Origin of the sequence: Paenibacillus sp. FSL H7-0737, from assembly GCF_000758545.1 — a bacterium.
In the GTDB taxonomy this organism is placed as follows: domain Bacteria; phylum Bacillota; class Bacilli; order Paenibacillales; family Paenibacillaceae; genus Paenibacillus_AQ.
Window position 1 is genome coordinate 3,863,990 of sequence record NZ_CP009279.1, and the last position, 57,671, is coordinate 3,921,660.

Genomic DNA, 57,671 nt, shown 5'->3' on the forward strand with positions numbered 1-57,671 from the left:
CTTGCCGGATTTTAAGTCCGGTGAGTTATGGTTCCCCTTAGTCATGCTGTTTTCACGTCCTCTATCTCAAATGTAGCTTATTGATGTTTTAACCTAATATAAAATTATAGCACATTCTATAACATTACATCCATCTTAGATGTCCATCCCAATATGCAGTGATTTAGGTTTATCAAGTAAAAACTTAACTTGCGTATTTTTTTAAAAAATCAGGTCTATTTTACCACAGCGTGAGAGCAGAGCATACTCTCAAAGAAAATTTTAATAGGTCAGGATAATAGCGCTTCTAAAGACTTCCATAAAAAAAATACCCTGCCGACGAGCGACAGGGCCAAAATATATTCTATAAAGGGGGGTATGATATTTATATACGCCACAAAAACTGTAATGAATCACAGTTCTTGTCTGAATATCACTTTTTATGAAACTTGTAATAGGACGACTCTTGTTATATCCCTTTTGTCCCAAGTTTTTTTGCTAATTCAGTAAGATCTTGTCCTTTTAGTGCACCTTCTACTAACTGTGGCAGCAGTGCAGGTGTACACGCAAAACAGGGCGTTCCATCGCGAGTCAAAGATCTCGCCACATGCTCATCATAGAAAGGTTTGCCTTCATCAGATAAAGCCAGCAAGCACATCGTTCTAACTCCAGATTCCTTCAGATGACGCATACGACGGATTAAGCCTGCCTGGTTCCCACCTTCATAAAGATCCGAAATAACGATAAATAATGTCTTCTTCGGTTGATCGATAAACTGTTCGCAATAAGCAACAGACTTTTGTATATCTGTACCGCCACCTAACTGAATCCCGAATAACATGTCAACAGGATCGTTCGCACATTGCTCTGTCAGATCAACGACCTCTGTATCAAATACAACTACTCGGGTACTTAGCGATGGGATGCTTGCAAAAATAGAACCAACTACTGAAGCCCAAATAATTGATTCTGCCATAGAACCACTCTGATCGATATCCACAATGACTGTCCATTCCTTACTTCGTCTTGCCCGATCATAAAAGTAGAATCTCTCAGGGATAATCTGTTGTCGCTCTGCATCATAATGCTTCAGATTGCGTTTTATCGTCCGTGTCCAGTCTATACCACTAAGTGACGGTAATGGAGAATGCTCTCTGCGATTCAGTGCACCCGTCACCGCCCGACGCAGATCTTCCTCCATACGCTTTACAAGATCATCCACAACCGCCTTCACTAACAGGCGAGCCGTATCTTTTGTCTTCTCAGGAATTTTCCCTTTTAGCGAAAGTAGTGTACCTACTAGCTGTATATCAGGCTTCACTGTTGCCAGAACTTCCGACTCAAACAATAATTGCTTCCAGCCCTTCCGCTCCATCGCATCATGTTGAATAACCGATACGATATCCTCTGGGAAGAAATTGCGAACATCTCCTAACCATTTTGCCAACCGGGGTGCAGATTTACCTGATCCCGCTCCTCTTTGTCCTGTAGCCGAAGAGTTAGCAGCACCACTATTTACGATATCGCTCGTCTCATCATAGATAGCAGCCAGTGCTTGGTCCATGATGAGTTCATCTTCAGACAGGTGAATACTTGCGTTTCCGCTAGAAACCGTCAATTGCTCTTCTGCAGACTGACCAAGAATAAGGCGCCACCGAGCTACAACACTTGAATCCACGGATGTACTCATCGTCATATATCTCCAAAGTCAAATTCATTCAAATCCTCAATCATCTTCGCTTCGGCCTCCTTCAGCTCACCCGTCAGAATCTCAGCAGCCTGCTCGGTATTCACGCCCCACAACTCCCCTAGAAGTTCGGCAATCATCGTCTTTTCTCTTCGTTCAAAGGTGCTGAAAGCACGCCGTAAAAATACTAATGCACGTACAAATTCTTCATCATCTAATGAATTAATATACTCATTCAATTGTTCCCACAGACTTAATCGAGACAACAGTACATATCGATTACGCATAGACATCCCTTCGAACCAGCCTGCTCCAAGTTCTGCGGGTATACCTGGCGACAGGCGCCTCGATACTTCTTCTGAACATTGCTGTGCAGTCATCGCATTACGCTCCAATAAAATGGAACACGCCACTCCAGATAAACGCGGATTGCAGTCATCCCTCTCTGACAAGTGTTTCAGCTCTTGTATCCACAACAGCTCATCTAATTCCTCACTATGCGCAATAGCTGCCTGATTCAGTATGTTCATAGCTTTAAGCATCTCACCTGAAGCCTCATCGTTACATTGGCTCGCATCCAGCAAGAACAGACAGGCTCGTCTGAACAGTTGTTCAAGCAAAGGAATGAGCGGCTTGGTATCAATCCGTCGAACATCGCCATATTGAATCAGAAGAGATAACTCATGAATGGAAGCAGCAATCTGCACCACATCTCGAGTATCAACAGCTAGACGCTGAAGCGTCTGCCGTCCGGCTTCCATCTGGTGTATCATTCCACACTCATAAGCCGTTCGAATAAGTGCTGACGCTTCCGCAATGGTACTGCTGCCATCTAATTTTTGTTGCAATACATAAGCTGAAGCAATCTCAATTGTTTCCCCAAGTAGCGTAGATTCAACGACCTGGATCTCAACTTCAGGAGACCACTTCATTACCCAATGCTCTGCCCACGTTGCGCCAGTCTGACCACTTGCTCTTATGTTCACTAGATCGATCCCAAGTAATCTGAGCCTATGAAAAAGAAAGGAACGATTTAAGTCTAAATAAGCTGCTTCCTCAGAAGATACTCTTCGGTTCTCTCGGAGATCTAGTTCAAGATCATTTGCCACTGGGGTTTTATATTTCTCAAGCTTCAAGCGCTTTAATTGCCGATTCAGATCATCTTGAATCGGCGTCTGACTAATCCCCTCTGCCAACTCACCAATAGCAGTACCGATATCTGTACGAGCAAGCGCTTCTGCGATCACACTTAGCTCTCCACGCCCCAGTAAAGTCAGCGCAGCATCTCTTAGATCTCTTAACGTCGGAGCACTTCCACCGTGAAGGGCAGCTAATGATTCAGCTAAGCGAACGGCTTCGATAATTTCCGCTGTGGAACGGTGTGTCCCTGTATTACGCAAGTATCTGGCTACGGTAGACAGATAATGATTCGGCAAGTCTTCAAGTGAGCCATTCATCATACGTTCCCACATCATTTGATAATAATGAGGAGCGAGGTTACCTGCTCCGTAGCCAGACAAAGAAGATAACTTATAGTACGTGTAGGGCATAAGTGTTAGCTTCGAATTTAGAGAAGGAAGAGCATCTATTTCCTCATCCGACATACCAGATGCCAGATCAACAAGCGCCGCTGCATGGTATGCTCCACATACAACAACGATCTTATTTGGTTGATGGCCAGCAGCGATTGTATCCTGAATCTGACGACGCATATAAGCTTCACGTATCGTATTGTGTGCATATTCTACTATGTTGTTATGTCTCTCATTTTCTTCAGAAATCTGACGCATTTGGGATGAGAAAGAAATAATTGCTTCCTGATATGCACCTTTGTTAGTGTTGTGTTCGAAATTGCGCTCCCAATACATATCATAATCAAGCTCACCAGCCAGCTCAGCTACTCTATCATATAGAGATGCTTCTTCAGCAGCCTTCTCAACCGTATTGTTAACTTCAGATTCATCGCTCTGTTCAACAGAATCTCTACTTTTGGTTCGTATATCCTGTAACGCGATGACCACTGATGAAGGTAAATCTATAAAAGCTGTATATGCCCCTTGCTGCTCCGCCCATCTCATCGCTTGATATTCGGGGGAATATAGCGCAAGCGGCCAAAGGGCTGTACGCACAGGAACTTCCTCCGTAAAAGCTAGAATGGCAATAGGAGGTTTGGTTGTCATGTTGATGACATGGCGAATCTCAGGTGTGGCATCCGATGGACCCTCAATTAACACAGCTGTGGGCTCTATTTCATGAAGGAAGCTCAATAGATGCTGCGCACCACCAGGAGACAAATGCCGCACCCCAAAAATATGCACGCCAGCTCCAGTAGTTTCGCTCTCCACTAGTTCATCTCCTTACAAGCCGTATATAACCCCCGCCAATCTGCGCCACGTTTTTTCATAATATTGTCGAGATACTCTCTCCAGACAAGTTGATCCTTATCATCATCTTTCACAATGGCACCTTGCAGCCCTGCGGCCAGATCTTCGTCCGTCAGTTCTCCATTACCGAAGCTTGCAGCCAGCGCCATACTATTCGTTAAGAGCGAGATCGCTTCAGCTGTGGAAATCACACCTGCTGGAGACTTCACCTTCTCCTTCTTATCCAATGTCATCCCGCTACGCAACTCACGGAAGATGGTCACGACCTTATGTAAAGCTTCGTCTGCAGGGAGCGACGCTTGCAAATCGTAGGAAGAGGCAATTTCACGAACTCGTTTCTTCACAATCTCAACTTCAGTATACAAATCCGCAGGGGCTGGAAGGACGATAATATTAAATCGTCGCTTCAAGGCAGTTGACATGTCATTTACTCCACGGTCTCTCGTATTAGCTGTTGCAATGATCGAGAAGCCTTTGCGCGCACTCATCTCCTTACCTAGCTCAGGAACGGATATCGTCTTCTCCGATAAGATGGATATCAACGCATCCTGTACCTCAGATGCACAACGAGATATCTCCTCAAAACGTGCAATGCCCCCATCCTCCATCGCTCGCATAATAGGGCTCTTCACTAGCGCTTCCGGCGTAGGGCCTTGTGCAAGCAGCATTGCGTAGTTCCACGAATAGCGCACCTGCTCTTCACTCGTACCCGCAGTACCTTGTACGACAAGTCCTGATTGTCCATATATAGCAGCTGATAAATTCTCAGATAACCATGACTTTGCTGTACCCGGCTCACCGATTAATAGCAGTGCACGATCAGTTACCAGTGTGGCTATCGCCATCTCTATTAATCGTTTATTACCAATGTACTTAGGTGTAATGTCGGTACTCCCTGCTTTACCACCAACGATAAACTTCAGTACTGATTGGGGCGACATCTGCCATCCTGCTGGAACCTTACCAGTGTCCGCTTTACGAAGCGCTTCCAACTCATGCTCATACAGTCTTTCTGCTGGAAGCCTCATAATATCTTGTAATAGTTCTTGACTCATCGTTAGCTACACCTCTTCATTTGGGTTTGATGGTCCTTGCATGAGACGAATGACATACTCAAGTTGTTCTTCTGCAACCTCACTAAATCGAGGTAGAACAGTTATTATTCGACTCGCAAAACTCGCTGGAAGCTGACATAGCTGTTCAAATGTATACGGTTCAATTAATCGACATTCTGTATTTCTATCATCTTCCAAAGCCACTAGGAGAGCTTCTTGCAAATGTTGTTTATTTATCCCTGTACGTGCTAAGCCCATCAAGAGAATATTGGAAAACCGATGGCGGAATTCAGGATTATCGGTCAATTTACGAAGTAAATACTGCATTGCTTCGGCATGTCCCGGCCTTGCAAAGGCACTGACCAGTTCGTATTGATCCAGCTCTATAAAAGCATCAAGCCACCGTGAATCCCATTGAAGAGCCAGTACCTCGGGCGGCTGCATTTCGATCTTATACATATATTGAATCTGGTCTACAGGTGAATTCCAAACTGCATCATAAGTCCCATGATATCGTTGAACTACAACTTCAGATATGGTGCGTAGCAGTTGCTGCGCCATTGAAGAAGCATGGCTAGTTGAAGATGGCGCATAATGCTTTAGAACTTCAACATATTGTTCATACACACGCTCTGGTGACAAGTAGAGATACGCATCTTTAAAAACATCATTCACATATCTTCTATTGTTTCTATAGTAGACAAGATCACGCTCAAGTGTTTGCTGTAATATACGTCTCGCTTCGATAGAATCTATCTGTCTAAAATAGGAGTTTGCTTCCTCGATCAATGAATTCCACTTTAGCTGATTCATATATAATGGATACTGCTCGAGAACATTAAAATATAGTTTCTCTAGTTCAGGACTGCGTTTGTAAGATAAAACCCGAAGATACTGGACTACCTTATTCCATAATCCGTCTTTCTTCTTCGTATCGCCCATAATCTCTGAGACAGTTTGAAGCATATCTGATAACTCTACAACAAGTCGTTTTGTGAGCTCTTGGGCTTGACATTGTCTCAATGCAGGAACTACAAGTTCACTATCTTTTCCCGTAAATGCCTCATGCAGCCGGTTCACCGCATTTACCGAGTCGCTCTTAGCCAGCGCATTATAGGCAGCTTCGCGAATCTTTTTCTTCTTATCTGTACTCCAAGCCAGTAATTCGATTTCATATTGTCCCTGACCTGCGAGCAGAGAAATAGCCATGGCTCGAACATCTTCTGATCCTGAATCTGCAGCTTGATAGATCAGATCCTGAACGCTATCACCACCTAATACTGCGATCACGTACAGCTTTCTCGTCTCTACTATTCCTCCAGCAGGATCAAATTGATCGATAAGGATCGGAATAATCTGAGGCCCATAAGCTGGCAGGATCTGCTTCATCACAAGCTCGGCGATCTCAACATATGGATCTTGGAGGGCTGCTAACGCGGGATGAATCATTCGAAGATCTTGAAACAATCCTGTCTCAAAAGCTTCCTTGATAATCTCATATCGTCCTCCCCCGCGAGTCTTTAATGCCGTCTGTACCGCTGACAGCTTACGATATGAAAACTGAGTAGGCAATCTCACCGGATGGACTTCCACCTCAAGCAGTTCACCATCAGGCGAGGTCGCTCCCTGTGTATATAGCACCGAGCTAAGCAGCACACTGAGCTCCTGTAGGTTCTGAGCAGAGGAAGATCCCTCGGAATGATCTGGTTCAATGACCGCAACGATTCCCTCTCCTAACCTTTTGAATATGGGAGCACGTTCACCTAACTGTTGAAACTGTGGCAATAGCCGCTTTAAGCGGAAATCCTCAGCAGCGAGCTCACTTCCAGCTATATACAGCCGGTTTACTTCTTGATGAAGCTCTTGTAGTAAAGCTGTACTCATGGATATTCCTCCCAAAGTTTATGTGAAACTTATGCTTTCTTAATTTTTTTAATATAAGAGACGGATCATCTCCATCCCTTTGATAAGGGTTAACGGTTGTGCTTTCAATCGTCCTGTATCGAGTTGATGTTCAAACATAAGCAGCATCGTAGTATCCGATAATTCTTCGAGTGTAAAGTATTGTAACAGTGCAAGTGTATCCTGCTCGAGTGCTACTATTTGGTCTAACACCAAATGCTGGCCCGATTCGTCCGTAATGACGAACTGATCTTGCTGAGATTTGCTAATCTTATTCACATGCAGCAGCAACACAGGATTCTTGTCCGCTAGCGGATTCTTCAACTGATTTTTTATCTGCTTGAAGCTGTCGGAATAAGAATGAACTGCCTTAGAAACGATCCACTCTACATCCTGATTAGTCAGAGGCCGTGTTGACATATTCTCGAAACGAACTCTCCGGTTCCGGTCACCAGGATAACGATAGAAGGAAGGAATAAGTGCAACATCAGTGAAGCTATCTTCTTCATGAATATACTTAGCTGCTTTATAAGGACGATATTGGAGCGTACGATGTATATCACCTGTAGATTTTTCTATCCAGTAGCCGAGGTCTACATATTCCTGTCTGGCTTCATCATCATAGCTGAGGAATGAAAGCTGGATCAGCTCTACATCTGAGCTCATCAGACCGCATTCCTTAAGCTCCGTTAGCTGCCAAGCATGACCAAGCCATTCTTCAATCGTAGATTCATGATTCAAAGACATATCCGGATCTTCCAGCTTCATAGTTAAATGAGCGCGCCCTTTCTTAATGAACGCATGAATTCGGGTTAGCTGCTCTATTGCTAATGAATAAGTTTTCTCACGATTGTCAGAAGAAGAGAGCAATAAAGCTAATCGTCTTAATTCAATTTGTGCACCAGTTAAGTAATAATTGCCCATCATCTTCACGTGCACCTGAATATCCTTTACACCTTTGGCGTCTATTGTTCCAAGTCCTGCACGTATAAGCGATTGGGTCAATTTCTCCAGTACAGCCAAGCCCTCCAGTTGAGCTCCAATCTTTTTCTTAAGTGCGGACTTGTTCACTTTCTTGGGCTTAACATTAGCCCCTTCCGCAGCAAGCTCAGATTTTCGTTCTTCACGCTTACTCATCTTTTCTCGTTTAACAGCAAGATCTTCAGGAATCGTTGCAGATACGAAAGTCTCCTTGCCTACATAGGCATATAGCAATCCGAGGACATGCTTACAAGGAATCTGCCTACTTGGACAAGTACAACGCATCACCGGTTTGTCAGAAACAACAAAATCAGCAGAAGGATAATAGTTGCTGCTACCGCTACCACCACATTCACCAAACAGAACCACGCCGTCTTCCGACTGATTCAATTGGACGAATCGTCTCTTCTTAACTAGTCCTTGCCCGTTCTTAATTGCTGCACTGTTCGGTGCTAGAGTATCTATGAAGACTTCTGTGATATCTATCAACCCATATCCTCCTTACCTATTACGCTTTTTAATATCTATGATAATATTAGCCCTTAATGAAAATTATTCTAAAAACAGAGCTGTCCATAACCCGCTGTTCTTTCCCTTTAGTATAGAGTTTTTGTCGATTCAGCTGTGAATGGAATGATCTCGTCTATTGCTCCACTTTGAACTTTGGCAGGCCAAGCCGGATCGCTTATTAATGCTCTGCCAACAGCAACCAAATCAAATTCCTCACGGTCCATTCTTTCTAGTAATTCATTAATGTTATCTTCTGTCTTCTGAGCTGAGTCTTCTGCAAAAAAATCACTGTGAAGACCGATAGAACCCACCGTAATTGATGGTTTCCCCGTGATTTTCTTGGTCCACCCTGCGAGATTAAGCTCAGATCCCTCAAATTCAGGTTGGCTGAAGCGACGAGTGGAGCAGTGGAAAATATCAACGCCAGCATCGCTAAGTGGAGTAAGGAATCTTTCGAGCTCATCTGCATTTTTTGCCAGCTTCTCATCATAGGCACCCAATTTCCATTGAGAGAAGCGTAGCACGATCGGAAAATCTGGCCCAACCGCTTTACGGCACGCTTCAATAACCTCTACTGCAAATGTAGTTCTACCAACCAAATCGCCACCGTAACGATCGGTACGTTTGTTCGTTCCTTCCCAGAAGAACTGGTCTATCAGATAACCATGTGCACCATGAATCTCGATACCATCAAAACCCACTTTTTTCGCGTTCGCTGCCGCTTGAGCAAATGCTGAGACTAAGCTTTCAACTTCAGCTGTAGTCAGTGGCTCAGTCACAGGTTCTCCTGCTAAATTCAGACCCGAAGGGCCAATAGGAAGGGCTTCAACATTAGGGCCTTCCCCTATAGTTCGCGCCATACCCACATGCCATAATTGGGGGATGATCTTACCTCCAGCAGCGTGAACTTCTTCTACTACCTGCTTCCAGCCCTCTAAAGCTGCTTCTTCATGTATATTGGGAATATTGGCGTGGCTGACTGCCGAAGGATGATTAATAGCTGTACCTTCGGTAACGATCAATCCTACTCCACCTTCTGCCCGTCTACGGTAATATGCGGCAACATTACTTCCTGGTACACCATCCGGTGAGTATACCCGAGTCATCGGCGCCATGACGATTCGGTTTGACAGCGAAAGATTCCCCACTTGAATAGGTGAAAATAATAGCTCAGTGTTCATACATATTACCTCCAATTGATTATTTGATTACTTTAAGTAAGGCTAATTATCTCCCCAGAAGATGGAAAATGCAAATTTTTAAGATCTTTGTGTAAGAAAAAATCATAAAAAAAACCGGACCTCGCAAAATCTGCGAACGCCCGGTTTTCATCCCATTACGAACTTTTTAAACCTCAAGAATACCAGCTTTTGGAGTTACTCCAAACGCCTTAGCTAAATCCCACAGTTGCTGATCCGTGATCTTTTGCTTAATTTCTCTTCCGCCAATCAAGTTGTAGATCGTAGCAGCCTTTTCTACAGTCTCAACTAGACCAAAGGTGGCATCCATAGTGGAGCCAGTGCCAAAAATCCCGTGCTGCGGCCAGATGACCAGGCGGTGATCCTTCATTTTCTTCGCGGTTTCGCGGCCGATTTCACTGCTGCCAGGAACAATCCATGGAATGACACTAACGCCATCCGGGAAAACAACAAGGCACTCTGTGCACATTTCCCAAAGCGTCTTCGTGAACTTCAATTCATCCAGATCATGCGTGAAGGTCATCGCGATAACATTCGTAGCGTGTGTATGCAATACGATACGGTGCGTAGGGTCCACCTTCAGTCGCTCAATATGGCTCATGAAATGGGAAGCCAATTCACTAGTAGGTACAGCGCCGTTCCGTAATCCCCATAACACTTCTACGCTTTCACCATTGGCACTAACACGAAGCACACCGAGATTAGCTTCCGGATCTTTGATCACATTTCTGAAATACTTGCCAGAACCTGTCACGATGAAGTATTTGCCGGCTAATTCTTTTACAGGGAAGGTAAGTTTAATGGTGCGTAGTGGCTCTAGAACGTTAATATATTTAGCAACCTCATTCTCATCCAGCAGATAGCTGACATTACCGCCATTCAGCTCATCCCAGCCAAGCTCCCACATATGACGGGTAATCTCTGACATTTCCTGAATAAATGGAGCCTCACTACTGGCAATATACCCTTTGGATTCTAAAACAGATGTACTCATTGTCAATCTCTCCTTTGTATATGTTGCTCTCCACATCCACTCTAACACTCTATCTTGCAGACAGAACTTCCTGCTCATAACGCTTCACTTCAGCCAGCCATTGCTCACGAACGGGTGTATCTTGCGATGCACAATAATAATCCCACACGGCTCCAAACGGATACGATTTGAATTCTTCCACCAACGCTAGTCGTGAAGTGTAATCACCAAGCCGCTCGATTCGCTTCAATTCTTCCACCGGTTCGAGCATTGCGCGAAGTAACGCCTTAATGGTATTACGTGTACCAATCACCCAAGCAGCGATATGATTAATACTGCCATCAAAGAAATCAAGTCCGACATTCGTTCGGGAGAGTAAATCCCCACGTACCAATTCACGGGCGATTTCTAGCAGCTCGTCATCCATAGTTACAACGTGGTCACTGTCCCAACGGACGGGTCTGCTTACATGCAGCAGCAGCTGCTCACTAAACATAAGAATCGAAGATAGCTTATTTGAGATCATCTCAGTAGGATGGAAATGTCCGGCATCCAAACAGATGGCTTTGCCGCGAGTTAAACCATAGCCCATATAGAACTCATGTGAACCAACCACATAACTCTCAGAACCGATTCCGAACAATTTACTTTCTACAGCATCAATATTATAAAGAGGATTTATTTCCACACTAAAAATCTCATCCAGTGACTCCTTTAACCGCACTCTTGGACCTAAACGATCAACTGGTGTATCTTTATATCCGTCTGGTACCCAAAAGTTAGTCACGCACGGTTGACCCAGTTCTTTACCAAAATGCGCGGCAATCGTCCGAGAAGCCTTACAATGCTTAATCCAGAAGTTACGAATCTCATCGTCCGAGTGACTTAGCGTAAAACCGTCTGCAGCTTTAGGATGTGAGAAGCAAGTAGGATTAAAATCAAGACCCAGCCCCTGCTCCTTCGCCCAGTCTACCCAAGATTGGAAATGGCGTGGCTCCAATTCATCTAAATCAACTTTTTCATCTGTATCTGCATAGATCGCATGTAAATTTACTTTATGCTTGCCTGGAATGAGGGATAGTGCCTTTTCTAAATCTTGGCGCAATTGATCTGGCGTGCCAGCTCGACCGGGATAACTTCCTGTTACTGCTATTCCCCCGCTTAGTTCTTTATCTTTAAAAAGAAACCCTTGTACATCATCGCCCTGCCAGCAATGGATGGAAATCTTAATTTGCGCGAGCCGCTCCAGCACTTTCTCCACATCAATCCCATGGGCTGCGTATAATTTTTTGGCTTCATTATAGCTAGTGATAATACTCTGATCCATGCTGTAGTTCCTCCTAAAATCATATAGCGTAAGTTTAATTAGATTTGATGTTGTATTTTGGACAACTGAAGCTCTTTCCAGCGAATTAGAATGTCTTCAAGATGGGCGGTCGGGCGCGGTGTATACGCCTTTATCTCAAATGATTCGGCGATAATATCTCTTGCTTCATTAATATCAGTTATGCTTCCCGTGCTAATCATCTGCACCACTATATTACCAAGTGCTGTGGATTCCGTTGGGCCAGCCTTAACTTCTCTGCCTATAACATCAGCAGTCAGTTGGCATAACAGGCTGTTGTTAGCACCCCCACCCACAATTTGCAGAACCTCGATTCGGCTTTCTAATAGTTCTTCTAGTTCTTCCAAGTAAGTAAGGTACGATAATGCTAAGCTGTCAAAAATACAGCGAGCCAACTGACCTGGCGTCTCAGGAACAGGCTGCCCGCTCTCTGCGCAGGCATTACGAATCTCTTCTATCATATTTGAAGGATTGAGAAATCTCGGGTCATTACAAGAGATCAGGCTTCGGAAACCTTCCTCTCCCTCTGCAAGCTCGGCTAGCTCCGCAAAGCTATATCGTTCGTTCATCAACCTGCGAACCTCTTGGATGAGCCATAGGCCCATAATATTTTTGAGGAATCTGTAGGTTCCGTATGCGCCCCACTCATTGGTATAGTTGGCCTCCATGGCTTTCATAGAATTAAGAGGCTGAGTTCGTTCCACACCGAGTAAAGACCATGTTCCGCTGCTAATATACGCTGAGTTCTTTTGGAGAGGAGCACCCAGCACTGCAGAAGCTGTATCATGTGTGGCTACACAGATCAGTAGGCAATCCGGAAGATCATATTCCTGAATTAGTGCTTCATCGAGGGGGCCAATAATTACTCCAGGTTCAGTCAATATAGCGAATTGATCTCTTTTAATATTCAGAAAATCCAACAGGTTATCGTCGAAATCTCGACTCTCTAGATTCAATAACTGAGTTGAAGATGCGTTAGTAACCTCATTGATCTTGCGACCCGTTAATCTGTAATACAGATAATCAGGCACGAGTAAGATTTGATCCGCTTGGGCTATTTCTTCTTCACTGTGAACATAAAGCTGATACAACGTATTAAAAGATAACTGTTGAATACCCGTCTTTTCATATATGGTTTGAGGTGAAATGTGCTTTGCTACCTTATCCATAGCCAGATCGGTTCTACGATCACGATAAGCGTAAACTTCCTGGATACGATGCCCTTCCGCATCCACGAGTACATAATCTACAGCCCATGTATCTATACCCAGCGTACAAGCTTTAATTCCTTGAGCCTTGGCTTTCTGAAGCCCTATAATAATCTGCTCGAATAAATAATCTATGTCCCAGAAACAAGAATCCTCTTGTTCTATAAAACGATTGCTAAACCGATGAAGCTCCTCTAAGGTGAGGACGCCCTCTTGCAGTATTCCGCGTACTAACCGCCCACTAGAGGCACCAATATCAACGGCGATATGATTATTCATAAAGAATCTCCTAAAGTAAGGGATGAGTTATAGTATTTTTTTGAATAGAGTAATAACTTCTTCCTTCGTTGGAATAAAAGGGTTACCCGGTGCACAAGCATCCTTCATGGAGTTCTCTGCTAAAAGATCAAGATCGACCTCATCTACTCCAAGCTCAGATAGTTTAGATGGAATGCCTACTTCTTTAGACAACGCCTTGATCGACTCAATTACGAAGTCCGCGCATTCCTTATCAGTTTGACTCTCAACGTTTAACCCCATCGCTTTAGCAATAGCCCTGAATTTCTCAGGCACATATTTGGCATTCTCTTCTTCCACATATGGGAGTAGCATTGCGTTACATACGCCATGTGGCAGATCATATACACCGCCAAGCTGATGCGCCATCGCGTGCACATAACCAAGCCCTGCATTATTGAAGGCAAGTCCGCCTAGGAAAATCGCATACACCATTTGCTCACGAGCCTCAATATCATGGCCATTCTTCACGGTACGGGCCAAGTTAGCGAAAATAATCTCCACTGCGGCTAGTGCCGTAGCGTCAGTTACCGGATATGCTCCTGGCGTTACTAGTGCCTCAATTGCATGCGTCAAAGCGTCCATTCCTGTTGCTGCCGTAAGTGCAGCGGGTTTATCTACCATAAGCTCTGGATCGTTAACTGAGATTGTAGCAATACTGTTCTTATCCACCATTACCATCTTCACTTTGCGTTCTTCGTCTGTGATTACATAGTTAATAGTGACTTCGGCTGAAGTCCCTGCGGTGGTATTCACAGCAACGATCGGCAGCGATTTATTTTTCGACTTGTGTACGCCCTCATATTCTTTGATGTGACCGCCATTTGTGGCAAGGATACCAATGGCTTTGGCAGTATCCTGCGGCGACCCACCGCCGATGGAAATCAGAGAATCACAATTCTGCGCTTTGAGATAATCTACGCCATCGTGGACATTTTTACAGGTCGGATTGGGCTTCACTTCATCATAAATGGCATATTCAATTCCCGCATCGTCCAATACCGCCAACAATTTACCAGCAATACCGCTCTTCATAAGAAATTTGTCTGTAACTACAAGTGCCTTCTTCAAATTAAGTTCTTGAATGTAAGGACCAATCTCCTGTAAGCATCCCTTGCCCATAATATTGATCGATGGAACATAATACACATGCGTGCTCATTGCTTGACCAGCCTCCTAATGAGTTCAATAGTCGTTGTATTCCGTCTGCTGCGCCTCAGGCTGGCCTCTGAATAGCAGCTGGGCCGGCCTTGCATCACACTAACTCGATTAATCTCTAAGGGAATTATTTCCTCCTTTATCGTATGCCCCTAAATCTTTATTGTCAACTTCTTAAATATTATTTATGTTGTTTTTGTTTGTTTTATATCTGTTTTGTGAATATTATTGGAAAGTACAGATGTTTTTAAGTTGTTTTTATTGCAAAACACAGATATTAAGCGCTATGATTGTAAAATATAGCTTTGGAAAGGTGATTCCTATGCTTGCAGCCGAAAGACGCAAAAAAATAATAGATCTCGTCCATCAAGATAAACGCGTTCTAGTCTCCGATCTAAGTAAAATGTTTGAGGTCACTGAAGAGACGATACGCAGAGATTTGGAGAAGCTAGAGAAGGATGGCATCCTTAGTCGTACCTATGGCGGTGCTATGCTGAATCGCCATACGAATGAGGATCTGCCTTTTGTTACACGTAATGCCTTGAATACAGATATTAAACGGGGAATCGCCTTGAAGGCGCTCGATTTAATCAATGATGGAGATACATTAATGGTAGATCCAAGCTCTACAGCCTTTGAGTTTCTAAAATTGCTGGGAAACAAAAACAATCTAACCATCATCACAAATTCTATTAATATTTTGCATGAGTTCTCGAATTCAGGGATGGATATCATCTCTACTGGCGGTTCACTTCGTTACCGATCGTTGTCGCTGGTGGGACCGGTAGCCCATGACACCATTCAAAGATACAATGTGGATACAGCGGTAATCAGTTGCAAAGGAATGGATATGGAACGAGGCATCACAGATTCCAACGAACCGGAGTGTGAGCTCAAGAAGTACATGCTACGACAAGCCAATAAGGTCATACTCCTGGCGGATCACACCAAATTCGATAAAACTGCTTTTACAAAGCTGGTTGAGCTTGGCCATATTGATTTCTTGATCACTGACCGTAAGCCATCTGAAGCTTGGCTAAAACGTCTGAACGAGGACAATATTGAGGTTCTCTATTAACAGTGGTAATAACATACTGAGCCTAATTTAAAAAATGCCGTTCCCCAGTAAGTATAGGTGACGGCATTTGTTGTATTTTTCATCCTTATCTTTCCGTAGAAACCTGAGAAATTGATATTACATCTATGGAAGAATGAATATGATCTGATTGCTTTACTTGTGTAGAAGCCTTCTTCCTACAAATATAAACAAGCGCTGGCGGGAAATTTAACAGCACCCATTTAACGCTCACAATATCAAAATGCTGCATTAATTCCTTCTTCATTTGAGGAAAATATTCAAAAGTGATGAACCAGCCGCCCTCTTTTAAAGAAGATATGATTTGCTCAATGTAAAGCGTCCGATCTGAGGCTGAGAAATTCCTAAAAGACAAACTGCTTACAATGCAATCTAACTTCTCCAACCTTCTATTATGAAGCGCAAGCCTTAGCCGCAGGCAATCGTTAAAAAAAATACGGTCAGGGAATTTAAGTCTTAGTTGATGACGAAAATCAGGATCCGTCTCAAACAGGAGCACATTCATCCCGGTCTCTTCCCCGCTTGGAATAAATCTTGTGATGGCTCCAGTACCAGCACCCAGCTCAGCTATATTATGCATTTGTTGCCACGGAATGATGTCGAGCATCGTTTTTGCCAGCCAGCGCGAACTGGGAGTAACGCTTCCTAGTTGTCGGGGCGCATGCAGAAATTTATACAGAAAATGAAGTCTTTCTCGAATTCCGCTTCGCATGTCAACTCCCCCTTATCGTAATTTCCCCATCTAACTCTAAAATATGTTAAAAAGGTTAAAGTCGTACTCGATCTATTCTCTCCATTTATTAATTTTTGCAAAACAAAAGCCCAAATCTCACCGCAGAATGAATTGCGAGGAAATTCGGGCTAATGATTAACATTAATTACTTCGTTTCAACGGCATGTCCACCAAATTCATTCCGAAGTGCAGCCACTACTTTACCCGTGAAGGTATCGGTCTCAAGTGAACGGTAGCGCATTAATAACGCCATCGCGATCACTGGTGTTGCAGCTTGCAGATCAAATGCGGTTTCGAGCGTCCATCTGCCTTCTCCGGAGGAGTGCATAATCCCTTTGATCTCATCCAATTTAGCATCTTTCGAGAACGCACGTTCAACCAGTTCCATCAGCCAAGAACGGATGACAGAACCATGATTCCACACCCGGGCGACTTCCTCAAAGTTATAATCAAACTCACTCTTTTCCAGCACCTCAAAGCCTTCACCGATGGCAGCCATCATGCCGTATTCGATACCGTTATGAACCATTTTTAGAAAATGGCCACTACCAGCTTTGCCGGCATATAAAAAGCCGCTTTCCACAGCCGTATCACGGAAGATGGGCTCCACAACCTCCCAAGCTTCAGGATCTCCACCAACCATGTAACAAGCGCCGTTACGCGCTCCTTCCATCCCACCGGACGTACCTGCGTCCATGAAGCTGATTCCATGTTCCTTCAATTGCTCATATCTGCGAATCGATTCCTTATAGTGCGAATTCCCCGCTTCAATGACGATATCTCCTTTTGATAACAAAGGTGTGATCTCAGCAATGACAGAGTCCACAACCTGATGTGGAACCATAATCCAAATGATTCTAGGCGTTTCCAATTGTTGTACCAACTCAGGGAGCGTTACTGCTCCACTGGCACCTTTAGCTTTCATTTCCTCTACAGCAGGTGCATTCAAATCAAATGCAACAACCTCATGTCCATGATCCAGCAAATTCTGGCCCAAATTGAAGCCCATTTTTCCTAATCCAACTAATCCTACTTTCATGTAATTCCCCTCCGATATATAGACTCTTATGATGTAATTTCTCCAAAATCGGTAAAAAAAACAGGCAGGGGCTTACGCCCCTGGCCGTATAGATTCCTCTGTTGCTGCAACTTCTGCCTGAGCAGAGAGAACTTCTGTCTCCTGATCTGCCTCATCGAACCACCAGCGATCCTCACCCAATAGCTCCATAGCCGCATCTGGACCATATGAACCTGAAGCATAAGTGTGAAGTGGCATAAGCCCCTCTTCCATCGCTTCCTGAATAGGTGTAACCCACTGCCAAGACAGTTCTACTTCTCTCCAGTGAGCGAAGAAGGTAGCATCTCCACGAAGTGCATCGAAGATTAGATTCTCGTAGGCTTCCGGAACATCTGAAGTACCCGCTTCATAAGTAGCGCGTACAGGCTCAAGCTTTCCTTTTTGCAGCTGATCTTTCGTGTTAAGTTGTAGAGTTATGGCTTCATTCGGTCCAATCTCGATAATCAGTAAATTCGGTACATCATTTCCTTTATTCAAGTTATTACTATCATTAAACGGTTCTTTAAACTCAATAACAATACGTGTGGATTTCTCCTTCATTCTCTTACCTGTACGAACATAGAAAGGCACATCATTCCAGAGCGGATCATCTATAAATAAACGCGCTGCGATAAACGTCTCATTTTGCGAGGATTGGTTAATTCCTGGCTCATTCAAATAACCTGGAACAGGGTTCCCTTTGATTTCACCTTCCGTATATTGTCCACGGACAACATGTTTATTAACCTCATCTTTGCTAATTGGAATGAGATGCTCCATGACGTATATTTTCTTCCCACGGATTTCTTCAGGTGTACTGCCTTTAGGAAGCTGCATCGCCATCATCATCATCAACTGCAGCATATGGTTCTGGAACATATCACGAAGTGCGCCAGCTTTATCATAATAGCCTGCCCGCTCTTCAACGCCGACAGTCTCACTCGCCGTAATTTGAACATTCGCGATATATCTATTTTTCCACAGCGCTCTTAGCACTGGATTAGAATACTTCAGAACTTCCAAATTCTGCACCATCGGTTTACCTAGGAAGTGGTCAATCCGGAAGATTTCTTCTTCAGTAAATACGGCATTCAAGCTATCATTCAGCGCTCTTGCAGATTTCAAATCTGTGCCAAAAGGCTTCTCAATAATCAGACGCTTCCAGCCTTTCGTGGAACCCAGACCGCTTGAGTGAATATTAGCTGCGATTTCCTTGAAGAACTCAGGACCCACAGACAAATAGAACATCCGATTCTCCGGAATATTGAACAACTGCTCGCGACGTTTAACATGCTCCAGAAGCTTGGAGTAATCTTCGGTATTCCCTACGTCTAGTACGCTATATTCAAAAGCCTCCAAGAACACCTGCAATTGCGGTGAGTCAATGGCTGGTTGTCTAGAAAAAGTCTGTAAGGATTGCAGTACTTGCTTACGGAAGGCTTCGTTCGAAACTTCTCTTCTTCCTAATCCAATCACAGAAAGAGGACCTGAAATTTGACCATCTAAAAAGAGGTTATATAGTGCAGGATAGATTTTACGTTTTGCCAAATCTCCTGTAGCGCCGAATAGCACAAATGTTGATGATTCCACTTTCATTCCTCCTGTTGTTATACATTATTTATATACTTACTTTTAATTACTAACATACTCAGTAGAATCAATCATACGACTGATATTTTCATACGTCAACCTCATTTCGACATTTACGAAAAGTTATTATTTTCACAAAGCTATGAATTGGTAATTATGATTAATGTCACAAAGAAAATAGTATTGGATCATTCGCATTAAATTACTCGGATATTCACGTTGATTAAAGAAAAATCTCAATCCCAGTGCGGCTTTAGCCAATTTCGATCCACCCCCTCCGATTAGAAAATCATCACACCAGCCACTTTGTAACAAGAATAAAATTTCCAGTCGCCACCTTTACTCGTGCTCGCTCGTATCTTCAAACTAACTTCAAGTAATTGATCATTTTGAAATGGACTACGTCCATAAAATATTACAAATCGATCTTGCTTTTAATCTCAACTTAGATTTTTAAGCATAAAAAAGGTCATCTTCGAGGAAGATTATCAGAGTACGCTTCGGAGAAATGATAAGAGCTATACAGTCCGATTTCTCTCAAAAATCCGCCGACTATATCCAATAGCTGCAATACAGTCCTTTACGTCAACTCGCGCTGATCTCCTTGGTTGAATCGGACTCAGAAGTCCTTAATTCTTTGGTTGCTACCAACTCATGTTGGACGGTTACCTCCTTGTTCACCCTGCCTCTTGTTTAAGGCCTGTATTTTAAGTGTTATAATTAAAGAACGCATGAATTTCCATTCAGTTTACGAAAGGAAGGAGATTTTTTCATGAATATGAAGCAATGGGATCGAATTCGGACGGGACAGGGATTTATAGCTGCCTTGGACCAGAGTGGTGGAAGTACACCTAAAGCGCTGCTGCAATATGGCATTAAAGAGGACAGCTACTCCAATGAAGATCAAATGTATGCAATGGTTCACGAGATGCGAACGCGCATTATCAAAAGCCCTGCATTTGATTCGAAGTATATACTGGGTGCAATCTTATTTGAGAACACAATGGACCGTCTCATCGACGGAAAATATACTGCTGATTATCTGTGGGAGGAAAAAGGCATTGTCCCATTTCTGAAAATAGATAAAGGACTTGCCGAGCCAGAAAACGGGGTACAGCTCATGAAGCCAATTCCCGGCTTAAATGATCTTCTGAAGCGGGCCAGCGAACGGAATATCTTTGGAACGAAAATGCGCTCGGTGATTAAAGAAGCCAATCCTTCCGGCATCAAAAAAGTGGTTGAACAGCAGTTTGAAGTCGGCAAGCAAATTTTAGAAGCGGGACTGGTTCCGATTATCGAGCCTGAGGTTGATATCCATTCTGCTGATAAAACAGCGTCGGAAAAGCTGTTAAAAGAAGAACTTTCAGCTCAATTGTCTAAGCTGGGCCAAGACGTAAAGGTCATGCTTAAGCTCTCAATACCCACGGAGAATAACTTCTACCGCGAGTTAATGGACGATCCTCACGTTTTAAGAATTGTCGCTTTGTCCGGCGGTTACACTCAAGCTGAGGCCAACGATAAACTCGCCCATAATCAAGGATTAATCGCCAGCTTCTCACGTGCTTTATCGCAAGGATTAAGTTCAGGGCAGTCAGACGAAGAGTTTAACGCACTCCTCTCCAAATCCGTAGAAGCGATTTATGCTGCCTCTATTCAATAAGCAGCTCTTCCCCTCGTGAAGACGTAAGACATAAAAAGGCTGTTTCCCTGACAGGTAATTACCTGCTGGGAAACAGCCCTTTTTTTTAATTTGGATTAACTTTTTTTAAGGGTATTGCTCGCAAACAGTTAGTTGCCGCTTCTGCTTAAGTCACAGGAAAATAAGTCGAAACTACTAGTATTAAAGCGATGAAAGCTGGAAGGCCTTGCATAAACAAAATAGATTTTTTCACCGTCAGTGCACCATAAATCGCCGCCACTATAACAGTGCAGAGGAAAAAGATTACAACTTGGTGGCCGAAATTCACATTCGGATGAACCAGTCCCCAAATTAAACCAGCAGCTAAAAATCCATTATACAACCCTTGATTCGCTGCTAGAGTTTTAGAAGCATCCGCAACTTCCTGCGTCATTCCAAAAACTCGAAGCCCTTTGGGCTTTGACCAAGCGAACATTTCCAAATAGACAATATAAATATGTATTAACGCAACAAGACCGACCATGATATTACCTGCTATGATCATTTGATTAACTCCCCTTAATTTAAATTGTGTACAATTTAATTGTATCACACATTAATTGAAAGTTGTACATTCCATCATCATTTTCATATTAAAGCCACTCAAATCCCCTTCTTAGTAATCAACAAAAGAATGCGGAAATCAAGCTACTGATTTATGAAGTTTTAAAGTCCTATTCGTCTGGTCAACTAATAGAATCTTAACTATAATTAAATGTACGAGACGAAGAACGTCCCGATTCATTCCTTTTTGAATGGATCGGGACGTTCTTTTGTTGAATTCGAAGTGCTCGATTGGCGGGGTCAATCCTATTTCTGTGACTTTGCATACATCACTCGGTATGTGAAGCTAGTCATCGAAATCAAAGGTTTTGGTCCACATGTCAGTTAGTCTGGAGAGTGTGGCGGAACGGGAAATCATCCGACTTGCCTATACGCTTGCTCGCCCATTACGCCCAATTGATGTAGAGATTCATTTAAATATCAATCATCTGTTGTAAAGTATGAACTCCAGCCCAACGCGATGAACCGCTTGTAGAAATCCTGCAATTTTACATCTTTTAAGTCCTATATTCATCCACGGAGGAGTTTTCCTGCATAAATACAGTTTTTCACTAATTTTAAGATAACCAAGGTTAATTTAGAGTCATATTCGTGTATATTTGCAGCAATATCCTTAACCAACACCTAATGAACTGATAAAAACTGCACTTTTGCAGTTTTCAAGTCGAGTTCAGCTTTAAGCTTTTGAATTCTGGATTCTGGGCTTCTGTTTATGTAATCTAACATGGCGGCCTGTCTCCCGATAGAATTGCTCATTTCATTTTTATTGTATCGCTTTCATAACCCTTAAAGTTATAATGGAATAAAAAAATGTTTGTATTTTGTCATCTTGGAGGGCCTATGAAGCAGCTATTCGAAGCCGTTGTTTTTGAAGAACATAAGACCTTAGTTTGGGATTACAAAATATATACAGACGACTATTACAAAGGTTATTATCACTGGCATCAATGCTGTGAAATCATGTTCGTGCATGGCGGTCAGGGAAATGTTGTTGTCAATCAGCAGATGTACGATATCTGCAGGGGGATGTTATTCTTTTTCCAGCCCTATCAGCTGCACCGGATCTATTCTGAGGTCTCTCCCACTTGTCCTTTTGAAAGATCCATCTTCTATATTGATCCACATGTTGCGGAGAACCTGCTAGTGGGATTTTCGAAAAGAAAAGCTTTATTCACAACACTTTGGCGAGGGGAAAATACGTATTGCGCCATTGATCTTGAAAATCGTGTTGAAATTGTGGAGTGGATTCTGGAGCAATATGATCACAATAAAAAAAGAAATCCAAGCGAAAATACCGAAGACATTTCGATGTTAATCCTTCAATTATTGAGCAGTATCAAGACAGGAGATCAGCAGATATTCCAATCAGGAGAACGGCGGACCTTGCGCTATTCTGAAAAAATCATGAGCTTTATCGAAGAGCATTATCATGAGGAGGTTAATCTGGATCAGCTGGCTGAGGAAATTCATTTGTCCAAATCCTATATCTCTAGAATCTTTCATCAAGAGACCGGCGGACGGCTCGTGGATTATTTGACAGCCCGGAGAATCAAACAAGCCTGCCGCTTGTTAGGAACGACAGACCTGCCTGTGGAGCAAATCGGAATCATTGTCGGTTTCCCGAACGCCTCCTATTTCAATCAATTGTTCAAAAAAGTCCTCGGAACAACGCCATTAAAATATAGAAAGAATAATTAACGCCAACATTTTCACCATCCTCCAACCCTCCATCATGACAATATTCGAACATTTCATTGTAGCAAAACAAAACTTTTCAGCCACTAGGAAAGCTATACTCATAATATCTTAACCACCACACTGGAGGCAGTAATTATGACATCATCCTATTGGCAAGAGCTTATGTGCAGACTCGACACAAAAGTAGAACAGATGGTAAAGCAGATTGGTGACAAATGCCCACATTTTGCAGGGAAAAATGGAAAATTTGATGATATTGGTTCAGACTGGTGGACCACTGGCTTCTGGCCTGGGCTACTCTGGATCATGCATGATATGACTGGAAAAGACTTATACAAGAAAGCCGCTTGGCACTGGGACGGAACCTTGGAGGAATGGTTTATCAAACCAACGGTTGAGATGCATCACGATGTAGGATTTCAATTCCTTCCGACAGCTGTAATCAAACATACGATTACGGGTGACGAAGATGCCCTGCGTAGGGGGATTGAAGCGGCGAATTTCCTCGCTGCCCGCTATAATCCTGTAGGCAAATTCATCCGCGCATGGAATGAAGATAAATATGGCTGGGTAATTATCGACTGCATGTTGAATATCTCTCTACTGTTCTGGGCCAGCAAAGTAACTGGTGATCCACGGTATAAGCATATTGCTATTAGCCATGCAGAGACGACGATGCAATATGGTATTCGCGAGGATGGATCAACCAAACATATTCTATCTTTCGATGCGGAGACTGGGGCATATATTGAGAATTTTGGCGGTCAAGGTTTTTCAGCTGAATCCTCATGGAGCCGTGGAACGGCTTGGGGGCTGTACGGCTTCATCAATACCTATCGCCACAGTGGAAATGAACGGTTCTTGAACACCGCAAAGCGGATTGCCCATTATTTCATCTCGGCTTTACCTGAGGATCAAGTTCCTTATTGGGATTTCCGTCTAGCGGATGACGAACGGATGTTCAAAGATAGCTCTGCGGCATCTATCGCCGCTTCAGGTTTGTTAGAGCTTGCAGCGATCGTACCTGTAGGCGAAAAAAGCCTCTACGCTAATGCAGCGGAGCGAATTCTCCGCTCACTGACCGAAAATTACGCGACTTGGGAGCAGCCAGAGCATGAAGCGATTTTATTGCATGGAACGGGCAGCGGCACTTCCTTTATCGATGTATCGCTGATCTATGGAGACTACTATTATATTGAAGCTGTCGCTAAATTGAATGGTTGGAAACATCGGATTTTCTAACAGATAAACGATTAATTTATAATAACAAAAAAGAAGCTTCTCTACATTAAATGGAAGATCACTGCACCATTTAAAATGAGAAGCTTCTTTATACGCCTTTAAGCTATTCCCTCATGAGTACAGCGGCCCCTTCCAGCAACATCAAGCCACTGAGTTGAATGCTCAGTTGAACCGGAAGCTCCGGTTTCAATTCCCACGATGGACTACAAAGACCCGGCTGTTTATCGAGACCTTTTTCCCACAACTGCCGAGCATTGGCCATGATTACCTCACGAATCCTGCTAGCCTCAGGAACCTCTCCACAAAGTTGAACCAGATAACGAATCAGAATACCCTTGAACAATCCAGTATCATCGATGCCTTCATCAGGCAACATCATATTCATCGGATCGCATAGACGATCAATACATGTATTAGCAGTTCGATTCGCATCTTCTAAGTAATGGACATCCCCCGTATTCTTATACAGCTCTAAGCCCGCACCTAGAAACACTCCCTGACAATAAGTAAATTCCCAATCGAAATCAATCTGGCCATCCCCGAGTCTGTTCATTCCATCCCACACAAAACCAGTCGCAGGATCCACTAAATATGTTTTGTTCCATTCATAGATACGGAGTGCCCACTCCAGATCCTCCTGCTTTTGAAAAAGTTCATATAACCTAGCTGCTAGAATGACGGCTGGTGCATTGGCAGGTGTGTTTTTATAATCGAGCTGATCCTTCTTCCAGGCCAAACCGCCTCCAAAATGTTCATTCCAAGCTGATTTTATATCCTCCCATAGATCTAGCACAGCACCTAAGTAGGATTCATATCCAGTTGCCCGATAAGCTCGTAGCAGCGCCAATGCTGTCCATTCCATATCATCATAGTAATTATGCCTGAAAGTCCCACCGTTATAAGCTTGGAGATGTTCACTCAATTCCTTGATTCTCAGTGAATATGCAGGATCTCCGCTACGCTCGTAGCCATCCACTAGAATATCAATGACATGAGCCTGCCACCAGTAATAAAAATTCTCACCTGCAACGTTATACTCTCTGGGATACCATTGATTCATGATCCCCGTCTCCGCATTATAATAATTACGTTCTAGACATTGTTGGAACCACTCCGACCTTTCCTGCCAGTTAAGCGCTTTTAGGGCTTCTTTTGCTTGTGTCATTAAAAGTTCACCTCAAATCTGATCCTTAGTTAATTCAGCCATCTTCTCCAATAACTTCGTTGCACTAAGCTGGGAGCTGAGCTGAATTACACCAGTAGATGACAAAGTCCAATCCGTGCCAAACAAAGCTGCGTCCTCTGACTTTCCTTGCTCCCAGAGAGATTCAGCATTCCTACGCAGAAAATCGACAGCTTCAACAGCTGCGGCATCAGCTTTGACCCATTCTGCCGTATACCGAATCAGGATTCCTTTGAACAATCCAGCATCTCCATTTCCTTCGTCTGGAAGTACACCCGCCTTAGCCTCAGCAAGCTCATGAGCAGCAGCGGAAAAAGTTAATCGGGCATCCTCCAAATAGGATGGGTCCTTAGTGATACGATAGAGTTCTACAGCTGCGCCAATATAGATACCTTGGTTATAGGAGTATCTCCAATCCTTATCGATCTGGCCATTGCCCGTGCGATTCATGCCATCCCATACAAAACCCGTCGTCGGGTCTACCAGATGCTTTTTTTGCCATCTATAAATTTTTAGCGCCCATTCTAGATTCTCAGCTTCACCGAAGGCTTGATACAAACGAGCCGCCAGTATAGCTGCTGGGGCATTGGCAGGTGTATTTTTATAATCCAACTGTGACTTCTGCCAAGCGATCCCACCACCCATATGCTCGTTCCAGCCTGTCTGAATGTCTTCCCATAAAAGAAGGGCTGTATCTTTATAAACTTCCTCTCCTGTTGCTTGATAGGCACGGAGCCACGCGAGAGCCATCCATTCCATATCATCATACAACTCGTTGGGCCACACTCCCCCATTTCGTCGCAAAAGACCTTCATGAAGCGCGGAAAGCCGTTCGGCATACCATTCCTCTCTAGTTCGCTGTAATCCATCTACCAATACATCCACAGCATGAGCCATCCACCAATAATGAAAAATGGTATTACATTCTCCGTTTGGACAAGGTGTTTCTATATTGTACATTTTGATCGCGTCATTCCAGAATAATGAATCCAGCGCAGCTTGTGCTTGATTCGCCCGTTCCTCCCAAATCCCGATCTCCAATTGGTTCATATAAACTCTCTCCCTGATTCGATTTTTATAGAATTAACCTTTTATGCCACTGAATGCAATCCCCTGCACAAAATAACGCTGAAGTGCCAGAAAGAGCACCAATATCGGCAGAATCGCAACAAGCGCACCAGCCATCATTGGACCGTAATCTGTTTGGAAATTATAGGAGAAGGCTTGAAGTCCCATCTGAATCGTTGCTTTATCCGGGTCATTCAGTACAATCATGGGCCATAGGAAGCTGTTCCAGCCCGCTTGAAAAGTAAAGATGCTTAAAGTCGCCAGCGCTGGTTTGGTCAGCGGCAAATAAATGCGCCAAAATATCTTAAACTCTCCACAGCCTTCGATCCGGGCCATTTCCATCATGTCACTAGGTAGGGTAAGAAAGAATTGCCGCATAAAGAACACAGCAAAAGTTCCTGAAGCCCCCGGAAGAATAATCCCCCAGAAGGAGTTCATCAACCCGTTCCCCCCACTGCCAAAAATATCGTTACCTCCGAAAAATGGAATATGACGCATGACATAAACTGTAGGGATCATCGTCACTATGCCCGGTATCATCATCGCCGCTAGCAGCACGCGGAATATTGGCTTATTGAGCTTAAAATTCAACTTTGCGAATGCGTAGCCACTGATCGACCCAAAAAACAGATTCGCCAGTACACCTGCTACAGCAAGCACAAGTGAATTCCAGAAAAAGAGGGCAAATGGAACCGTTGTAAACGCCTTACGATAGTGCTCTAAGGTCAAATGTGAAGGAAACCACCGAATGGGCATGGCGAATATCTCTTCGTCAGGCTTCAAAGATGTAAGAACACTCCAATAGAAAGGTAGAAACATTACGATTGCAATAACAATGGACACTATATAATAAATAGATTTACTTAAGCGTCTTTTTAATAACGAACTTCCACTAGTATCCATACCTCTATCCCCTTTCTGCATGACAAGCCCGCTTATACAATGGACTCCTCCGCCTTTGTGATCCGCATGTTTATAAGTGAGAATATGAGAATCGCCACAGCAAGCACAAAAGCTTGTGCAGACGCATACCCCATTTGTAATTGATTAAAGCCCTGTTGATAGATCAGATAAACCGGAGTTTTCGTCATATTCGCTGGACCACCCTGCGTCAGTACAAAAGCTTGGTCGAACAACTGTAACGCACCAATGATTGCCATCGTGCTGACTAGAAAGGTCGTAGGACGTAGTTGCGGCCAAGTAATATACCGGAAACAATCCAGTTTATTGGCACCGTCCAGCCTTGCGGATTCATACAAATAGTCAGGCACACCTTGCAGACCTGCCAAGTAGATAATCATATTAGAACCTACCGACTGCCAGAGAGTAAGCATAATAATGGACAACATCGCTGTTCGGGTCTCGGATAACCAAGCTGGACCTGTAATCCCAACATAGGACAACAATCCGTTAACCAAACCAAATTCAGGATGCAAAAGCCAGATCCAAACGGTAGCAGCAGCAACGGCGGATGTAAGAGTTGGCAGATAATTCAGAGTGCGGAACAGCTTCACCCCACGCCAGCTTCGACTAAGTAGAATCGCGAGGAGCAGCGAAATCAGGATATTTAGCGGAACGAAAATGATCGAATAAAAAAATACATTTCGGAATGTTTTCCATAACAAACTGTCTTCTATCAAACGGCGATAGTTATCAAAACCGATCCAATCATTTCTACTAAGTACATCGTAATTGGTAAAGCTTAAATACAACGCCATTACCACGGGGATGACCGTGAATACTGTAAATAGCAACACCGTTGGTGTAATAAACAAATAAGCTGTCCGCGCCTGATGTTTCTCTAGCTTTCTGATGGAAGCCATTTCAGCTACCCCCTCCTAAGCAAAAGGGAGGCAAGACCTCCCCCTTACTTCAAATGTCTTACTTATTACTTCACTACCTCATTATCCTTTAGCATTTTGTCGCCTTCTTCTTGTGATTTCTTCAAGGTTTCGTCAATACTCAGCTTGTTCTGCTGGTTTAGCTGCAAATTGGGTGCCAACGCGTCGGTTTCCATCACGGAATAACCAGGGTGGTTTGGACGAACCTTAGCGAACTCCAGTGTTTCTAGAAACGGCTGCCACTTGGGATCATCTTTGAAGAATGGATCTTCCATAGACGGCTTATAGCCAGGCAGATTCAGACTGGTCTTGGCCCAGAGCAATGCGTTATCCTTGTTCGCTGTCCACCATTTAATGAACTCCCACGCCTCTTCCTTATGTTTGGAGCCTTCTGGAATCACTAGTCCAAATCCGCCCATAACACTGCCTTTATCCCCGTTTGGTCCAGCTGGAGGGGGAACGATTCCATAATCTAGATCTTTACCATATTTGTTATAAGTGCTGAGCATCCACGGACCGGAATACAACATAGCAACTTTGCCTGTGACAAAAGCATCTTGCCCTTCCCCAAGTCCAAGCTCAAACCCTACTTTATACACCTTATCTTTGTTCATCAGGCGATCCCAGAACTCTAGCACCTGTTTGCCTTTATCATTATTAAAATTGGTCTTTCCATCCTCCGTAAGCATGGTACCGCCAGCCTGTTGAAGATACATATTAAAAAGCCCCAAATCCCCCATTGAAAAACCTGCAATTTCCAATTTATTGCCGTTCCATTTGGTGAGCTTCGTAGCAGCCGTCTCTAGCTCATCCCATGTTGTTGGAGGCTGAAGTCCTGCAACTACGAGCAGCTTCTTATTATAGAAAAGAGCACGAGCATCTACGGTAAGCGGCAGCCCATATAATTTGTCATCGTATGAAAGCTCACGAAGGGATTCGCTGTAGAAGTCATCTTTGGAAATACCGTCCCGTGTTAAGTATTCGTCAACCGGATGCAGGACGTTTTTTGGAGCATACAATGAAGTTCTCCAGCGATCCCAAAACAGCACATCAGGAGTGCCGCCATTGGTTGCGGAAGTCAGGAACTTCGTGATCATATCCTGCTGCAGCACATACTTTACATGAATCTTATCCTGAGATTTATTAAAGGCATCGACCATGGTCTCAAATTGTTTCTGTCCCTCACCGCCCCAATCCCCCCAGAAGGTAAGCTCCGTCTTTTTTCCATCACCGCTCCCTGATTTACTTGCAGTTCCGGACTCTTTACCGGTAGACCCATTACTGCCACCGCAGCCCGTAGCAAGTGAAGCTGTCATAACCAAAGCAAGTGTGGTAACCAGCCATTTTTTCATGTTCTCTATCCCCTTTAGAGTCGATTGAAAAACTTGTAGACATTAACCCCGCTTAACTTGTAACCCGCAGCGCATAAGCACCAGCTCGCAGAACATCATATTTGCCCATGAGAACCATGGACGTGTAAATTCGTCAGGATTATCCACATGAAACCCTTCATGCATAAATCCGGTGCCCGCATCCGTCTTCTCCAGCAGATTAAGCAAGGATTCCTGTTCCTCATTGCTGGTAGATGTCATACCCTGGATCGCTAAAGCTATAGGCCAGATATAACGACTAGGCGTATGTGGACTTCCAATACCAGAAGCCTCCTTTCCAGCGAAGAAATAAGGATTATTGCTACTTAAAATAAGCTTTCGGGTATTTTTGTAGATAGGATCATCGGCACTCACATAACCCAAATAAGGGATAGAGAGCAGACTCGGCACATTTGCATCATCCATCAAATTCACCTGTCCACGGCCATCTACTTCATATGCATAGACTGTCCCAATCTCTGGGTGGTCTACGATTCCATACTGGCGTATTCCCTCATTAATCTGTTCAGAAAGTCTTCTAGCTTTCAATTCCAGTTCCTGATCCCTTAGGATCTCTCGGGCAATTTCACACACATACTCTAAAACAACCACAGCGAACATATTTGCAGGAACCAAATACCCGTAGTCACAGGCATCATCGCTAGGACGAAATCCAGACCAAGTCATTCCTGTATATGCTGTCAACGTTCCTTTGCCTTCACGCGCTAATGTATCCGTAGGTGGACAGTTCATCCGTTGAAAAAGATAATTGGAATCGCTCTCATGTTTCTGTTCAGTAGTCCATAATGCAATAATTCTTTCTACACCCTTAACAAATGAATCATTAAACTGACTAGTTCGGCCCGAATTCTTCCAGAGCAGATAACCCAGTTGGATCGGATAGCATAATGAATCAATCTCATATTTTCTTTCCCACACTCCTGGGCTCATCGCTGTAAGATCCTCCTGATGGCCATTTCCATTAACTTCTTCATTGAAAGCATTCGCATAAGGGTCAAGCTGGATGCAGGCGAATTGTCTTTGTACAATTCCCTCAATCATGTCCGCAATTTCTTCATCCTCGGAGGCAAGGATCAGAAAGGGTCTAACCTGAGCGGCCGAGTCCCGCAGCCACATCGCTGGAATATCTCCGGTAATGACAAAAGTGGTGCCATTTGCCATTCTTTTTAAGGTTGTATTCCAGGTGTTAGCCATACATTTCTCGAACATTTCGGCTAATTTTGGACGATCACTCAGCTGCGCTATTACATTAGATGCCAGTTTCTTCATCGATTCAGGGATTTCTCTGGTTGCTTTCAGTTATAATACCCCCTTTTTCTTTTTCCTTTGAAGCGCTTTCACAAATTAGTATATTGTCATGTGGTTAGTATGTCAATATGTTTATTTATTGATAATGATATATCAATACTTCTATAATGTTAAACATCTATCTAAAACAAACAAAAAAACCCATCCAAAGAGATAGGTTTTTATAACAACTAATTTATGGATAATCGCATAAAATTAATTAGAATTAGATGGTTTAGCAGAACACGTAGATTCACCAGAAATCAACTCAGCTTCCAGCATTATCTTATTCGATACAGTCTGGCCGTTCATAATTTGCAGGACATTCTCAACTGCCAGTCGCCCCATTTCTTCTTCATTCTGCCGCAAATGAGTGAACGCATAACCCGATCCGAGTGGAGTAGGTGGACTATCAAAGCAAATGATCGAAATATCCTCTGGAATCCTCAGCCCAAGGCGTTCAACCGCAGTTCTAGCCAGCAGGGCAATATTATATTCCACGGCAAAAAGCGCCGTTATTGTTGGATTCTCTTGTAAATGAGAAACTAGCCGTGAGATATCGTGTTCAATATTCTCATCATTAAAGGAATTTGGTAATGTTGAGGTTAAATCACTAACCCACAACCCCTTATCTACAGCTATCCCCCGCTCCGCATGTGCTTGTATAAACCCCTCCACCCGCTCCTCAAGAGCGGTCGTATCCGCTGGAGGTGGAGAGAGGAAAGAGATATGAGTATGCCCGAGATCAAATAAGTACTCCGTCCCTTTAAGTGCAGCCTTTATGTTATCCGTGCCGATCGAAGCAGCCGCTACTCCTTTCAGATGGCGATCTACCAGAACTAAAGGGAAACGCCCGATCACCAATTTTAGAATCTCAGCATTAAAAAATTCGCCTTGAGCCGGAAAAACAATCAGACCATCTACACCCAAGCTAAGCAACTTCTGAATAGACTGTTCTTCGTTCTCTGGTACGCCAAATGTTCTTCGTAGAACGAGGAAACAATCATTATCACGGGAAGCCTGTTCCATCCCATAAATCAAGCCTGTTCCATAACTGTTGCCAAAGTCGGTAATAATCAGACCAATCGTCTTTTCCTCATGGTTAAAGGCATTAAAAACAGTCCCGTCGGAGGTCGTCTCAGGAGACATAACTGAATCTATGTAGTCAACTGCCGGATCAGCCACAAACGAACCTCTTCCCGGTTTTCTCACAATCAAATGCTCGGCGGCTAGCATTTCCAGAGCTTTTTTACTCGTAATCCGACTTACATTATAAGTTTCGGCCAGTTCTTTTTCTGAAGGAACTCGCTCCCCTTGTCCATAGGATTTATTTACAATAAGCTGCTTCACTTCATCAAATATTTTTTCATACATCGGTTTGGATGACGTTGTCTCATTCATAACTTTCGTTATCTCCTGACTCTAATTTTTTCATCTTTATACATAATAATATATCATGATATATTAAGTTTGTCGACATTTGTACTGAAGCAGTTGAAAAAAGAGGGAGGAAGGGTTTAGAGTGTAAAGTGAAAAAATTCTAAGATTCGTATAGAAACAGAGATAAACCGTATTCTGAGAATACGGTTTAAGAGAGGCTAAGTAACAAATCTCTGAATAGACTCCTTTAATTTTCGAGATCCCAGTCGGGATTCCATGCGACTTCCCACAAATGCCCATCGGGGTCCATAAAGTGACCGGAATACCCTCCCCAAAAGGTATCATGTAAAGGGTCAACGATCTTCGCACCAGCCTTTTGAGCTAGCTCCATAACCTGATCTGCTTCCTTTTTACTTCCTACATTGTGGCCAATCGTTATTTCTGTTGAACTGGCTGGGGATAATGGAACCTTTGCCTCATAGGCCATATCTTTCCGATTCCAAAGTGCCAGCTTCAAGCCTGCCTGCAAATCAAAAAAGGCAACCGCTCCATGTTCAAATTCTTTGCCAATGATCCCTTCGGTCGGGAATCCTAATCCATCCCTGTAAAAAACCAAAGCCCTCTCCAAATCATCCACGCCTAGTGTTATTACTGTAATTCGGGGTTTCATCTATATCGAGCCTCCTATTTTCGTTTCGTTAAATTGTACGAGTGCGCCCATTAATTGTGTTCAGTACTTCTTCCCAATACATCTTCATCTGCTCTCGCATAACTGGATGGACCATTTTTTCTTGATAAGATCTACTATATTCATAGATAATATCAAACCATATTCCGCTTAACAAGTTTTTACACTTTTGTACATTTGTTCTTTTTTCGACCATAAAAAGCTTACACAGGTCTATCGTAAATGGCTGTTCAGATTATATAATAGAGACTATCTGGTATAGAAAGGAAGTTGATTTTTTTATGAAATTTGATGATTACCGCTATGAGCGACCGGATGTAGAGAAATTCAAGCAAGACTTTAACGCCCTGCTGAAAGATCTCAACGACACATCACCACTAGAGGTGCAAAAAGCTTCCGTCACTGCCATTAACAAGCTTCGCAATGAGTTTGACACGATGCAGACATTGGTTAGCGTTCGTCATTCTATCAACACGACAGATGAATTTTACAAAGCCGAACAAGAATTCATGGACGAAATCGGGCCTGTCGTTCAGGAATACATAACTAACTACTACAAAGCACTCGTACATTCCAAATATAGAGCCGAGTTTGAAAAGGAATGGGGTGCGCAGTTACTCCAGCTTGCTGAAGTATCGCTGCGGACGTTTAGTCCGGAAATCATTGAAGATTTACAATTGGAGAACAAACTATCAACTGAATACTCCCAGCTTATCGCATCTGCCAAGATTCTTTTTGAAGGTGAAGAGCGTACACTGCCTCAACTCGCACCTTTCGAATTGTCTACAGACCGTGATATGCGTAAAAGCGCTTCTGAAGCTCGGTTTGGTTTTATGTCCGAACACGAGGCTGAATTTGACCGCATCTATGACGAGCTCGTCAAGGTCCGTGACGGCATAGCTAAAAAGCTTGGGTACAGCAACTTTGTTCAGCTAGGTTATGACCGTATGATGCGTACCGACTATAATGCTGAAATGGTTGCTAATTTCCGCAAACAAGTTCTTGAATATATCGTACCTGTCTCCCAGCAGTTAAAGAAACGTCAGACTGAACGACTGGGTCTAGATGAATTGAAATATTACGACGAGAACTTTAGCTTTAAGACCGGGAACGCTACCCCTAAAGGAGATTCAGACTGGATTGTAGCTAACGGTAAGAAGATGTACAAAGAGCTCTCCCCTGAAACGGATGAATTTTTCACCTTCATGCTGGACAATAATCTGGTGGATTTAGTAAGCAAAAAAGGAAAACAAGGCGGCGGATATTGCACCTATTTCAGCCAATACCAAGCCCCTTTTATTTTCTCAAATTTCAACGGCACCTCTGGGGATATTGATGTCTTAACTCACGAAGTGGGTCATGCGTTCCAGGTTTATGAAAGCCGCAATATTAATGTGCCAGAATATGCTTTTCCAACCTATGAAGCATGTGAGATTCATTCCATGAGTATGGAATTTTTCGCTTGGCCTTGGATGAATTTGTTCTTTGAAGAAGATGCAGATAAATACCGCTTTAATCACTTATCTGACAGCCTTCAGTTTATTCCTTACGGGGTATCTGTCGATGAATTCCAACATTTTGTTTATAGCAACCCTGAAGCAACTCCTGCTGAACGCAAGCAAGCTTGGAGAGACATCGAGAAGAAATACTTACCACATCGTAATTATGAAGGTAACACTTATCTGGAACAAGGGGGCTTCTGGCATAAACAAGGCCACATCTTTGCCTCACCGTTCTACTACATTGACTACACACTAGCACAGCTATGTGCCTTCCAATTCTGGAAACGTTCGAACGAAGATTTCAAATCTGCTTGGAGCGATTATTTGGAGCTATGCCAAGCTGGTGGAAGCAAGTCCTTTATTAAACTGGTTGAACTAGCGGGTCTGACTTCACCATTTGAAGATGGCTGCATTAGCTCCGTTATTGGGGATATTGAAGGTTGGCTGAACAGCATTAATGATAAAGAGCTTTAATCCATTCTCTGATAAGCTCAACACAAAAAAAAGCAATCCTTGCCTTATGGCTTGGATTGCTTTTTAAAATTGAATGATCCAACTTCACCCATGTATGTTATCGATAACGAATCAATATATCTATTGGGTATCGACCCGCATTGCGACCATATAAGGCTAAGCCTCCGCCCTCTGCTTGAAGCTCCAAACGGAAAGTACGATTGCGATCTAGTTTAGCTGCTAACTGCCCCGGTACACTTACTTTACACAGATAGCCGTAAGAGCCCGCCTCATCTAACTTATTCGCTAATGGCTGATAATGCCAAGATAATACACCTCGGCTGTCGGCCGGATCATCTGGCAAATAGAAGGAGCCAATCCGTTGACCTTCTATCAGAACATTCACACGTGAAGGATGACGTTCTTCGTCGGTCATATAATACGTATTCGGATTATACTCCACCCTAGCATCTGCACCATGCATGAGATCAAGTCCCATTTCATTTTGCTTTGCGCCTTCAACATTTCGAGCCAATACTCGCTTTGCGCTGGCTTCGAACATGATTTCGATCTCGCCAATCATCTTTTTCTCCATACCATCTGGAAGAGTTACATCATATGCATAATGGCCTTGCCCAGCCCCATTGATTTTTGAGCACTGAATAGCTTCCCATTGTTGTTCAAAGTTGTGTTCTTTATACGCATCCACCGGGATATTAATACAATCTCCATCCCCTTCAAACCTTACACTCTGATTACCGCTTCTAACATCAAACGTAATGAAGTTGCGTGTGATTACCTCTTCCCTATTATTTATCAAGGAAACTGCCAGCACTGCAACTGCGTCCTGATCAGGCATAAGGACATAAAGAGGAGATAAATCTGATACTCCATATCCGTCCCACTTCACTGACATATGCTCACTTTGTGTAACAACTCGTGTTCCCAAATTGTCGTACCAAAGTTCCCACTTCACCTGTAAATGCTGTCCATGATATTTATCTGAGAAGCTGGAACGAAGAAGCGGAACTTTAACTTCATCCTTTGCGTTTACTGTCTGGCATGGCGGTGCATCGATCACGATGAAGTCCGGAGAATGCAGATCAGAAATCGTCATCCCTGGAACAAAGTCATCATAACCAAAATCTTTATCGCTGCCGTCTAACCGATAATAACCATTGAACTCGTTCGTAACATCGCGAAATTCGGTAAATACAAAACCACATAGCTTATCATGCCGCCGGAATTCATTCATCATATAGCGGTAATGCCATGCCAAATCACTATCCCCTGCCCCGCCTTCGATACCCCATACGTTTCCACATTCACTGTTCATCAGCGGGGCATCAGATTGTACATTACCTCCGATACAGTTAAAGTCTGAACCTGGGAAAGTTTTGTCTACAACCTCATTCAAATGTGATCTAAGCTGATCATAACCATTAATGTAGAAATGCCAAGTATTGATATCAGATTCCACATGATCATAGTTACAAGGTGAGTTATCTTCAACGATTCTAGATGGATCTAGTCGTTTTGCCCAGCGATATTGTTCCCGAACCCATTCCTGTGTTTCTTTGAGATAACTAGTCTGCTGCTGTAAATCACTCGTCAGACTAGTGTCCTGAGCGTTCGTCTTCAAGCCCCAAGTCTCGTTAAACATTACCCATGAGAAAATGGATGGATGATTATAGTCTCGTTCAATAACCTCGAGTGCTTCACGTTCATACGCGTTACGTGCTTTTTCATCGGGATTTCCCCAAAAGCAAGGCATGTCTTCCATCACCAAAATACCCAGTTTATCCGCCCAATATAGTTTGCGTGGTTCCTCTGGCTTGATATGAATACGCACAAAGTTCAGTCCCAAACGTTTCATTAGATAGATTTCATCCCGCATGTCTTCATCATTCGGATAAGTGAAATAGCCCGTTTTGTGATAAGACTGGTCAAGGGTACCGTTTAAATAAATCGGCTTGCCATTGAGGGTAATCCAGCGATAACCACGCTCATCAAAACGCACAGTTTGGATTTCTCGAACTCCGAAATAGGTACTGACTGTGTCTGTGCCAAAAGATCCGCTAAGTTGTAGTTCGCCTTCGTACAAATAAGGTGTATCTGGACTCCACAATTTTGGATCTGTTATATGGAAAGAGAGCTTAAATTCATTCTCCCCTGCGATAAGATCTATTTTCTCAGTATGCAATATAGAATTCTCTGCGAATTTCAGCGTGAAATTTGCCGATCCATTTTCTTGTGCAAAGATTCTTGTCGTCACGTTCACTTGCCCATCAATAGTGGTCACAAACTTAGCATCTTTCATATAAGTCTGAGGCCGAGATTCTAGCCATACGGGCTGCCAGATTCCGCGAATTTCTCCATAACCTTGTTTGCCACGCGTTTGGTAATCATGATCGAAGTCCTCTACTCTAACGACAATTGTATTGTCTAAGTCTTCAACCCAGTACTGAGTAACTTCGAACTCAAATGAACCATATCCACCTTGGTGTGAACCAACATGCACTCCGTTAATCCAAACGTCACATGAATAATCCACTGCCCCGAATCGCAAAAATAGTCGTGTCTGTGAGTCGGTAGTCTGCCATTTCAAAGTCCGCCGATACCATCCTATCCCTTTATGATCACTGCCAATACCTGATAATGGACTTACCCAAGAAAAAGGAACAGTAATCATCGAACTGTAAGCGATTTCGGAATTGGAATACCAATGTTCGCTAATTCCTTCATTGCTCGGATCAAAGCTAAATGACCATTCCCCATTCAAATTCATCCATTCGTTGCGCTGCCAATGTGGATGCGGATGTTCGGGACGAGGAATCGGAAGACTCTCAACATTCAGTACGGAAGTTGTCATGATATGAGCACAGCCTTTCAAAATAAGAAGTTGAGCTCATTTTAGCACCAGTATATAAAATTCGCAATGTATATTATAATTTTACAATATATAATCTTCAGTGTACAATATCCTCAACCAATCCTAACGAAAAGGAATACAACCAATGAATGATATTTCGCAAGAAACGATACGGTACCCCGCATCACGCATCTTAGATGTTGCTAAAGCACTTTCTGGAGATGTCAGAGTCCGTATTCTTGAAGCCCTTGGTGACAAGCCCATGAGTGTCAGTCAATTGGCCGAGACACTTGGCGTAGCTCAACCAACAATTTCAATCAATGTACAGACCCTTGAGCAAGTTAACTTAATCTCATCTACACAGGGTGCAAATCGCGAGAAAATATGTGCGGTCACCTGCCGATCCATCCATCTCGATCTTCCTTCGAAGCTAGGCGATGGTCTGCATCAAACGGAAGAAATACATATGCCCATCGGGATGTTCTCCCACTGTTCTATTCAACCCTCTTGTGGTATGGCTGGAAAAGACGGCGGAGTCATCGGTTCTCAGGATGATCCACGGGTATTCTATATGCCGGAACGAGTTGATGCATCTCTCTTATGGTTCGCTGACTCTGGCTATGTCGAATACTATTTTGCCAATCCACTACCCCCTGGTGTCGAGCTTGATGAGATTCGGATTTCGGCTGAGGTTTGTTCTGAAGCACCTGCATTTCGGGAAGATTGGGCAAGTGACATCACATTAACTATAAATGACCTACATGTCGGTACTTGGACTTGTCCATCAGATTTCGGTAACCGGAAAGGAAAGTTAACACCCGAACGATGGAAGGGTGGTACAGAATATGGAATGCTGACAGAGTGGAGTATCTCAGAACAGGGTAGCAAAATAAATGGAACTGCTTCTTCCCCTACTACAATTAGCTCACTGAAGCTGGCATTTAATGAGCCCATTCGAGTACGATTTGAGATTCGCGAAGATGCCCTCAATAGACGAGGACTTAATCTATTCGGAAGTGGTTTCGGAGACTACTCACAGGATATTATCCTGTCGTTTGTGCGTCGTTCAGTATCGGGTACATGATAACACGTAAGAATTGCACACCTGAAACCAGAGTAGATCGAAAGCTTCAGATGTGCCAGTGGACAATGTTTTCTTTACACACCAATTACTTACGCTTATCTTCAGCTTTTTTGATATTCTCAGCCACTCTAAATTTCACGATCTTACTAATTAATTCATAGGGCATCGGCTGATTAAGAGGGAATTGAATGGATCCTTTTGCTCCTTTATAGACTGATAATTCTTCTTTGAAAGCGTCAATACCATTAGGCGTTGGATAAAATCCAATATGGTTTTTGAAAGCCGCAAAATGCACCAGATTTCCGTGCAGTGTAAAAGTAGGCATCTGATAGCTAATCTTTTCAATCGCATCAGGTGCCGTTTCTTTTATTACTTTTCTTATTGTACTAAGGATTTCCTGAATCTCAGATGGAAACTTGGAAATATAGTCATCGATCGATTCATACGTGATTTTAGCCTCCACAATAAGTCCCCTCTCTGTTTCAAGTTCACATTTAACTTTGATGAAATGCTGCCAATGCCTCGTCTTCTGTACTCTTGAACAATATTTTATTCCCCTGATTACATTCGTAAATAAAATCATTCAGACTTTTACTATTATAGCCAGTAAATTCTCCCACAATAGCAACTCGCATCTGATAGTTTGTATACTTTTGAAGAATCTCTCCAGCAAGGCCCGTCTTTAACTCAAAAAAATCATCTGTGATTTGCTCTTTTCTTAGAATCATTTTATCGCATTCTTGATATCTAACGTTTGCCATTAGATCCAATGCATCATTCACAATTATTAATTACAATACCCTCGCTGGAAATCAAAGCTACTGTTGAATTGTCTTTACGGTTTAATGTGATTTGCATTCTAAATTGCTCCTTTTTCAATAAGAAATTCTTTAACATTGTGGTTTCCTTGTTGGATAGCTATAGCTAATACTGATTCACCACCTTCAATTTTAGCATGGATGTCAGCTCCGTGTTCGATTAACAAGCGTATCAGCTCCACATTATCCGAATGAAAAGCTGCAGAATGCAAGGCAGTGTGCCCATCGCTATCAAAAATATGTGTCTGAGCACCCTTGTTCAATAGCAGTTGGATAACACCCATATTCCGCTCCCCAGCAATTGCAGCATGAAGTGCAGTATTAGAAGGAATGAAATTTATCTTGGAATGAGATACTGCATCAACCTCAGCACCATGGTCTATCAATACCTGCACCGCTGCTTCTTTACCGAAATGTGCTGCATATCCCAAAGGTGTAAGGCCCTCGTCATTTTCCGTATTTGCAAGAGCCGGATGGAATTCTAAAATTTCTGTTAGCCGTGCAGCATCGCCATGTTGTGCCGACTGAAAAACTTCATTAATACTTTGCCGTAGTTCCATTAGATTTCGCCTCTTTTCAATTGATGAAGAAATGATTTAGCTTATTTTTTCTGGATAGTTAAGCCATTCTCCTGCTAACAAGAAGAAAAGACGTTGTAGTCTTTTAAAGACGATAACCATTTCTCGTAAAATAACAAACATAAAAAACAATACAAATTTATTGTAAATCAATAAATTAAATGCTAAAATCATGAAGTCATTAAATAAGTGAGGTGTTTTAAATGAATGTTAAACGAGGTTCAACCACTTTCTTAAAAGTAATTATTTTTCTGGTTGGAATTGCAGTGCTTGCTTTGTGTATCTGGTTGCCTGAGATAGCGGTAAGAGATGCAAGAGTACATCCAGATACGGCTTACTTCCTGATTCCCTTTTTAGTTTGTGCTTACGGATTTTGTATTGCGTTTTCTGTTGCGCTGTACCAAGCATATAAACTATTAAACAACATCGAAAAGAACAATGCTTTCTCTGAATTATCCCTTAACTCTTTGAAGATTATAAAGAAATGTGCTTTTGCAGTCATTTTCCTCATTTTGTTAGGACTAGTAAGCTTAAGGGTGCTTGCTAAAGTTACAGATAGTGATGATCCAGCGGGTCCTACATCATTATGTCTAATGGGTCTTTTAGCAACAAGTATCATCGCAGCCATTGTGGACGCACTTCAAAAGCCATTAAAAAATGCCCCAGATATAAAGCCAAAAAATGTATGATTAACAGTCAAATATCAACATTAGAATTTAATATAGCCAAAAGAAAAGAGTATTCATTCGAAGGTTATCGAATGAATACTCTTTCTTTTCAATGTATATTGTGAGCCAATTTTTAAATTAAATCAGACTTTTGAAGAAGCCGCTTAACGATCGCTGCAACCTCAGCTCTGGTCATATCATCCTTGGGAGCAAGTACATTGCTGCTTCGTCCCATGATTACGCCTGCCTGCAAGCAGTCAGCAATTGCGCTAATCGCCCAGTCAGATGCTTTGCCGGCATCGGTATATGGGTTCAAGAATCCTTCAGCGGATTGATTAGGAAGGTTAGCCTTTAGCGCTGTAATTTTCATCGCTTTGGCGATAATTAGCATCGCTTGTTCACGGGTAATTTGGTCATCAGGGCGGAACATGCCATCTTCAAAACCATTGATTAATTGATATGCATATGCAGTATTGATCGCACTGTTATACCAATCCGAAATTTTAACATCCGAAAATGGTGTTGCTGTTTGACTCAATCCTAGTCCGAGACCGCGAACGACAATCGCCGCAAACTCTGCGCGGGTAATCGCTTGATCAGGTGTAAATTGACCATTGCCAGTCCCTTCGATAACTAAACGGGAACCCATATCATTCACTGCATCTTTTGCCCAGTGATTAGCAACATCACTGAATTCAAGCGGATGCCAGATTACAGAGTAAGTGCCGCCACTAAGGCTGTTGATTGTAGCAAAATATTTGCCTTCAATGACTATCACTTTAGTAGGTACATGACGCACTGAGCCATCAGCATCAATATACACACCGGTTGTAATCTTATTCGGGTCCATCCCATCCGGAATAGCAATCGTACGTTTCACATACGTATTGAATTGGGATAGTTCAATACTCTTATCTCCGTAAATACCTCTAGCTGTAAAGTTTACTGGTGCGCCGACTAATGAAAATGATCCGTTTTGCGCAGCAGCTCCTAATGCTTTAACTTGATCGGCAGTTGGTGCGCTGATTTCAATCTGTATTTTAATATCTTGTAAAGCTACAGACTTGCCAATCTGCGCGGATAAGGCGTCAATATCAATCTGCCCAGAAGGCAGTGTAAATGTCGCATTTCCCGTTCTGATTTCAAGTATTGCTTGATTTCCCTGCATATTTTTAACCATTTGTCCGTTTAGTTCGCCAACGATAACATCAGATTTACTAGTGGCAGTGATAGAAACCACCGCACCTTTACCTTCAGTAGCGAGCTTGTCTTCCAGCTTCTTCTGGTCTAAAGCAATGGTGGTTAGCGTTTGATCATTCCGTTTACCATTCGTCGCAGTTCCCACGGTTTCCGCTTTACCATTGATTAAAATGGAAGCATCATTTACCACAGGTGCCGGCGTTGCTGATGGAGTTGGTTGAGAAGGAACATCAACACTGGATGGAGCGCTCGGGATGACTGAATTGGATTCAGCAGATGATTCGCTAAAGCCAGCCTTATTGATGGCCTGTACCGTGAAGATGTAGCTTGTACCATTCGTCAGACCACTGATTGTAAGCGGACTTCCATCACCCGTAACCGTCAGCCCTCCCGGATGAGCCGTTACAATATATCCTGTGATTTCGCTTCCTCCATCGTTGGTTGGTGGCGTAAAGGTGATGATCGCTTGACCATTTTCTGCAGTTGCAGTTACGGATGTTGGAATACCCGGTGCTGTAATTGGCTTAGCAGGAGCCTTCACAGTTACGGTTGTTGAAGCTTTATAACTTCCATCTTTCGTTGTAACTGTAATGATGGCTGTTCCCTCACCAACTGGAGTAACCACTCCATTCACGACTTTTGCGATAGTCTCATCGCTGGAGCTCCAGATCAGGTCCTTAATGGTCGCATCGGCAGGCGCTACTGTTGCTGTTAACGTCTCCCCATCTTCACCCACGGTTAAACTAAGTGCTGTCTGGTCTAACGTTACTCCCGTTACAATAACGGTAGGTGGCGTTGCTGCTTTCACATTCACTGTTGTTGAAGCAGTAAAACTTCCATCTTTAGTCGTAACCGTAATGGTGGCTGTTCCAACACCAACCGGGGTTACTACTCCGTAAACAACCTTGGCTACAGTCTCATCGCTAGAGCTCCAGATGACACCCTTATTCGTTGCATCGACAGGTGCAACTGTCGCTTGAAGCGTTTCTGCATCGTCACCTTCTTTAAAATCAAGCGTTGTCTGATCTAATGTTACTCCGGTTACTATAACAATTGGTGGCTTAGGTGCTGCCACATTCACAGTTGATGAAGCCTTAAAACTTCCATCCTTAGTCGTTACAGTAATAATTGCTATACCCTCACCAACTGGTGTCACCACTCCATCCACGACTGTTGCAACAGTTTCATCACTGGAGCTCCAGATCACATCTGTATCTGTCGCATTTGCAGGTTCTATTGTCGCCTTTAGTAAGGCATCTGCTTCACCAGCAGTTAAGTCGAGCGTCTCCTGATCAAGCTTCACTCCGGTTACGTCCACAACTGGAGCACTCACATTTACGGTGGATGTCGCAGTATAACTTCCGTCCGTAGTTGTTGCTGTGATCGTTGCGGTTCCAACGCCAACTGGTGTTACCACTCCATTAACAACTGTCGCGACAGTTTCATCACTGGAGCTCCAAGTCACTGTTTTGTTCGTGGCATTAGCAGGTTCTATTACAGCATTTAGTGTATCTCCTGCTTCTCCCTCTGTTAAACTAAGTGATGTTTTATTCAAAGTCACTCCAGTTACGAGGACATCTCCCACATCGTTTACCTGCACATTGAAGGTGTATAAACTACTTATAGTTCCATCATTTACAGTAACAGTAATCACACTGTTTCCGTAGGCATTCTTCGCTGGTGTTATTTCTAACGTCCGCACATCCCCACTTCCACTTACTTTCAGTCCATTATTCGGAATTAGGGAAGTATTAGAAGATGTAGCTGATACATTAAGGTCATCCCCATCCACATCAATAACCTTAAAGGAGCGTAATACAGATTTATTTTTTTCCGTTGTAGTACTTCCCATGAAGCCTGTGTCCTGCTTCCAGCTAGCACCAGTGATTGAACCGTTCTTAGCTGAACCAGCCGGTGTATTGACAGCAATAATACCATCATTTCTATTCGAAAATTTATAGTTCAAAGCCAGATTTGGCTCTGATCCATTCAAATCGACGTTCATTTCGCGAACAATTTCGCTCTGGGTTTTAGCTTTACTCCAAAACCTTACGTCTCTCATCCCACCGCTGTAATCTCCGTCCTGTCTCCAGGTGCTTTTACCAAGCCAGTTGTTCGGACGTGCCATATTTCCAACTGTACTTAAATCCATAGCCCCTTCTGCCTTAAGAACACCATCCCAATAAATTCGTCCCTTTTTCTGACTGTGATCATAAACAATTGCGACATGAACCCATTTAGAAGTCGGGAAATCTTCAGTGACGTTAATCTCACCTTTATTGGTATACGCTATGAAGCTCATTTTTTTTCCGTTAAAACCCACAAAAATATTGTGGTTTGCCTCACCGATTGAAGACTCGAAGAATCTCATCCAGGTATTAAAACCATTGACTTTTAAATTACCTTCAATTGTAAAAGAATTCTTGTATAACAGTTGATCTGGGAACGTCACATAATCCCCATTGCCGTCAAAACTAAGATAGTCCCCACCATTCAGTTCTGTCAGATAAGGTGCATCGTTCACTGGATTTACAGTAATTGTAGCAGTGCCTAGATCTGGGTTGAATGCTGCAGAAACAGTGGTATTCGCATTTTTTTGATAATTTTGATACCCTGTTGCTGTAGTGTCCCATAGCTTAAATTCAATGGAAGCTGTTCCGTTCCAGTCTTTAGCGGGGACAAAACGAATTTTCTCCGATTTCAGCAGCAGAAAAGCTTTAGTGTCAGACACTGGCTCGATATTATACCAGATGTTTCCCAATGTGTTGTAATATTGCCAGGCCCCATTTGTATTATCAAATGAAACCACAGCAATCCCTGTTGTCGCTGGATCGGTTACCTTTCCTGACAAAAGACTGGAAACAACAACGCCTGCGTTGGAAGAATCGTCTTCATTGATGGACGGTATCACAGCTGGGCTATTCACGATCCAACCAAAGTCCGATTTTGCACTCACTATTTGAGTGTGGATCGGCCCCACACCTTGCACCACAACTCCAGTGGCTAACGAAATACTAATGCCTATTTTCATAAATGATGGCTTCAAACTCTTTTTCCCCCTCTAGCTTAAATCATGTCATCATTTCGACAATAATCGAGAGTATTATACAAAATTATGATAAACGAAAAATAAACAAAAAAAAGAACCTTCGAATTCTAATCGATTCGTCGGTTCTCTTTTTCTTTATACTAGTTCATCATCTTCTTAATCAGAGCTTTGAGCTTAGGATCAGGTGAAGTTCCAAGCTCCTGTTGAAGGGTCTCTTCCAATTGCCCATATCGCCGATAAGCTTCATTCATACGCCCTAGTTCAATATACAAATGAATGATTTCCTGATGGATATCTTCTCTCAAGGGATCCAATTTCAAGATTCTCTCAAAGTAGTGCAGCGATTGTTGACGCTCGTTCTGCTCCATATGAAATCTAGCAGCTAGTTCCAACAGACCAATAAAATCCTGTTCAAGTCGGCGTGTCTTCCCACTAGCCCAATCGTATGCTTTACCTTTGAGAAAAGACCCCGTATACAATGTTTCTACTTGATTGAACCATTCAGAATCTTTTTTTGAGACCTGCCTAATTTGCTTCAGCTGTCGCTTAAACTCATACAAATCACAATAAATACTGCGTTCCTCTATACTAATTTCGGTTCTGCTGGCTTTAATAAAGCTAGTTCCGATTGCTTTTCGAATATAGTACAGGGTTGAGTTCAGATTCTTCAGCGCTTTATCAGGTTCCAGCCCGCTCCATAAGGTATCGATAATTTCATCTCGGCTAACCGTCCCTTTACTAATCAAAAAGGCAAACAATTCTTCGGTTTTTGGGCTCCTTAGCTTGATGGTCTCTCTGTCTTGCGTACGGCGGTATATCTTTAGTCCATTAAATAAGAGAACTTCTATGACGGGCTGAACCGTCACACCTCTATTCATTTTTTTGATCTTATCCAAAGTTTTAGTTAAACGCTGTGCAGTTACAGGCTTCAGCAAATAATCCACAGCACTCAGTTCGAAGGCTTGCAGTGCATATTCGTCATACCCTGTAACAAAAACCACATTAATCGATTCATCTAGTTCATGCAAAAGGGTGGAAAGCTTCATTCCATTTGTGTCAGGCATAGAAATGTCCAAAAAAGCTACATCAATCGAATTCCCCTTCACAAATTCATAGGCTTCCGTCGGATCCAGAAAAGTATCGTATACTTCAATCTCTCCACTCTGAGATAATATCCTTTTTAAGCGCTTTACTGATAATTCTTCATCATCCACGATAATGGCCCGCAGCATACTTCAACCTCCTATCCGCTTCATGTGTTGTTTGGGGATATCAAAAGAAACCCGTGTGCCTTTTCCTTCAACACTTTGAATACGAATGTTCTTTCCATAGAGAAGTTTGATGCGTTGACTAATATTCCAAAGCCCTACGCCTCTTTTATCTACATCTGATTTCATGATTTCCTCCAGCTTGTGCTCACTCATTCCGCGTCCATTATCTTCTACAACAAAGCTGACCACAGAAGGATCCGACTCTTTCACAGATATAGTTACCTTTCCCCCCCGTAAATTGGACATCAGTCCATGTCTTATAGCATTTTCTACTAATGGTTGTAGGATAAGTGGGGGAATCCGGCTATCCGTATTTGCGGTTATATCATATTCCACTTGTAATCTAGCACCAAAGCGCACTTTTTCAATATTAATATATGCTTTAACTAGCTCTAGCTCACCCTCCAAGGTAGTTAACGAATCCAACTGTTTGAAATCAAAGCTGCTTCTCAAATACTGTGACAGCTCCAGCGTTAATTCTTCCGCCTGCTCAGGTTCTTCCACACATAATGCAGCAATTGAATTCAGGGCATTGTACAAGAAATGCGGTTTGATCTGAGAACGTAAAAAGGCAATTTCGGCATCTTTAGCTTTCTTCACAGAAGCTCTCAATCGGGTCAGACTTTTCACACGCGCCATTAATTCTTCCGCTTCAAACGGCTTCCCCACATAATCATTTGCCCCATTATCCATGGACATTTTCATATCGTTAACTCTATTCTTCGCCGTTAGCATTAACACAGGCAGCTCAAAGGGTGTGAATCTCTCTCTAATCTTCTGCAGAACCTCATAGCCAGAAATATCCGGCATTGTAATGTCCAGTACAACGAGAAAAAAGTCTGAATTCTTCGATAACTCATCAAGTGCCAGCTGCCCGCGGTTCACAACAACAATGGAATATCCCTCAAGCTTGAACAAGTTGATCATAGATTGCAGGTTGGCAAAATCATCGTCCACGACCAAAATGGGCTCATTGATTTTACCTTTGATATATATAGGATACTCCTGGCGCGGAAAGAAAACTTCTCTATAAGGAAGAGTCTTATCCACGATTGGACCCGTGACTTGATTAGATGTTCGATCCCATCGTGGAAGAGTAAATATAAAGACCGATCCTGTACCAGCAACAGAGTCCACTCTAATGTTCCCGCCATGTAACTCAACCAGCTTCTTGGTAATGCTTAGTCCGAGACCTGTTCCACCATGACTATGAATTTCAGCTTCGTCCACTTGCTCAAAGGCCATAAAAATACGTTTCTGCATATCCGGTGCAATTCCGATTCCCGAGTCTGCCACACGGACCTCAACCCATTCATGTGTAAATCTGGCACTAATATTTATTTCACCCTGCTCCGTGAATTTAATCGCATTATCTACCAAGTTGTGCAAAATCTGAATCAAACGGTTGCCATCTGCATGTACAGGTGGAAATTCTGAAGCAACATTGTTTACGAGAAAGATCGACTTTTCTCCGAGCAGAAACGAATGTATACCGATAACAGAATCTACAACAGCTTTCAGATCTAGGGTGCTTTTATATAAGGTGATATCTCCATGCTTCATTTTGGAATAATCGAGCAATTCGTTTACCATATAAGTTAATCTTCTTCCACTTCCCATTACGATCGCTAGATTCTGCGCTTGCCTTTCGGTAACTGGACCTTCAACCCCATTAAGTAGTGTAGCAGTAATGTTGACTATGGCATTCAGTGGTGTCTTCAGCTCATGAGAGGTATTGGAGAGAAACTCGTCCTTAATTTTGTCCAGACCGATCAGTTGGTTTTTCATTTCATCTATCGTATGATAAGCCTCGAAAAAACGGAGAACAATCAGAACGATCATAATGATATTAAAGGCTACAATGTAAAACTGTCCTAGCCAAAGGTTTTCTTTCATCGAAAGAGCAAACAGAATGATGTCTATCGAGTACAGATTGATAGCAAGAATCGCCAAGAACAGCAGCAACGATTTGATCCGATTTACTTCAGGGCTTCTGATGTACAAGATAGCCACTCTAAACAACATCCAAATTAACATCAATTCATATACAATGATCACATAGGTAGAGAAAAGCGTGTAAGTACGAATAGGCAGGATTGCTACCAATATTATAAAGCTGCCTAGTATAATCGTTACGACTTGCGTAAGTTTTAAAGAGATTATGCTTTTGTGCATTTGGTAGAAAAATATAGCCAGAACAATAAAACACGATATGGAGCTAATATCCTTCACTTTGTATAACACAATGAACGAAAGGTTTGGGAAAAACAGTAACAGCGAACGTTCTCCAATCAAGCCATGATAGATCGCAAGCAGTAAACAAATAATAGCAAATACAAGTAAGGAGTAATCCTTCTTACGGTATAAAGCAGCCGCCACAAAGCAGATGACAAAAATAAGTGATAATGTTCCCAATATTGCAACTGTACTAAATTCACGAGCCGTACTCTTCTGCTGGTTCTCCAGCATAGCGGCTTCCTCGCCAAACGTAAGAGATACCGGAATACCTGCATTTACATATTCATAGTTAGAAACTTGAATGATAATCTCTACATCACCTTTTTCAGACGAAAAAAGCCCAATCTGCGGAATATTCCCCGACTGGTAATCGGCAGTACTCATAGTGGGGTTTCCATCCTTAATGAGTAAATGACCATTCACATAAATCGCACTCGAAAAGCGGATATTCGTTTTTTTCAAAGCGAATACACCGTTTACAGGTAAGTTTTTCAGCACCATCCGATAAGTAGCAGAACCGAATGCAGGTAAAGGTTGTCCATCAACCACTTTGCCATTCCATCGTGAAGGGACCTCCATTAATGCTGTAGGAGCAGGTTTGTCTGTGCTTGATTCTTTAAAATGCTCAGGCATTAGCAGCTGATTCCAATAAAATTCCCACTCACCATCTAACTTGATGACCTTTTGTTGCCCATAATCCCAAGTTGAAAGATCCATGCTCCCCTTCTGAACTTGCAGATAATTCTCATGTTGATCATTATCTATAAAAATGGATAGTGGGATTGTTGCTAACGAGATGAAAGCAATTAAATAAATAAGTAACGTCCTTTTGAGCATCGTAGGCCCCTTTTCTATGGTGATGTTAAGCTGCGCAAACGCTTGGGGCATCGTGCAACACTTGGATTAAATAGGATAGATAACGATAGATAATTCTATAAAATTTTCTGTTTTCCTTCATGTTTCGACAAATTAATGGAATGGTGATTAGCGATTACATGAAACTGAGATCCACGCTTGACCTTAGGTCAGACCTAAGGTTTATAGTTAAATCAACAAATACCAATATAGTTAGGGGCACCTCCATTGAATCATTACATTACGATTGGTGAACTTTCAAAACTTATGAATGTATCCGTACATCAAATTCGATATTTTGAAGAGAAAGAGATTTTATTTCCAGCCTATACCGATAGCAATCAATACCGGATGTACGGAATTAATGAGATTTATCAGTTGGCCCAGATCCTATTACTCCGCAAATTGAACGTGCCTGTCAGTACGATTAACAAAAGCATGAATAACTTCACCAAAAATGACTACCATCAACTTTTGGAGCAGTCTCTAAGTAAAATAAACTCTGAAATAAACCAGCTAATGTTGTTGCAGCAGTTTTTACAAAAGGTACTTAAAGAATACGAGCACTCTGACATTCTAGAAGACAAATATCACATTAAACAATTGGATACTCGTCATTTAAAAAAATGGATGGAAATAGAGCAAGATGAGCCACTCACCGCTCGAAGTCTGTATGAAAAAAAGCCGCAACCAGCTCATTTATTTGAAACAGATCTGCATTATTTATACGATACTGAACAAGTAACCTTATGTTTTGAAAGCACTCACTTACCAGACATCATCCTAGAAAAAGGCAGCTACTTATATAAAGCATTTTTCGTGACGGATAACCAGGATATTGAACGTGAGATTGCTCAATTGGAACACTATTTAACACAACATCACTATACAATTCAGGGACCATTGATCCTTTTGGAAAAATCATATCTATCCCTATTCAACAATGACAAGCTTCATTATGAAATCCAAATTAATATCAAGCATGACCCTGACGGTGTAGCATGATAAGTCCGAACAAGATAACAATCGCTCACTACCAAGAACAAGATCATAGAGCAGTCTGCAGTCTTTTAGTGGATGCGTTCCACGGTAAATTCCACTCCCTCATCTCACTAGAGGACGATGATATTGCTGAACTACTTTTTGGGCTCTGGGAGCATGATCAACAGTCCGCATCATCACAACAAATCGTAGCTAAAGAAAATGGAGAGGTTGTCGGTACGCTCAGCATTAAGTGGAAGGACAGCCGAGCCTCAGACAGAAGTAAATTTATATCACCTCACCATAGTTCCTTTTCACAATTATTTAAGAAATTTGGATATTTAAATGTATGTAAGTTAATGGTTGGGTTACATTTTTTGAATTATCAGCCTCGCGCAAAAGAATGTTATGTCGATCATTTGGCCGTTCGATCTAGCCACCGTAATAAAGGAATCGGTAAGCAGTTGCTTAGTTGGGCAATAGATTCTGTAAACAGTCACTCCGAAGTGGACAAATTAACGCTACATGTTGCTAAAAATAATAAACGAGCTATTCATATGTACCAACAGATGGACTTTGCTATCGATCAATCAAACTATAGCGGGATTAGACACCTTCTTTTTAAAGAGGCTAATTGGCATTACATGACGAGGCGTTTACCACTACATCCTAGGAGCTCAATAAATGAAAAAAAATATTAAATTAACCGCATGCTTGATCATTGGCTTAATGGCAGCTTCAGTCTTATTCGTATTAAATCAGCATTCATATGCAATGAATGAGCAAAAGATAGAAATCGAAACCCCTCAGGGTAAACTAACAGGAACTTTAATTCTACCCCAGCACTATTCTGGAAACGTAGGGCTAATAGTTTTTGTTCATGGTGATGGTCCCATAAATGACACATACGATGACGGATATAAACCTTTATGGGAGAAATTCGCATCTGCCGGATATGCTTCTTTGTCTCTTAACAAGCCTGGTATTGGTGGTTCCTCTGGTAACTGGTTGGAGCAAAGCATGGAAGATCGTGCTCAGGAAACGATATCTGCGATTAACTGGGCGAAGAACTTACCAATGATTGATAAGAAGTCTATTGGTTTGTGGGGAGCAAGTCAGGCCGGTTGGGTGATTCCCAAGATTGTAAAAGAAGTTCCTGATCTCGCGTTCAGTATTCTTGTATCGCCTGCGGTGAACTGGATTTCTCAAGGTAAATACAATACAAGATTAGAAATGAAACAAGAAGGCTTCTCGGAAAATGAGATCCAAGCGAAAGAACATTATAATGCTCAAGTATTACAATTACTTAACGAACGAGCATCTTACGAGGATTACTTGCGTATTGCACATTCCGAGAACTTGATTTCTAAGGAACGCTGGGAATTTATCGCCAAAAACTATCAGTCTGATGCCACCGAAGAACTTAGTTACTTCAATGCTCCTGTCCATTTAGTACTCGGCGGTCAAGATATCAATGTAGATATTGAGGAAACCGAACGTATTTATCGTGAAAAAATACCTGCCAGCTTGCTCTCAGTCTCTTATTTTCCCAACGCTGACCACTCTATGCTTTCAAAGAAGAATGCCGCATCCCCCTTAAGGACTTATTTAACCGCTGTTTTCTTTCCACGACAATTGGTGGAAGATCAATATTTAGATGATCTAAGCCGATTTGTGAAGACACAACATTAAACCTATTTCCAGATAAGAAGTCTGGCTATTGACTTTACCCTTAGGGGAAGGTGCATAGTGGAATTGAACAAACCATCGAAATTCAAAGTTTATATATCATTAAATATCGAAGAAATGGAGATGAGATTGTTGCTGTCCATAGGAGAATTCTCGAAGATATGCGAAGTGTCAACCAAAACGCTGCGGTATTATGAGGAAATTGGATTAATTCATCCCAATGAGATTAATCCCGAGAACGGTTATAGGTATTATTCCATCAAACAACTAACAAAAATGCTCTTTATCAATCGTTTGAAATCTTATCATTTCTCACTTGAAGAAATCAAAGATATTCTGGAATGGGAGCAGGATCATTTTGAAGAGAAGCTTAGTACAACCCTAAATCTCAAAAAAAGAAAACTACAAGAGAAACTACGAACTTACGAATATACGTTAAAGCAAATTAATAGTGATGTTCTAAATTTAGAGAAAGGAATATCTATGATGTCCTACCTAAATAAGATAGAAGTGCAAATTGTTGAAACCAAACCAATGCATATTCTTTTTACGCGTCAAATGTTGAGCAGTGATGATTATGCGCTTGGATATGGTAAGTATTTTAGCAAACTGTATGAAACTATTGCCACTGAAAAGCTGACCTTGCTGGGCACGCCAATAACAATTTATCACAGTGAGGAATATAATCCTGCCGGGAATGATACAGAGTTTGCCCTACCTATTGAGGAGATCGTAAACGGAACGAGGGAATTACTTGAAGGGCTGTGTGCGAAGTCTGTTTATAAGGGCCCTTATTCAGAATTAACATCGGTTTATGCGAAGCTCACAGAATGGATAGAAAATGAAGGTTATGAAATGGTGAACTCACCCTATGAAAAATATATAACAGACCCCACGCAAACTTCTGATCCTGAGGATCTTGTTACTGAGGTGTATTTTCCAGTTAAAAAAAGAGCGTAGCCACACTCATATTCACACCAAAATTTGATTAAAGGAGTTATCGATATGCACAGAAACTACTGGCCTACAAAAGACTGGCAAACTTCAGATCCGGCTGCTACCTTAGGAATGGATACTGAACAACTTTCAGAACTAGAAGCTAAGATTAAATCCGACTATAGTAATATAAACGGAATTGTAGTGGTGAGAAATGGATATATTGCCTATGAACAATACTTCAATGGCTATGGTCCGAATGATCTGCATCATGTGGCTTCTGTAACGAAAAGCATCTTATCCGCCCTCATTGGTATTGCCATTGATGCCGGCTTTATCAAGCATGTTGATCAGGAGGTGCTGGATTTTTTCCCCGACTATGTTCCCGACGATGCTGCTGCCAATCTACAAAAACGAGAAATCACTATACGCCATTTGCTCACCATGACAGCTCCCTATGCTTTTGAAGACTGGCACGAGCCACTGGAGCAACTCTGTAAATCGTCCGACTGGGTCAAATACACACTTGATATCCTTGGCCACCAAGGGAATGTCGGTGATTTTAAATATTCCAGCGCAGGGGCGCACTTACTGTCAGCTGTCATCACTCGTTCCACAGGAAAAAGTGCCCGTGAGTTTGCTAACGAGCGATTATTCAGCCCTATCGGCATGACGGAAATCCCGGATTATGAGATGAAATCATTTGGGTTTGATGATTTATTTGGGGTAAATGTGAAGGGATGGGTGGAAGACCCCAATCGTATCACCACAGGAGGATGGGGACTTACGTTGTCTCCACGTGATATGGCGCGTTTTGGTTTATTATATTTGAACCGTGGAAAATGGGAGAATAATCAGATTATTTCGGAGACATGGATTGAAGAATCAACAGCGATGAACCCTAATCATTACGGTTATTTGTGGTGGCTACGCGAAGAAGATGGGACTTACACTTACTCAGCGTTAGGGGATGGTGGTAATGTCATTTGCTGCATTCCAGAAAAAAAACTTGTCGTAGCTATCGCCTCAGAAATCACACTTCAGCCTCGTGACCGGTGGCCTCTGATTAAGGATTGTATTATTCCGTCTGTAGTAGAGTAAAGAAGATAGAAAACATGCTGGTTGCCACTACTTCATTAACAACTAGGAGTGCAACCAGCTGTCTACAATCTAAATCATTTTGCTTCAAGGAAAAATAATATCGCCTTCGTTGCTGCTTACATCAAAAAATCCTACTTTGTGTTTTATAGCCAACTCCCGCATCGCCGTATAAGCTTCCTCAGCTACAGAATAAGCGAAAGCTGCATAGATGACGGATGAGCCAAGCGAGTAGTCAGTCAACCGGTTATCCGTTCCTGCTTCCTCCATCGCCTCAAAAATCTCATCCTCTACATTCATATTAGGAAATTGCTCGGACAACTCACTATAAAAACGTTGCAGCGCCTCCGATAAAACTGATGGATCATTATAGGCATGGTCTTCCGACCACTGCACTTGCTGCTCATACCACTTCATAAACGCTGCTCTCTCTTGCGGTGCTTTAGACGTCTCGAACGCCATCAAATCATAACTCATTAGCAATCCTCCTCTAAACCACCCTAATCGTGCATTTTCAGTTCCTATAAATTGTTGGGCTGTTTTGATTATATATTAAAAATCATCAGACCCATACTATAGAATTATGATACTTACTCACCCATTAAATATTTAAATATCATGTGAGCTCAGGTGTATCTACAAAAGTAACCACTGGCTCCATTACGCCATGTAATTCAAACAAGATTAGTTCGTTCCCGCCTTGACGCAAAAGCGGTGCCGGTATGTAAAGCGTTTTTGTCGGACCCTCCTCCCAGTAACGACCTAGATTAAAGCCGTTTATAAAAACCTGACCTTTACTCCATCCGTCCAACCGCAAAAAAGTATCCTCAGGCTTACTGACTTGAAAGCTCCCCCGGTAGAAAGTGGGCCGCTGACGTTCTTCGCAATCTATCGGTGTGAATGATAATCCTTTAAGATCTGTTAATGGCAAGGAACGAATGGTCCAATCATGCAAAAATTGATAGCCGAGTCTAACGCCACAGGTTATGCCCTTCGGATCACGAAGCAGAGGGCCATAATTTACGCGTCCCATGTTCTCCACAAGAATGTCGATTTGCAGTCCCACAATCGGGATCTCTAATGAAATTCCTCGCGGATCCCAGCGTTCAACTGTACCGACAAAGGCCCCATTCGCGAATACAAGCGCACGATCGCGAACTTCTTGAAGAACGAGCTCCGTACTGCTGCGGGGTCCACTGATCTTCGTTGAATACAAGATAAATCCATAATCCTGACCCAGTTTCTCCATTGGCTCGGGACATGCTCTACGTTCTGGACGAGACAAAACGTCTAACTGAGTGAACAGTGGTGCTGCTTCTGTCATCAACACTTTACCATAAGCTTGTGACTTTATTAACGGCGGTAATTCCAGTGGCGGCAACGTTACGTATTTCTCAATAATTTTTCGAGCTTCATAAAATTTTGCAGTTGGCTTACCCGATTCGTCCAGCAGTGTATCATAATCGTAGCTGGTTACGATGGGCTCATATTTGTCAAAAAGATTTGCCCCATTCATAAATCCAAAATTCGTCCCCCCATGAAACATGTAGAAGTTAACAGAGGCTCCTAGAGCCAGCATTTCATCCAAAGTCTCCGCTACTTCGGATTCGGGGCGGGTATTATGCGGTTTCATCCAGTGGTCAAACCATCCATTCCAGAATTCCATGCACATCAACGGCCCCGTAGGCTGATATTCACGTAATTTAGCAAAGGCTTCCTTTGCCCGTGAACCGAAATTTACGGTGGCGAACACTCCGTCGATCATACCGCCTTGAAGCATATGATCTTCAGCTCCATCTGAAGTAAACAGCAGAACGTCCATGCCGCGGGCGATCATTCCTGCTTTTAGATCATGCAGGTAAGTCTTATCACTCCCAAAGCTTCCATATTCGTTCTCTACCTGAAGGGCAAGCACAGGCCCACCGTTAGTGCTTAACAAAGGCCGCAGACGTGGAAGCAACTCATCGAAATAGGCATCCAACTTAGATAAATAGACGTTATCATTACAACGCAGCTGGATGTTATCGTCCGCAAGTAACCAAGCTGGCAATCCACCGAATTCCCATTCCGCACAAATATAAGGACTTGGCCGCAAAATCACGTGCAAACCAAGCTCTCCAGCAAGTCTAACGAAAGCCTCGATGTCAGCAAATCCATCAAAATTGAAGCTCCCCTCCTCTGGTTCGTGTAAATTCCAAGGAATATAGGTTTCAACAGTATTTAATCCGCAAGCCTTCAGCTTCAGCAAACGATCCTGCCAATATTCCGGAACGATCCGGAAGTAATGAAGCGCACCAGAAAGCAACCGCATGGGTTGTTCGTCTAATATAAAATGATCCCCTGATATGGATAACTTCCGCATATAATTTCTCCTCCAACATTGAGATAGACTATTCAATTATAGGTAATAAAAATATCAACCCATATGGACAATTCTAATGAAATATATGGAGAATTCATTGGTTGCTAGAGGCTTTTGTGATGCTATAAACTATATTCATAGGAGGTTTTTCGGATGTCAAAAAGAACTCATATTTGGTTAATTACCACAGATCAAATGCGTGCGGATGCACTAGGTATCGAGAACGCTTCCGTACTGACACCTGAGCTTGACAAGCTTGCTTCAGAAGGCACGCTCTTCACTGGAGCTTACTGCGCTAGTCCCGTTTGCACGCCCTCACGCTCCTCCATCTTTACTGGAAGGTACCCGCATGTTCATGGTGCTTGGAACATCGGTACTGCGCTTAGAGAAGACGAACTTACCTTATGCGATCATTTAAAGACAGCGGATTATAAAACCATCGGTATAGGAAAGATGCACTTCCGTCCACAAATGAAGGGGGACTTTTCACAAGAATATGAAGATCCTGCTTATCGAGATCGCGGAAGAGCTTCCGATGGAACGTACTACGGATTTGATGAGCATCATATTACTGAAGACAATTGTATCGGGGAATATATGGAGTGGCTTAAGGAACGCAACCCGGAAGTAGCAGAACGATTCAGTAAAGACCGTTTCAGAGCCTCCGATGCTCAACACGATGTGTGGGAGAGCGAAATTCCTCCGGAGCTGCATCAGACTTACTGGATTGCTGAACGGAGTATCGATGCTATCCTCGCCCACAAAACCGAGCAACCGTTATTCTTATGGTCCAGTTTCGTTGATCCGCATCATCCCTTTGACCCTCCAGAAGTTTATACGGAT

General features: G+C 42.7%; 44 protein-coding genes and 1 pseudogene (2 of these 45 running past the window's edge). 13 read left to right on the forward strand and 32 right to left on the reverse strand.

Annotated features, from left to right (window positions below):
* The 11 genes from miaB to H70737_RS16820 form a co-directional block, all read right to left on the reverse strand.
* Window positions 1-45 carry the start of a tRNA (N6-isopentenyl adenosine(37)-C2)-methylthiotransferase MiaB gene (miaB, locus tag H70737_RS16770; protein WP_042188958.1) on the reverse strand. It extends 1,542 nt beyond the left edge of the window, so 45 of the gene's 1,587 nt are visible here — the first part of the coding sequence; its start codon is at window positions 43-45; its stop codon lies off the left edge, out of view.
* A gap of 403 nt (window positions 46-448) precedes the next feature.
* The gene (locus H70737_RS16775; protein ID WP_042188960.1) at window positions 449-1,669 is read right to left on the reverse strand and encodes a VWA domain-containing protein; all 1,221 of its coding nucleotides are present in this window, start codon (window positions 1,667-1,669) and stop codon (window positions 449-451) included.
* 2 nt (window positions 1,670-1,671) lie between these two features.
* On the reverse strand, window positions 1,672-4,011 hold the full coding sequence (locus tag H70737_RS16780; protein ID WP_042188962.1) for a DUF5682 family protein: 2,340 nt from the start codon (window positions 4,009-4,011) through the stop codon (window positions 1,672-1,674).
* Window positions 4,011-5,105, reverse strand: coding sequence for an ATP-binding protein (locus tag H70737_RS16785; RefSeq protein ID WP_042188963.1), 1,095 nt, complete (start codon window positions 5,103-5,105; stop codon window positions 4,011-4,013). Before H70737_RS16785 ends, H70737_RS16780 begins: the two co-directional genes overlap by 1 nt.
* A 6-nt stretch (window positions 5,106-5,111) precedes the next feature.
* On the reverse strand, window positions 5,112-6,989 hold the full coding sequence (locus H70737_RS16790) for a HEAT repeat domain-containing protein (protein ID WP_042188964.1): 1,878 nt from the start codon (window positions 6,987-6,989) through the stop codon (window positions 5,112-5,114).
* 48 nt (window positions 6,990-7,037) lie between these two features.
* Window positions 7,038-8,477, reverse strand: a complete 1,440-nt coding sequence (locus tag H70737_RS16795) for an SWIM zinc finger family protein (protein WP_042188969.1) — start codon at window positions 8,475-8,477, stop codon at window positions 7,038-7,040.
* Window positions 8,478-8,584: 107 nt separating this feature from the next.
* Window positions 8,585-9,679, reverse strand: coding sequence for an NADH:flavin oxidoreductase (locus H70737_RS16800; RefSeq protein ID WP_042188971.1), 1,095 nt, complete (start codon window positions 9,677-9,679; stop codon window positions 8,585-8,587).
* 166 nt (window positions 9,680-9,845) lie between these two features.
* Complete coding sequence (gene rhaD / locus H70737_RS16805) at window positions 9,846-10,691, reverse strand: rhamnulose-1-phosphate aldolase (protein ID WP_042128469.1); 846 nt, start codon at window positions 10,689-10,691, stop codon at window positions 9,846-9,848.
* A gap of 49 nt (window positions 10,692-10,740) precedes the next feature.
* Entirely contained in the window at window positions 10,741-11,997 is a 1,257-nt protein-coding gene (gene rhaA, locus H70737_RS16810; RefSeq protein ID WP_042188976.1) for an L-rhamnose isomerase, read from the reverse strand.
* A gap of 38 nt (window positions 11,998-12,035) precedes the next feature.
* Window positions 12,036-13,502 carry a rhamnulokinase gene (gene rhaB / locus H70737_RS16815; RefSeq protein ID WP_042188977.1) on the reverse strand — a complete coding sequence of 489 codons (1,467 nt, stop codon included), beginning with the start codon at window positions 13,500-13,502 and terminating at the stop codon, window positions 12,036-12,038.
* 27 nt (window positions 13,503-13,529) lie between these two features.
* On the reverse strand, window positions 13,530-14,681 hold the full coding sequence (locus tag H70737_RS16820; RefSeq protein WP_042188982.1) for an iron-containing alcohol dehydrogenase: 1,152 nt from the start codon (window positions 14,679-14,681) through the stop codon (window positions 13,530-13,532).
* A gap of 319 nt (window positions 14,682-15,000) precedes the next feature.
* Between H70737_RS16820 and H70737_RS16825 the strand changes: the two genes are divergently transcribed.
* Window positions 15,001-15,756: a DeoR/GlpR family DNA-binding transcription regulator gene (locus H70737_RS16825; protein ID WP_042194054.1), complete on the forward strand. Its 756-nt coding sequence runs from the start codon at window positions 15,001-15,003 to the stop codon at window positions 15,754-15,756.
* Window positions 15,757-15,841: 85 nt separating this feature from the next.
* On the opposite strand, the gene H70737_RS16830 is transcribed toward H70737_RS16825, so the two are convergent.
* From H70737_RS16830 to zwf, 3 genes are all read right to left on the reverse strand, one after another.
* Window positions 15,842-16,486, reverse strand: coding sequence for a class I SAM-dependent methyltransferase (locus H70737_RS16830; RefSeq protein WP_231573286.1), 645 nt, complete (start codon window positions 16,484-16,486; stop codon window positions 15,842-15,844).
* 166 nt (window positions 16,487-16,652) lie between these two features.
* Window positions 16,653-17,546: a phosphogluconate dehydrogenase (NAD(+)-dependent, decarboxylating) gene (gene gnd, locus H70737_RS16835; protein ID WP_042188983.1), complete on the reverse strand. Its 894-nt coding sequence runs from the start codon at window positions 17,544-17,546 to the stop codon at window positions 16,653-16,655.
* Window positions 17,547-17,618: 72 nt separating this feature from the next.
* Window positions 17,619-19,154 carry a glucose-6-phosphate dehydrogenase gene (zwf, locus tag H70737_RS16840; RefSeq protein WP_042188984.1) on the reverse strand — a complete coding sequence of 512 codons (1,536 nt, stop codon included), beginning with the start codon at window positions 19,152-19,154 and terminating at the stop codon, window positions 17,619-17,621.
* Window positions 19,155-19,926: 772 nt separating this feature from the next.
* Between zwf and H70737_RS16845 the strand changes: the two genes are divergently transcribed.
* Window positions 19,927-20,814, forward strand: a complete 888-nt coding sequence (locus H70737_RS16845; RefSeq protein ID WP_042188985.1) for a fructose bisphosphate aldolase — start codon at window positions 19,927-19,929, stop codon at window positions 20,812-20,814.
* 145 nt (window positions 20,815-20,959) lie between these two features.
* Here the strand turns inward: H70737_RS16845 and H70737_RS16850 are convergent, their stop codons facing one another.
* Complete coding sequence (locus tag H70737_RS16850; protein ID WP_042188986.1) at window positions 20,960-21,337, reverse strand: DUF1304 domain-containing protein; 378 nt, start codon at window positions 21,335-21,337, stop codon at window positions 20,960-20,962.
* 899 nt (window positions 21,338-22,236) lie between these two features.
* Between H70737_RS16850 and H70737_RS16855 the strand changes: the two genes are divergently transcribed.
* Both H70737_RS16855 and H70737_RS16860 read left to right on the forward strand, forming a co-directional pair.
* On the forward strand, window positions 22,237-23,094 hold the full coding sequence (locus H70737_RS16855; RefSeq protein WP_052404323.1) for an AraC family transcriptional regulator: 858 nt from the start codon (window positions 22,237-22,239) through the stop codon (window positions 23,092-23,094).
* A 135-nt stretch (window positions 23,095-23,229) separates the two neighbouring features.
* Entirely contained in the window at window positions 23,230-24,336 is a 1,107-nt protein-coding gene (locus tag H70737_RS16860; RefSeq protein ID WP_042188989.1) for a glycoside hydrolase family 88 protein, read from the forward strand.
* A 103-nt stretch (window positions 24,337-24,439) separates the two neighbouring features.
* Here H70737_RS16860 and H70737_RS31270 read toward each other — a convergent pair whose 3' ends face one another.
* The 8 genes from H70737_RS31270 to H70737_RS16900 form a co-directional block, all read right to left on the reverse strand.
* Complete coding sequence (locus H70737_RS31270; protein WP_042188991.1) at window positions 24,440-25,501, reverse strand: glycoside hydrolase family 76 protein; 1,062 nt, start codon at window positions 25,499-25,501, stop codon at window positions 24,440-24,442.
* Window positions 25,502-25,513: 12 nt separating this feature from the next.
* Window positions 25,514-26,569: a glycoside hydrolase family 76 protein gene (locus H70737_RS31275; protein WP_042188994.1), complete on the reverse strand. Its 1,056-nt coding sequence runs from the start codon at window positions 26,567-26,569 to the stop codon at window positions 25,514-25,516.
* A 33-nt stretch (window positions 26,570-26,602) separates the two neighbouring features.
* Window positions 26,603-27,490, reverse strand: coding sequence for a carbohydrate ABC transporter permease (locus H70737_RS16875; RefSeq protein WP_042188997.1), 888 nt, complete (start codon window positions 27,488-27,490; stop codon window positions 26,603-26,605).
* A gap of 32 nt (window positions 27,491-27,522) precedes the next feature.
* Window positions 27,523-28,410 carry a carbohydrate ABC transporter permease gene (locus H70737_RS16880; protein WP_042188999.1) on the reverse strand — a complete coding sequence of 296 codons (888 nt, stop codon included), beginning with the start codon at window positions 28,408-28,410 and terminating at the stop codon, window positions 27,523-27,525.
* Window positions 28,411-28,475: 65 nt separating this feature from the next.
* Entirely contained in the window at window positions 28,476-29,780 is a 1,305-nt protein-coding gene (locus H70737_RS16885) for an ABC transporter substrate-binding protein (RefSeq protein ID WP_042189001.1), read from the reverse strand.
* Between the two features lie 42 nt (window positions 29,781-29,822).
* Entirely contained in the window at window positions 29,823-31,088 is a 1,266-nt protein-coding gene (locus H70737_RS16890; RefSeq protein ID WP_042189003.1) for a glycoside hydrolase family 125 protein, read from the reverse strand.
* A gap of 234 nt (window positions 31,089-31,322) precedes the next feature.
* Window positions 31,323-32,507, reverse strand: a complete 1,185-nt coding sequence (locus H70737_RS16895; protein WP_042189006.1) for a GntR family transcriptional regulator — start codon at window positions 32,505-32,507, stop codon at window positions 31,323-31,325.
* A gap of 226 nt (window positions 32,508-32,733) precedes the next feature.
* The gene (locus H70737_RS16900; RefSeq protein ID WP_042189008.1) at window positions 32,734-33,156 is read right to left on the reverse strand and encodes a VOC family protein; all 423 of its coding nucleotides are present in this window, start codon (window positions 33,154-33,156) and stop codon (window positions 32,734-32,736) included.
* Between the two features lie 299 nt (window positions 33,157-33,455).
* On the opposite strand from H70737_RS16900, the gene H70737_RS16905 reads away from it, so the two are divergent.
* Window positions 33,456-35,150: a M3 family oligoendopeptidase gene (locus H70737_RS16905; protein WP_042189010.1), complete on the forward strand. Its 1,695-nt coding sequence runs from the start codon at window positions 33,456-33,458 to the stop codon at window positions 35,148-35,150.
* A 97-nt stretch (window positions 35,151-35,247) separates the two neighbouring features.
* Here H70737_RS16905 and H70737_RS16910 read toward each other — a convergent pair whose 3' ends face one another.
* Complete coding sequence (locus H70737_RS16910; protein ID WP_042189012.1) at window positions 35,248-38,001, reverse strand: glycoside hydrolase family 2 protein; 2,754 nt, start codon at window positions 37,999-38,001, stop codon at window positions 35,248-35,250.
* 145 nt (window positions 38,002-38,146) lie between these two features.
* Between H70737_RS16910 and H70737_RS16915 the strand changes: the two genes are divergently transcribed.
* Entirely contained in the window at window positions 38,147-39,085 is a 939-nt protein-coding gene (locus H70737_RS16915) for an ArsR/SmtB family transcription factor (protein ID WP_042189014.1), read from the forward strand.
* A gap of 85 nt (window positions 39,086-39,170) precedes the next feature.
* Here the strand turns inward: H70737_RS16915 and H70737_RS16920 are convergent, their stop codons facing one another.
* The 3 genes and pseudogenes from H70737_RS16920 to H70737_RS16930 form a co-directional block, all read right to left on the reverse strand.
* Complete coding sequence (locus H70737_RS16920; protein WP_042194061.1) at window positions 39,171-39,551, reverse strand: iron chaperone; 381 nt, start codon at window positions 39,549-39,551, stop codon at window positions 39,171-39,173.
* 28 nt (window positions 39,552-39,579) lie between these two features.
* Window positions 39,580-39,943: pseudogene (locus H70737_RS16925) on the reverse strand (DUF4180 domain-containing protein).
* 1 nt (window position 39,944) lies between these two features.
* Window positions 39,945-40,463, reverse strand: coding sequence for an ankyrin repeat domain-containing protein (locus H70737_RS16930; RefSeq protein ID WP_042189016.1), 519 nt, complete (start codon window positions 40,461-40,463; stop codon window positions 39,945-39,947).
* A gap of 221 nt (window positions 40,464-40,684) precedes the next feature.
* Here H70737_RS16930 and H70737_RS16935 point away from each other — a divergent pair, with 221 nt between their 5' ends.
* Window positions 40,685-41,170, forward strand: coding sequence for a DUF2975 domain-containing protein (locus tag H70737_RS16935; protein WP_042189017.1), 486 nt, complete (start codon window positions 40,685-40,687; stop codon window positions 41,168-41,170).
* Between the two features lie 112 nt (window positions 41,171-41,282).
* Here the strand turns inward: H70737_RS16935 and H70737_RS29865 are convergent, their stop codons facing one another.
* From H70737_RS29865 to H70737_RS16960, 3 genes are all read right to left on the reverse strand, one after another.
* Window positions 41,283-45,395, reverse strand: coding sequence for an S-layer homology domain-containing protein (locus H70737_RS29865; RefSeq protein WP_052404324.1), 4,113 nt, complete (start codon window positions 45,393-45,395; stop codon window positions 41,283-41,285).
* Window positions 45,396-45,538: 143 nt separating this feature from the next.
* On the reverse strand, window positions 45,539-46,630 hold the full coding sequence (locus H70737_RS16955) for a response regulator (RefSeq protein ID WP_042189019.1): 1,092 nt from the start codon (window positions 46,628-46,630) through the stop codon (window positions 45,539-45,541).
* Window positions 46,631-46,633: 3 nt separating this feature from the next.
* A complete protein-coding gene (locus H70737_RS16960) occupies window positions 46,634-49,744 on the reverse strand; it encodes a hybrid sensor histidine kinase/response regulator (RefSeq protein WP_042189021.1) in 3,111 nt (1,036 codons plus the stop codon).
* Between the two features lie 246 nt (window positions 49,745-49,990).
* Here H70737_RS16960 and H70737_RS16965 point away from each other — a divergent pair, with 246 nt between their 5' ends.
* The 5 genes from H70737_RS16965 to H70737_RS16985 all read left to right on the forward strand — a co-directional run bounded on the left by H70737_RS16965 (window position 49,991) and on the right by H70737_RS16985 (window position 54,469).
* A complete protein-coding gene (locus H70737_RS16965; RefSeq protein ID WP_081951150.1) occupies window positions 49,991-50,767 on the forward strand; it encodes a helix-turn-helix domain-containing protein in 777 nt (258 codons plus the stop codon).
* Complete coding sequence (locus H70737_RS16970) at window positions 50,764-51,444, forward strand: GNAT family N-acetyltransferase (protein WP_052404325.1); 681 nt, start codon at window positions 50,764-50,766, stop codon at window positions 51,442-51,444. The genes H70737_RS16965 and H70737_RS16970 overlap by 4 nt, the downstream gene beginning before the upstream one ends.
* The gene (locus H70737_RS16975) at window positions 51,428-52,435 is read left to right on the forward strand and encodes an alpha/beta hydrolase family protein (protein ID WP_042189023.1); all 1,008 of its coding nucleotides are present in this window, start codon (window positions 51,428-51,430) and stop codon (window positions 52,433-52,435) included. The genes H70737_RS16970 and H70737_RS16975 overlap by 17 nt, the downstream gene beginning before the upstream one ends.
* Before the next feature lie 129 nt (window positions 52,436-52,564).
* On the forward strand, window positions 52,565-53,392 hold the full coding sequence (locus tag H70737_RS16980) for a MerR family transcriptional regulator (RefSeq protein ID WP_042194079.1): 828 nt from the start codon (window positions 52,565-52,567) through the stop codon (window positions 53,390-53,392).
* Between the two features lie 45 nt (window positions 53,393-53,437).
* The gene (locus tag H70737_RS16985) at window positions 53,438-54,469 is read left to right on the forward strand and encodes a serine hydrolase domain-containing protein (protein WP_042189025.1); all 1,032 of its coding nucleotides are present in this window, start codon (window positions 53,438-53,440) and stop codon (window positions 54,467-54,469) included.
* An 84-nt stretch (window positions 54,470-54,553) separates the two neighbouring features.
* On the opposite strand, the gene H70737_RS16990 is transcribed toward H70737_RS16985, so the two are convergent.
* Together H70737_RS16990 and H70737_RS16995 are read right to left on the reverse strand one after the other, a co-directional pair.
* Window positions 54,554-54,943 carry a hypothetical protein gene (locus H70737_RS16990; protein WP_042189026.1) on the reverse strand — a complete coding sequence of 130 codons (390 nt, stop codon included), beginning with the start codon at window positions 54,941-54,943 and terminating at the stop codon, window positions 54,554-54,556.
* Window positions 54,944-55,082: 139 nt separating this feature from the next.
* Window positions 55,083-56,828: a glycoside hydrolase family 35 protein gene (locus H70737_RS16995; RefSeq protein WP_042189028.1), complete on the reverse strand. Its 1,746-nt coding sequence runs from the start codon at window positions 56,826-56,828 to the stop codon at window positions 55,083-55,085.
* 153 nt (window positions 56,829-56,981) lie between these two features.
* Here H70737_RS16995 and H70737_RS17000 point away from each other — a divergent pair, with 153 nt between their 5' ends.
* Window positions 56,982-57,671, forward strand: the 5' end (the start) of a protein-coding gene (locus H70737_RS17000) for a sulfatase family protein (protein WP_042189030.1). 765 nt of this gene lie beyond the right edge of the window; 690 of the gene's 1,455 nt are visible here — the first part of the coding sequence; it begins with the start codon at window positions 56,982-56,984; its stop codon lies beyond the right edge, outside the window.

Bases quoted from the DNA above. Each gene is read 5' to 3' on its own strand.
- H70737_RS16775 (WP_042188960.1), bottom strand. From the start codon at position 1,669: ATGAGTACATCCGTGGATTCAAGTGTTGTAGCTCGGTGGCGCCTTATT.
- H70737_RS16785 (WP_042188963.1), bottom strand. From the start codon at position 5,105: ATGAGTCAAGAACTATTACAAGATATTATGAGGCTTCCAGCAGAAAGA.
- H70737_RS16790 (WP_042188964.1), bottom strand. From the start codon at position 6,989: ATGAGTACAGCTTTACTACAAGAGCTTCATCAAGAAGTAAACCGGCTG.
- H70737_RS16800 (WP_042188971.1), bottom strand. From the start codon at position 9,679: ATGAACACTGAGCTATTATTTTCACCTATTCAAGTGGGGAATCTTTCG.
- rhaD (WP_042128469.1), bottom strand. From the start codon at position 10,691: ATGAGTACATCTGTTTTAGAATCCAAAGGGTATATTGCCAGTAGTGAG.
- rhaA (WP_042188976.1), bottom strand. From the start codon at position 11,997: ATGGATCAGAGTATTATCACTAGCTATAATGAAGCCAAAAAATTATAC.
- rhaB (WP_042188977.1), bottom strand. From the start codon at position 13,502: ATGAATAATCATATCGCCGTTGATATTGGTGCCTCTAGTGGGCGGTTA.
- H70737_RS16820 (WP_042188982.1), bottom strand. From the start codon at position 14,681: ATGAGCACGCATGTGTATTATGTTCCATCGATCAATATTATGGGCAAG.
- H70737_RS16825 (WP_042194054.1), top strand. From the start codon at position 15,001: ATGCTTGCAGCCGAAAGACGCAAAAAAATAATAGATCTCGTCCATCAA.
- H70737_RS16830 (WP_231573286.1), bottom strand. From the start codon at position 16,486: ATGCGAAGCGGAATTCGAGAAAGACTTCATTTTCTGTATAAATTTCTG.
- gnd (WP_042188983.1), bottom strand. From the start codon at position 17,546: ATGAAAGTAGGATTAGTTGGATTAGGAAAAATGGGCTTCAATTTGGGC.
- H70737_RS16845 (WP_042188985.1), top strand. From the start codon at position 19,927: ATGAATATGAAGCAATGGGATCGAATTCGGACGGGACAGGGATTTATA.
- H70737_RS16850 (WP_042188986.1), bottom strand. From the start codon at position 21,337: ATGATCATAGCAGGTAATATCATGGTCGGTCTTGTTGCGTTAATACAT.
- H70737_RS16855 (WP_052404323.1), top strand. From the start codon at position 22,237: ATGAAGCAGCTATTCGAAGCCGTTGTTTTTGAAGAACATAAGACCTTA.
- H70737_RS16860 (WP_042188989.1), top strand. From the start codon at position 23,230: ATGACATCATCCTATTGGCAAGAGCTTATGTGCAGACTCGACACAAAA.
- H70737_RS31270 (WP_042188991.1), bottom strand. From the start codon at position 25,501: ATGACACAAGCAAAAGAAGCCCTAAAAGCGCTTAACTGGCAGGAAAGG.
- H70737_RS31275 (WP_042188994.1), bottom strand. From the start codon at position 26,569: ATGAACCAATTGGAGATCGGGATTTGGGAGGAACGGGCGAATCAAGCA.
- H70737_RS16875 (WP_042188997.1), bottom strand. From the start codon at position 27,490: ATGGATACTAGTGGAAGTTCGTTATTAAAAAGACGCTTAAGTAAATCT.
- H70737_RS16880 (WP_042188999.1), bottom strand. From the start codon at position 28,410: ATGGCTTCCATCAGAAAGCTAGAGAAACATCAGGCGCGGACAGCTTAT.
- H70737_RS16885 (WP_042189001.1), bottom strand. From the start codon at position 29,780: ATGAAAAAATGGCTGGTTACCACACTTGCTTTGGTTATGACAGCTTCA.
- H70737_RS16890 (WP_042189003.1), bottom strand. From the start codon at position 31,088: ATGAAGAAACTGGCATCTAATGTAATAGCGCAGCTGAGTGATCGTCCA.
- H70737_RS16895 (WP_042189006.1), bottom strand. From the start codon at position 32,507: ATGAATGAGACAACGTCATCCAAACCGATGTATGAAAAAATATTTGAT.
- H70737_RS16900 (WP_042189008.1), bottom strand. From the start codon at position 33,156: ATGAAACCCCGAATTACAGTAATAACACTAGGCGTGGATGATTTGGAG.
- H70737_RS16905 (WP_042189010.1), top strand. From the start codon at position 33,456: ATGAAATTTGATGATTACCGCTATGAGCGACCGGATGTAGAGAAATTC.
- H70737_RS16910 (WP_042189012.1), bottom strand. From the start codon at position 38,001: ATGACAACTTCCGTACTGAATGTTGAGAGTCTTCCGATTCCTCGTCCC.
- H70737_RS16915 (WP_042189014.1), top strand. From the start codon at position 38,147: ATGAATGATATTTCGCAAGAAACGATACGGTACCCCGCATCACGCATC.
- H70737_RS16930 (WP_042189016.1), bottom strand. From the start codon at position 40,463: ATGGAACTACGGCAAAGTATTAATGAAGTTTTTCAGTCGGCACAACAT.
- H70737_RS16935 (WP_042189017.1), top strand. From the start codon at position 40,685: ATGAATGTTAAACGAGGTTCAACCACTTTCTTAAAAGTAATTATTTTT.
- H70737_RS16955 (WP_042189019.1), bottom strand. From the start codon at position 46,630: ATGCTGCGGGCCATTATCGTGGATGATGAAGAATTATCAGTAAAGCGC.
- H70737_RS16960 (WP_042189021.1), bottom strand. From the start codon at position 49,744: ATGCTCAAAAGGACGTTACTTATTTATTTAATTGCTTTCATCTCGTTA.
- H70737_RS16970 (WP_052404325.1), top strand. From the start codon at position 50,764: ATGATAAGTCCGAACAAGATAACAATCGCTCACTACCAAGAACAAGAT.
- H70737_RS16975 (WP_042189023.1), top strand. From the start codon at position 51,428: ATGAAAAAAAATATTAAATTAACCGCATGCTTGATCATTGGCTTAATG.
- H70737_RS16985 (WP_042189025.1), top strand. From the start codon at position 53,438: ATGCACAGAAACTACTGGCCTACAAAAGACTGGCAAACTTCAGATCCG.
- H70737_RS16990 (WP_042189026.1), bottom strand. From the start codon at position 54,943: ATGAGTTATGATTTGATGGCGTTCGAGACGTCTAAAGCACCGCAAGAG.
- H70737_RS16995 (WP_042189028.1), bottom strand. From the start codon at position 56,828: ATGCGGAAGTTATCCATATCAGGGGATCATTTTATATTAGACGAACAA.